The organism is Mesoplasma seiffertii ATCC 49495 (assembly GCF_000518725.1).
GTDB classification, from domain to species: Bacteria; Bacillota_I; Bacilli_A; order Mycoplasmatales; family Mycoplasmataceae; genus Tullyiplasma; species Tullyiplasma seiffertii.
The window spans coordinates 1-47,795 of sequence record NZ_JAED01000009.1 but is presented as its reverse complement, the minus strand read 5'-3'; the positions used below and the strand labels follow the sequence as shown (position 1 = coordinate 47,795).

Annotated in this window: 41 protein-coding genes, 2 tRNA genes and 1 riboswitch; of the genes, 2 read left to right on the top strand and 41 right to left on the bottom strand. The window is 30.8% G+C overall.

Annotation, left to right across the window (positions count from 1 at the left end; translation table 4 throughout):
* The 13 genes from L872_RS05235 to coaD form a co-directional block, all read right to left on the bottom strand.
* Nucleotides 1-86, bottom strand: an 86-nt coding sequence (locus L872_RS05235) for a lipoprotein (protein ID WP_169729886.1), incomplete at its 3' end; no start/stop codon positions are given.
* A gap of 130 nt (nt 87-216) precedes the next feature.
* Entirely contained in the window at nt 217-1,602 is a 1,386-nt protein-coding gene (locus L872_RS0100905; RefSeq protein ID WP_027063021.1) for a phosphatase PAP2 family protein, read from the bottom strand.
* 18 nt (nt 1,603-1,620) lie between these two features.
* On the bottom strand, nt 1,621-2,076 hold the full coding sequence (locus L872_RS0100900; RefSeq protein ID WP_027063020.1) for a Fur family transcriptional regulator: 456 nt from the start codon (nt 2,074-2,076) through the stop codon (nt 1,621-1,623).
* 1 nt (nt 2,077) lies between these two features.
* Nucleotides 2,078-2,302 carry an acyl carrier protein gene (locus L872_RS0100895; RefSeq protein ID WP_027063019.1) on the bottom strand — a complete coding sequence of 75 codons (225 nt, stop codon included), beginning with the start codon at nt 2,300-2,302 and terminating at the stop codon, nt 2,078-2,080.
* Nucleotides 2,303-2,333: 31 nt separating this feature from the next.
* Nucleotides 2,334-2,669 carry a hypothetical protein gene (locus L872_RS0100890; RefSeq protein ID WP_027063018.1) on the bottom strand — a complete coding sequence of 112 codons (336 nt, stop codon included), beginning with the start codon at nt 2,667-2,669 and terminating at the stop codon, nt 2,334-2,336.
* On the bottom strand, nt 2,656-3,765 hold the full coding sequence (locus tag L872_RS0100885) for a hypothetical protein (RefSeq protein WP_027063017.1): 1,110 nt from the start codon (nt 3,763-3,765) through the stop codon (nt 2,656-2,658). Before L872_RS0100885 ends, L872_RS0100890 begins: the two co-directional genes overlap by 14 nt.
* A gap of 73 nt (nt 3,766-3,838) precedes the next feature.
* Nucleotides 3,839-3,914 (bottom strand) — tRNA-His (locus L872_RS0100880).
* Between the two features lie 82 nt (nt 3,915-3,996).
* The gene (locus L872_RS0100875; RefSeq protein WP_027063016.1) at nt 3,997-5,457 is read right to left on the bottom strand and encodes a carbohydrate ABC transporter permease; all 1,461 of its coding nucleotides are present in this window, start codon (nt 5,455-5,457) and stop codon (nt 3,997-3,999) included.
* A gap of 10 nt (nt 5,458-5,467) precedes the next feature.
* Nucleotides 5,468-6,487, bottom strand: a complete 1,020-nt coding sequence (locus L872_RS04455) for a carbohydrate ABC transporter permease (protein ID WP_051418405.1) — start codon at nt 6,485-6,487, stop codon at nt 5,468-5,470.
* Nucleotides 6,487-8,391, bottom strand: coding sequence for an ATP-binding cassette domain-containing protein (locus L872_RS05215; RefSeq protein WP_027063015.1), 1,905 nt, complete (start codon nt 8,389-8,391; stop codon nt 6,487-6,489). Before L872_RS05215 ends, L872_RS04455 begins: the two co-directional genes overlap by 1 nt.
* Complete coding sequence (locus tag L872_RS0100860) at nt 8,391-10,883, bottom strand: hypothetical protein (protein ID WP_027063014.1); 2,493 nt, start codon at nt 10,881-10,883, stop codon at nt 8,391-8,393. Before L872_RS0100860 ends, L872_RS05215 begins: the two co-directional genes overlap by 1 nt.
* Nucleotides 10,884-10,891: 8 nt before the next feature.
* Entirely contained in the window at nt 10,892-11,833 is a 942-nt protein-coding gene (locus L872_RS0100855; protein ID WP_027063013.1) for a DHH family phosphoesterase, read from the bottom strand.
* Between the two features lie 142 nt (nt 11,834-11,975).
* Nucleotides 11,976-12,398, bottom strand: coding sequence for a pantetheine-phosphate adenylyltransferase (gene coaD, locus L872_RS0100850; protein WP_036268799.1), 423 nt, complete (start codon nt 12,396-12,398; stop codon nt 11,976-11,978).
* Between the two features lie 53 nt (nt 12,399-12,451).
* On the opposite strand from coaD, the gene L872_RS0100845 reads away from it, so the two are divergent.
* Nucleotides 12,452-13,120, top strand: coding sequence for a type III pantothenate kinase (locus L872_RS0100845; protein ID WP_027063011.1), 669 nt, complete (start codon nt 12,452-12,454; stop codon nt 13,118-13,120).
* A 53-nt stretch (nt 13,121-13,173) separates the two neighbouring features.
* Here L872_RS0100845 and L872_RS0100840 read toward each other — a convergent pair whose 3' ends face one another.
* The 26 genes from L872_RS0100840 to L872_RS0100720 all read right to left on the bottom strand — a co-directional run bounded on the left by L872_RS0100840 (nt 13,174) and on the right by L872_RS0100720 (nt 45,986).
* Nucleotides 13,174-14,727 carry a hypothetical protein gene (locus L872_RS0100840; RefSeq protein ID WP_027063010.1) on the bottom strand — a complete coding sequence of 518 codons (1,554 nt, stop codon included), beginning with the start codon at nt 14,725-14,727 and terminating at the stop codon, nt 13,174-13,176.
* A 101-nt stretch (nt 14,728-14,828) separates the two neighbouring features.
* The gene (gene leuS / locus L872_RS0100835) at nt 14,829-17,246 is read right to left on the bottom strand and encodes a leucine--tRNA ligase (protein ID WP_027063009.1); all 2,418 of its coding nucleotides are present in this window, start codon (nt 17,244-17,246) and stop codon (nt 14,829-14,831) included.
* An 84-nt stretch (nt 17,247-17,330) separates the two neighbouring features.
* The gene (locus tag L872_RS04450; RefSeq protein WP_051418404.1) at nt 17,331-19,268 is read right to left on the bottom strand and encodes an MATE family efflux transporter; all 1,938 of its coding nucleotides are present in this window, start codon (nt 19,266-19,268) and stop codon (nt 17,331-17,333) included.
* A 91-nt stretch (nt 19,269-19,359) separates the two neighbouring features.
* Nucleotides 19,360-19,436, bottom strand: a tRNA-Ile gene (locus L872_RS0100825).
* 90 nt (nt 19,437-19,526) lie between these two features.
* A complete protein-coding gene (locus L872_RS0100820) occupies nt 19,527-22,313 on the bottom strand; it encodes an MOLPALP family lipoprotein (RefSeq protein WP_027063008.1) in 2,787 nt (928 codons plus the stop codon).
* A gap of 139 nt (nt 22,314-22,452) precedes the next feature.
* Nucleotides 22,453-25,326, bottom strand: coding sequence for an MOLPALP family lipoprotein (locus L872_RS0100815; protein ID WP_027063007.1), 2,874 nt, complete (start codon nt 25,324-25,326; stop codon nt 22,453-22,455).
* Nucleotides 25,327-25,476: 150 nt separating this feature from the next.
* Nucleotides 25,477-25,872, bottom strand: coding sequence for a 30S ribosomal protein S9 (gene rpsI, locus L872_RS0100810; protein ID WP_027063006.1), 396 nt, complete (start codon nt 25,870-25,872; stop codon nt 25,477-25,479).
* Nucleotides 25,872-26,327, bottom strand: coding sequence for a 50S ribosomal protein L13 (gene rplM, locus L872_RS0100805; RefSeq protein WP_027063005.1), 456 nt, complete (start codon nt 26,325-26,327; stop codon nt 25,872-25,874). The genes rpsI and rplM overlap by 1 nt, the downstream gene beginning before the upstream one ends.
* Before the next feature lie 137 nt (nt 26,328-26,464).
* Complete coding sequence (locus L872_RS04445; RefSeq protein ID WP_051418403.1) at nt 26,465-29,062, bottom strand: ABC transporter permease subunit; 2,598 nt, start codon at nt 29,060-29,062, stop codon at nt 26,465-26,467.
* A complete protein-coding gene (gene phnC / locus L872_RS0100795; RefSeq protein WP_027063004.1) occupies nt 29,062-29,829 on the bottom strand; it encodes a phosphonate ABC transporter ATP-binding protein in 768 nt (255 codons plus the stop codon). The genes L872_RS04445 and phnC overlap by 1 nt, the downstream gene beginning before the upstream one ends.
* A gap of 67 nt (nt 29,830-29,896) precedes the next feature.
* Nucleotides 29,897-31,120 carry a PhnD/SsuA/transferrin family substrate-binding protein gene (locus L872_RS0100790; protein ID WP_027063003.1) on the bottom strand — a complete coding sequence of 408 codons (1,224 nt, stop codon included), beginning with the start codon at nt 31,118-31,120 and terminating at the stop codon, nt 29,897-29,899.
* 82 nt (nt 31,121-31,202) lie between these two features.
* Nucleotides 31,203-31,297, bottom strand: a riboswitch (purine riboswitch).
* A 62-nt stretch (nt 31,298-31,359) separates the two neighbouring features.
* A complete protein-coding gene (locus tag L872_RS04440) occupies nt 31,360-32,583 on the bottom strand; it encodes a PhnD/SsuA/transferrin family substrate-binding protein (RefSeq protein ID WP_051418402.1) in 1,224 nt (407 codons plus the stop codon).
* Between the two features lie 262 nt (nt 32,584-32,845).
* Entirely contained in the window at nt 32,846-36,976 is a 4,131-nt protein-coding gene (locus tag L872_RS0100780; RefSeq protein WP_027063002.1) for an ABC transporter permease, read from the bottom strand.
* Between the two features lie 24 nt (nt 36,977-37,000).
* Complete coding sequence (locus tag L872_RS0100775) at nt 37,001-37,720, bottom strand: hypothetical protein (protein ID WP_027063001.1); 720 nt, start codon at nt 37,718-37,720, stop codon at nt 37,001-37,003.
* Between the two features lie 230 nt (nt 37,721-37,950).
* A complete protein-coding gene (truA, locus tag L872_RS0100770; RefSeq protein WP_027063000.1) occupies nt 37,951-38,703 on the bottom strand; it encodes a tRNA pseudouridine(38-40) synthase TruA in 753 nt (250 codons plus the stop codon).
* Nucleotides 38,699-39,682, bottom strand: a complete 984-nt coding sequence (locus L872_RS0100765) for an energy-coupling factor transporter transmembrane component T family protein (protein WP_027062999.1) — start codon at nt 39,680-39,682, stop codon at nt 38,699-38,701. The genes truA and L872_RS0100765 overlap by 5 nt, the downstream gene beginning before the upstream one ends.
* 14 nt (nt 39,683-39,696) lie before the next feature.
* Nucleotides 39,697-40,611 carry an energy-coupling factor transporter ATPase gene (locus L872_RS0100760; protein WP_027062998.1) on the bottom strand — a complete coding sequence of 305 codons (915 nt, stop codon included), beginning with the start codon at nt 40,609-40,611 and terminating at the stop codon, nt 39,697-39,699.
* Nucleotides 40,612-40,643: 32 nt separating this feature from the next.
* The gene (locus L872_RS0100755; RefSeq protein ID WP_423793461.1) at nt 40,644-41,510 is read right to left on the bottom strand and encodes an energy-coupling factor transporter ATPase; all 867 of its coding nucleotides are present in this window, start codon (nt 41,508-41,510) and stop codon (nt 40,644-40,646) included.
* 461 nt (nt 41,511-41,971) lie between these two features.
* Nucleotides 41,972-42,331, bottom strand: a complete 360-nt coding sequence (gene rplQ, locus L872_RS0100750; protein WP_027048437.1) for a 50S ribosomal protein L17 — start codon at nt 42,329-42,331, stop codon at nt 41,972-41,974.
* A gap of 21 nt (nt 42,332-42,352) precedes the next feature.
* Entirely contained in the window at nt 42,353-43,306 is a 954-nt protein-coding gene (locus tag L872_RS0100745) for a DNA-directed RNA polymerase subunit alpha (RefSeq protein ID WP_027062996.1), read from the bottom strand.
* A gap of 1 nt (nt 43,307) precedes the next feature.
* Nucleotides 43,308-43,697, bottom strand: coding sequence for a 30S ribosomal protein S11 (gene rpsK, locus L872_RS0100740; RefSeq protein ID WP_027048435.1), 390 nt, complete (start codon nt 43,695-43,697; stop codon nt 43,308-43,310).
* Nucleotides 43,698-43,715: 18 nt separating this feature from the next.
* Nucleotides 43,716-44,081: a 30S ribosomal protein S13 gene (gene rpsM / locus L872_RS0100735; protein WP_027048434.1), complete on the bottom strand. Its 366-nt coding sequence runs from the start codon at nt 44,079-44,081 to the stop codon at nt 43,716-43,718.
* A 51-nt stretch (nt 44,082-44,132) separates the two neighbouring features.
* On the bottom strand, nt 44,133-44,246 hold the full coding sequence (rpmJ, locus tag L872_RS04980; protein WP_027048433.1) for a 50S ribosomal protein L36: 114 nt from the start codon (nt 44,244-44,246) through the stop codon (nt 44,133-44,135).
* 90 nt (nt 44,247-44,336) lie between these two features.
* A complete protein-coding gene (gene infA, locus L872_RS0100730) occupies nt 44,337-44,576 on the bottom strand; it encodes a translation initiation factor IF-1 (RefSeq protein ID WP_027048432.1) in 240 nt (79 codons plus the stop codon).
* A 10-nt stretch (nt 44,577-44,586) separates the two neighbouring features.
* Nucleotides 44,587-45,342: a type I methionyl aminopeptidase gene (map, locus tag L872_RS0100725; RefSeq protein ID WP_027062995.1), complete on the bottom strand. Its 756-nt coding sequence runs from the start codon at nt 45,340-45,342 to the stop codon at nt 44,587-44,589.
* Nucleotides 45,342-45,986: an adenylate kinase gene (locus L872_RS0100720; RefSeq protein WP_027062994.1), complete on the bottom strand. Its 645-nt coding sequence runs from the start codon at nt 45,984-45,986 to the stop codon at nt 45,342-45,344. The genes map and L872_RS0100720 overlap by 1 nt, the downstream gene beginning before the upstream one ends.
* Before the next feature lie 161 nt (nt 45,987-46,147).
* Between L872_RS0100720 and L872_RS0100715 the strand changes: the two genes are divergently transcribed.
* Nucleotides 46,148-46,687 (top strand): AAA family ATPase, encoded by a 540-nt coding sequence (locus tag L872_RS0100715; protein ID WP_027062993.1) that lies wholly within the window; start codon nt 46,148-46,150, stop codon nt 46,685-46,687.
* Between the two features lie 16 nt (nt 46,688-46,703).
* On the opposite strand, the gene L872_RS0100710 is transcribed toward L872_RS0100715, so the two are convergent.
* On the bottom strand, nt 46,704-47,060 hold the full coding sequence (locus L872_RS0100710) for a lipoprotein (RefSeq protein ID WP_027062992.1): 357 nt from the start codon (nt 47,058-47,060) through the stop codon (nt 46,704-46,706).
* 280 nt (nt 47,061-47,340) lie between these two features.
* Nucleotides 47,341-47,795, bottom strand: a 455-nt coding sequence (locus tag L872_RS05085; RefSeq protein ID WP_036268795.1) for a hypothetical protein, incomplete at its 5' end; no start/stop codon positions are given.

Sequence of the window (47,795 nt, the reverse complement as noted above, 5' to 3'; positions counted from 1 at the left end):
TCTTTACCTGTAGTACAACTGATAGCACTGACACTAGCTGATGCCGTCAATGTCATTGCCCCTAAAATTGCTAATAGTTTCTTCATTTAACTTCCTCCTTCTAAAACATTTTGTTTATGTATTTCTGTGTACAGGTTAAATAATACAAGGCAACAAAAAATTTTTTTTCAAAAAAAAAAAAAAAAAATGGGAACCCAAATTTTGGGTTCCCATTTTCTATTGTTTTATTCGACAGACTTGTCTTTTGACGGCTTCTTTGTTTGTATTTAATAATATATTTAACTCTGGTCTAGAAACCTTAATTTTTTTAATGTGTTTATCAATTTTATGTTCAAAACTATTATTATATCTAAATGTTTTTAAGTTTCATACTGCTCCATATTTTTCAATAGCTAATAATGCTCGACTGCTACTAAAAATTAAATTGGCTTCCACATTATCATTAACATCATTATGTTTTTTTGTATGACGAAAACTCATTTTCAAACAGATCTTTTCTGTTTTTAATGCAATAAAATACATTCCAGGAATCGCAGCCATACAGCTAAAGAATACATCACTTAATCAATGACTTCTAGCGACACATAAGGTGGTCATCATAATTAACAAATTTGGAATTCAAAGATAAGTAACAAATATTGTTTTTTTAGAAACCGTAGGTTTATTTTTTCCTACAAAGTAAAAAATATTTGACAGTAAACAAAACATTGCTAACGTATGTCCTGATGGAAAATCAACATCTCTTCATCCACCGGGAGCTTCAGAAATATCAGCAAGTCCGGGAATTCAAAATCTTAAATTGTAAAATCAATTACCATTAATTTGATATCAAGGTAAATATGATTCTGCATTACCTCATAAATTTTTTGCTTGTGCTTCATAAAATTTAGCAATCGAATCTGGGTCATTTATATTAATAACACCCTCCTTAATTGCTTCTTGTCAGATGGTTGTTTCATAAACTGATTTCAAATTCATATAATATGGTCTTCCAAAGCTATGTTTTATAAAAAGTAACGCTGTATAAGAAATTACAATAAACGCTACGGCCTTAACTCCATCAATTCAATATCCCCGATTATATAAATAATTCGTCTTTGCCAGTCTAAATCTAAAGTAGTATATTACTAGCATATAAAGTGCTGTTTCAGAAATAAATGAAATCATTCTAGAGATAAAACCATAAACTCAAGTAGTTACATAGTCAACGTTAATTCCTATTCCTCATCCTTGATCAATAAATCGTGCTTTACACAATAATTGTATATTAGCAAATACTCAAACAATAAATCACGATCCGTAACCTACTCAAATTGTTTTACTATTAACTTTAAATCATGAATGTTTTTTAGTCTTTTTATAAGAATAAAAAGTTTCCAACCAAATAAATAGACCAATGCATATTGGAACTAATCAAATTGTCATTCCAATGTAACTATAAAAAACTACAATAAATTTAACTGTTTGATACTTCATTCCCTTTCCTAATCATTCAGCAGCTTCCAGGTCGTAGAAAGTTGAAATAACAAACCCAATCGAAGCAAAAACCAGCAATAAAATTGCTGGAACTAAAATTCATTTATAAGTTTTAAGAGTTAACATCCTTTTAAGCTTTCTAATTTATTTAGTTTTTCTACAACTCTGACAAATTCCATGAGCTTCAATTTTGAAATGATCTAATTTGATTCCTTTGCTTTCAGCTAACTGAACGACTTCTTCAAAATCAAATTTATCCGAAGTGATTGGATTAATATGAATTACATCTCCACATTCATCACATTTTAAGTGAATTGATTTTTCTGAAGCAATTTCATATCAAATGCTTTTACCGTTAAATGTGTTTGCAAAAAGAATGTGCTGAGATAGTAATAGATCCAAAGTATTATAAACACTAGTGACATTTACATTAGCAAAATCCAATTCTAAGTTTTTAATAATTTCTTGGGTCGTTAAATGTTCAGCACGAATCAACATTGCAATAATGGCTAAGCGAATGTCTGTCATTCGAATATTTTTATTTTTTAACTTTTCAATGATTTGCTGATACTTTTTTTCTTCTTGTTTAGAAAACTTCATACTATTTTTTTAATTCTTCAACAAGTTTTACTAAATCATTGATAGTTTCAAGACCCATTAATTTATCATCTGGAACTCTAATTTCTAAACGATCTTCTAAAGTAATTATCATATCCATTAAATCTAACGAATCAATTCCAATTGATGATATTTTGACTTCTTTTCCTAACGATCCTTTAGCACCTTTAGCTTTTAATTCTTTAACAATTTCTTCGTAAATATTCATATTTTAATCACCTTACTATATTTTATAATTTTTATAATTTATAGTATCAATTATACTTGTTTTTTTGAAATTTGAAAGAAACTACAATTTGTTTTTTACTAAAATAAATTTCAATTTCATAAATTTTTAAATTTAGTTTCTTCAAAAATCATGTTTTAAACAAGGTCTTATTGAATTCTTGATTTTTATCAAGAACCATTGCTAATTCATTTTTACTGAAATAAGGTTGTTCAAGCTTTTTAGAACTACTAGTTGACTTGGAATTAAAAAGTTCAGCATACTTAATACTAAAAAGTGTTAAAGTAACTGACGATAATCCAATAACACCAACTAGCAACAGTTTCAAAGTTTTTTTAGATAACTTCATATTTTTTAAAAAGTTTTTCCAACTCCATTTCAGTTTTAGTTATTAGGAAAGTTTTTCAAAATTGATCATTAAAATGATACTTAAATTTTGGAAGATTTTTAAAGTTGAACTCTTGATAATCTACAACTTGTTCTTTTTTTGGAAAAATTGTTTGGGAAACGATAACTTCCTGATTATTAATCACTAAAGTTAAAATTAAATATTGAAGACTACCAGTATTTAAAAAAAGCAGCCCTTTAGGTTTTTGATCATCATCAACAAGTTTATGGCCTTGTAATGCAATTCGATTATGGTTTGTTATCAGAAATATGCGCGATTTCTGATAAACTTCAAAAAATCATTTTTTAATCGAACTTTGTAAATCATTAACTCCTACGAGACTAACTTTTTTAATTTGAACTTGCGTTCCGTACAAATCTTTAATAATAATATTGACCAAATTTTGTATCAAAGGATAATTAAACAGTCACAATTTTTGTTCAACCTGATAATGAGTTTTAATAATTCCTATTTCATAATAACGTCGTTCAGGAATAAAATTGAATAATTCAATCTTACTAGTCATTGTTACTAAGTTTGAACAGTAAAAGTATTGTTTTGCTTCTAAACTATATTGTTGATATCTCATCAGTAAAACTTGGTTAACTACTGAGTCACTTGTAATTGGACTAAGCTTTATGTGAATTGCCCCTTGATTTTGATAGTTTTGCAAATTATGTAAGTGACTAAAAGTATAAATGAATTGTTGGTCTGTTAAGTCAAAATCCTTTGGAATTCAATGAAACTCCAATAGCGGTCAAGAAAACGCTGTTTGAAATTCAAAGTTTGTTAATAAAGAATTTTGAAGTTTCAATTCAATTATTTCCGTTCGAGTTTTGGAATATAATTTTAAAACTAAGTTTTTAATTGAATGCTGATGCAGGGCATTTAATATTTGTGGATGTCTGATTGTCGGAGTAATTTGCAAAAAAATTTTAAAATAATTTTGTTTATTTGCTCTGAATAAATAATTACTGAAAATTACATCAACTCCATAAGGAGATTGATTAGAAATTGAATATTCTTCAACTGCTAAATTTTGAAAGTAGCTACTCATTATTACCCCTCCATAAAGGATTAGAAAAAAATAAAAAAAATAGCCCAAAATGGACTATTATTGTTTTTCTTAATGGGGCGCCGAACGGGAATTGAACCCGCGAATGCTAGAGCCACAACCTAGTGTGTTAACCACTTCACCACCGGCGCCATATAAATGTTGAATTAACAACAATGTAATTATCTTAAATAATTACTTTAAAGTCAAGACAACATTATAATGTTTTCGCGATTATTCTTTAGAACCTGAGTTTCTTGTAATTCCTCTAACAAGGTATTTTTTAGTAAACAAGAAAATAATGAACATTGGTAAAATCGCCACTACTGCTCCCGCCATTTTTAAGTTTTGCGGATCTTGTAGTTTTGTTCCATCTGGGAATGTATTTCAAATTCCATTAACATCTCCAGTTGAATTCATTATTTGTCACAATAGCATTGGTAATGTAACTCATTCTGAATTAGATTTTAAAACCATTGTTGGTCATAAAACTGAGTTTCATGAACCAATAAATGACATTAATGTCGCTGTAAAAATTGTTGATCTAACTAGCGGAATCGCTACTTTTCAGAAAAACTTAAAGCGTGATAGACCATCAATTTTGGCAGCTTTTTTAATTGAATCATTTAAAGTATCAAAAGCATTTTTAAATAAGAAAATTGTAAAGGCATTTCCAATGAAAGGAACAAATAGAGCAAAAATCGTATTTTGCATATTAATTTTTGTTGCAAAGATATATTGTCCAATTAATAGGGCTTCTCCTGGCAACATCATTGTTGATAGCATAATGATGATTAGTCATTCTTTACCACGAGTATTATATTGTGATAATCCATATCCTGCAAATAACGAAACAGTAATTTGTGTTACAGTCGAAATTCCAGCAATTAAGAATGAATTTCGAATATATTGTCCAACAGCCACTTTTGAACTAGGGTTATTAAACAAGAAGCTATAGGCTTGAATTGACCATTCTTTTGGTCAAATTGGTAGCATTCCTGTAACTCCCTCTTGAATTTCTGTTGAAGTTCTAAATGAAATTGATAACATTCAGTAAAATGGGAAAATTACAATAATTCCCATAAAGGCTAAAAAGATTCCTCTAACAGTATTGATTCCCAATTTTTGTCATCAGATTTCTCCAGCCATTGATGCTGTAAATACTCGTTTATTATTAACATAACGGTTAAAACCAAAGTTTCTTACAAAATCATTAGTTCGACGAATTTTTGCTAACAAGGCAAATCTAATTCCATAACGCATGTGAATTAATTTGTTATTTGTAACATCACTAATTCCTGCTTGTCATTCATGATCGTTATTGTTTAATGCCAAAAACTTTTCATGGCGGAACAAACGTTTTTCAGCTTTAGTGTTAGCATTATGCATTTTTTCATTTCACAAATTAATAATGTTAGTTTTTAAAAATGAATATTTAGCATGAACTTCGCTTAATGTATATTCATCACTTAGTTCATCATGATTATGAATGCTAAAGTTTTTAGCATTTTTAAAACCAATTGATTTAGTTGTAAAAAATACTACTAATCACACTGCTGCAATAACCATTACGATTAATGCTAACAGTGATCGATTGCTAATATAAGCGGGAATGCTAATAACCAATAAAATAATTGGTACAAAGCCTACTAAAACTCCTAGAAGGACTTTGATAAGTGATTTTTTTGTTTTCATTATTTTCCTCCTATTTGTATCGTTTTGATAAGACTTTAGTTGTCTGACGAGAAACTATTGTAATGACTAAAATAATTCCCATTAAGACAATCGAAGCAGCTCCTGCTTGTTGGTGAGAAACTGTTCCTTGACTAGCTCCAGTTGTTTTTTCATAAATTCATAAAACAACTGTTTGTGCTTTTACAAGTTCAGCTCCTGATTCACTTGAGAACAATCCTAATGGCATTGCTTTAAAGGCCCCAATAATTCCAATTGTTGAAAGATAAATTATTGTGGGCATAATTCCGGGCATGCTAATTCTTCAAAATTGTTTTCATTTTTTCATTCCATCGATTGATGCAGCTGAATAATATTGAGGATTAACTCTCATAAATGCAGCCGTTAGCATAACAATACTAAATGGTAATGAACGTCAGATTCCAAAAATTAGTAACATCCAAATTCCTGCTCGTGGATCTTGAGTTCAGTGAATGGCATTGATTCCAAATGCTGACAACATTCTATTGAATAGTCCATATTCTGAAGGACTGAACATGAATGCAAATGCCATCGCAATTGCCATTGCACTAGTAACATATGGTAAGAAAAATACCCCTTGTAAAAATGAAAAGATACGTTTATTTAAAACTGAAGATAGTGCTTTTGCAACTCCAATTGAAATAATTAATCCAATTGGAACAACCACCACCACATAGACCAATGAGTTTCGCATTGCCACTATGAAAGTTGGATCTTCAAATAAGTCTCTAAAGTTTAAAGTAGAAAAGACTCATTCAATTAAAAATCTTCCTGATCCATTGAATCCATTTTTAAAAACAATGAATGCAGCATAAAATGTAAAAATAATTAGGAAAAAGAATGCTGGAGCAATTCAAATTAGTTGTAAGAAAAAGCTATCATCTTTTTTAACTGTTTTTTTATTTTTGACAGTTTTAACTGTTTTAGTTCGATTATCTCAGTACTTTAATTTAAAGCCGTTTTTTTCAGGTGTCTGAGAACTATTTTGATTTCCTTGTACTGTTGAATTCATTACACAATCCCCAATAATTCTTGTTCGGCTTCATTGTTAAAGATGTAAATTTTTCCTTTAAGAATATTTAATCCTACTGCTTGGCTAGTATTATTGTTATCAACATTTTTTGCATCATAAATAACTCTAACTTCACGGTCTTGAACTAAAACTTTTAAATAATCAGATCTTCCTAGACGTTCTACAACATCAATTTGCGCCATAATTGGTTCTTGATTAGCATACTCAAGTGTTGACTTAGTACCTACTAATTCGATATGTTCAGGACGAACTCCAATTGTTACAGTTTGACCTCTAAATTGATCGGCTTGTCCAATAATCTGACCATTAAAGATAATGTTTCCTTGATTATTAATTTCAACATCTTCAAAAATATTCATTGATGGTGTTCCAATAAAGTTAGCGACAAAACGGTTTGCTGGACGTTCATAAACTTCCATTGGAGCAGCCCCTTGTTGAAGAACTCCTTTATTCATAATAAAGATCTTATCAGAAATACTCATTGCTTCTTCTTGATCGTGGGTAACAAAAATTGTAGTAATTTTAGTATCTTTTTGGAACTTCTTAATTCACTCACGAGTTGAAACTCTCAATTTTGCATCCAAGTTTGATAAAGGTTCATCTAGTAATAAAACTTTCGGTTTTTTAACAATTGCTCGGGCAATTGCCACACGTTGTTGCTGACCTCCTGATAACTCTGAAGGTTTCTTTTTAAGTTGACTAGTAATTTCAACTTTTTCAGCAACTTCGTTAACTGCCATACGAACTTCTCTTCTGAATGATTTAATATTTTTAGTTTGAACAGCAATTAATTGATTGTACTCTTCTTTTGAAATTGCTTCATCACCATGAGAATTAATTGCTCGCTCTAAAATTGCAATTACTTCTTGCTCAAGGTTAGCAATAATTGTCGGCTTTTCATCACCTAGTTTTTCTACTTCTTTTAAAAACTCTGCTTCTCAAAGTTGATTTTGTTGTTCACGTTCATTAATTAATTGTTCACGTTCATCTAGAGAAACGTTTCAAACCATTTGACGACCCTCAAGTTTTGCTAAACGTTCAGAAACTTTAATTTCTTGAACAAAAGTTTTACGGTGAGTTTTGACTGCTTCACTAATTCCTTTGTAACGACGTTCAGCTGAAGTGATGTTTCTAATTTGTAAGACTTCTTTAAATTGCATTACTGTAAACTTAAAGACTTTGGCAATCTTATTTTTAACTGCTTGAACTTCTTCAAAGATGCTTACTGATGTATCTAAAATTCCCGCAATATCATTTAGCATTTGAATTCTAGCTTTTTCAATAAAGGCTCTTGAAGCATCGTATCAACTAATAAAAATACGTGATCGGAATGCATTTAATTCTTTATTTCCATAAATTGCTAAAGCATATTTATCGTTTAAAGCTTTTGACTTTAATAAAAATTCTTCAACAATAGTGTCAAACTTAGCCTCATATGTTTTAACTAACGTCTTTAAAGTTGCTTTAATTTCTTCACTTGCTTGAATTTTTGCAACTGACTTACCATTATTTTTAATGCTTCTAATTTCAATATTTCTTAACGCATTGTTTTTAGCAATTTCTCGTTTAAAGTTTCCATTTTGATATAAAGGGAATGCAATATTTTGAAAAACTGATAAATGCGGATACAGAGCATAGTTTTGGAAAACTAAACCAATGTTTCGTTTTTGAGGAGAACGTTTAGTAACGTCAACTCCATCAAATAAAATTTGTCCTTTACTAATTTGTAAAAGCCCTGCTACTGCATTTAAAGTAGTTGATTTCCCACATCCTGAAGGTCCTAGAAGTGATACTAATTCTCCTTCTTTAACCGACAAACTCAAATCTTCTACAGCGATTGAATTTCCATAATCAATCAATATGTTGCGTAATTTAATACTCATTATTTTTGCACTCCTTTATTTTTTTTGACCTCTGACTCATAAATAATTTTTGTTCTAGGGTTAACAGCACGAGCTGTTGTTTTAAACTTGTTGTATTTTGGTGAAGTTCCTCAAACCATAAATGCATCTCAAGTTAATGAATTAGTTTTTGTTCGTTCTTCTTGTTCAGCAAAAACTTGTGTGTTATATCATGTATTAACAAAATCACGAACGATATTGAATCTAACTCCATTCCCATATGGAGAAGGGTTTTGTGAATATAAGATTCCTTGATCTGCTCGAATTTCTTTTTCAAGTGCTGTCAAGTTTGCTTCAGCTTCCAATGATTCACTTGCTTCTGGTTCTTTGGTTTCAGCTTGAATAATTCGATCGACGATTTGTTTAACATATTTATCAGCACTAATTGGAGTTTTTGCTACATAAGCTCCATTTTTTCCTTGTGATAAAGTTGCTACTTCAAAGTTTTGATAGTACTGTCCATCACTATCTCCTTGAACTTTATCTTTTTCATAACTAATTGTTGCAGTTCCCGGAGTTAATAATTTCGGTTGATCTGTTTCATTAATTGCTTTTTCATAGTATGAATAGTAAGCTGATGAAATATACCCAGCTTTACGGCTAAACTCTGACAAGTTTTGAGAACTAGTAAAGTAGTTTAAAAAGGCAATTGAAATGTCTTGTTTAGTTTCATTAGCTGATTTAAACATTGCTACTCCTGGTCCTTGTTGTAATCCAAACTGACGACGAGTTTGATCTTTAACTTCAGTTCCATCAGCTTCACGATAGAAAGCTGGACTGGCAATTGGCATAACATCATCAGCTACAATTTGATAATTATCAGCTAAGTCCCTAATTTTATATTTGTTTTCACCATTATAATTTTCAATTAAGTCATACTCACGATTCTTAACTGCATACTTAGCTCCAGCACTTGATCCTGAGTATGCTAACATTGTTCCTTTTTGTAAGTAATCTGAACCATAACCTTTATTTTTTAAACCACCATAATGTTCATCTTTACCATTGTATTTAGCAACAGCATTCATATATTCAAAAAACATTAATCCATTTGAAACTGAATCTTTTCCCGTTACGTCATTAATATATAAATCTAATGATTCGTCAGGGTTTTCCGCTGATCATGATGTCAATGTTTTTTTATCATCAGGTTCTTTACTTTGAAGTTCTAAAATACTTCCATTAGCGTTTCGGTCACTACCATAGAAATATCCAGTTGCGTCATCGATTGAGTAACTAAACATTTGCCCATGAGGATTTGCTAATGAGCTATTTGAACCGGGATTCTTTTCATTATTAAAGAAGTTTCATCCTAAATTAGCTCCAAACATTTGATATGCTGTCAAGATTACTAAAGTTTTATCAGCATCAGCCATAATATTTTGAATACTTTGACCACTAGTAATTCCTTGAACTCGTCCATCAGCTGCTTTAGTGCTTGTTGCTGGAGCAAATCATTCCATAAATAAGTCTTTAATTTTTTTCCCACTATAGATATTAATGCTTTGACCTGTTGACTGATCTTTGATATCTGGAACTACTGCATCTTTAAGTGATGTTTCTGCTAAATTTTGTTTAGAGTTATCCCCAAATACTACACCTAGTTTAGGAATTAACGCTTCCCCTGTTACTAAATCGTTAGTAACTCATAATCCATCAGGACTTTCAGTGTTATTTAATGATTCATATTGTTGAGGATCTGTTAAATTAAGTTCTCCATCAGTTGCTTTATAAACAATTTCAGCAATTAATCGTTTATTAGCCATTCCATAGTTCAATGATTTCCCTGTTGGAGCAACATACATTTTTCCATCACGACCCATTCCTTCAGAAATGAATGAATAAGTTAATGGGCGATATTGTTCACTAAACAAAGTTTGTGCCCCCTGAGTTTCAGCAGTAATTCCTAAGTTGGCATAAACCTCATTAATTCCTTTACCATAAGTTGCTGAATTTCCTTGAGTTGCATTATCACGATAGTCTTTTAATTGTTCATATTGTTTAATCGCTAACGATGAACTATCGTTAACTGCTTCTTTATTATTAGGTGTATTTGAATTTAACCCTGCTTTTTGTTGCAGTTCATCAATTCACTTGCTATCTCAATTAAGAATTTTACGCATATCAACTACACGTTCGCTTCCTAATTGTGTTTCATAGAAAGTTACATCATCGGCATAAGATACAAAGATATTTGGTAATGCTTCATTTGAATACATTTTTTTCTTAATATCTCCTTGAGGTGCTTCCACAACTTCCACTTTAACATTAGTTTTTCCACCAAGTGCTAAAATTTCATTGAAAGATGCTGCTGCGGCTACTCAAGCTTTAAAAATGTCTGATGTTGGTTTGGCAACGTTATTTTCAATTTCAACAATAACGTTTTTTGGCTCAATTGGTGCACAAGCAACAACGCTAATTGTCGCAGTTGCTCCAATTGATAAAGTTCCTAATACAGCTAATAATTTTTTCATATAACCCCTTAATTTCCTTTAATTAATTCATTGGCATCCGCAACGATTTCCATTGCTTGCTCTAAATTGTCAATGATAGCACCTGCGGCTAAGCGATGACCACCGCCACCTCATTTTGCTGCTATACCATTAATTTGTAAGTCTTTACTTCGGAATTCAACCCGATACTTGCCATCTTCACGAATTGAAAAAACAATTCAGATGTCAATTCCCGCAACTCCTTTTAATAGGTTTGAAAACTTTCCACTATCTTCATACTTAAAATTATGTTTTTTAATAAATTCATCTTTAATGATAATATATCCAACCCCATACTCCGTAACAACTGCTTGGTTAATCAATTCTGATTTTGCTGCTAAGTCTTCAAATGTTTGTAAGTACATGGTGTTATATAGTTCTTTGAAATCAAATTTTGTTTCGAATAATTTGGCAGCTACTTCAAAAGTTCTTGAACTTGTTCCTTCAAAATAAAAGCGTCCTGAATCAGTACAAATTCCATGATAAATTGTTCGTGCTGCTTGCTGAGTAATTTCTCAGTTAGCTTGAATTGCTAAATATCCAACCATTTCACTAGCACTAGTAAAACTAGTATCAACTCATGATAAATCTCCATAAGGAGTAGCATCTGGGTGATGGTCAATTTTAATTAAATATTTTCCTTGGCTAAAACGTTGATCGTCAATTCTTTCGACGTTCGCACAATCAGTTACGATAACTAATGCTTCATTATATAAATTGTCAGCTATTGGTTCATCCATTTTACCAATAAAATCTAGATACCCAATATTATTTCCTTGAGCATAAACTTTCTTATTGGGATAATTTTTTTCAATTAAGTATTTTAATCCTAACTGTGATCCGTATGCATCACCATCAGGCAAAACATGTCTATGAATTATAATAGTGTCAAACTCTTTAATCTTTTCTTCAATTAGAGTTGGTAAATTCATATAACCTCCGACTTTCTTAAAATAAATTATATATACATTATTTTAAAAAAATATAAAAATGAACCTAAAATTTATATTTTTTTCAACCAATGTGGAAAAGTGGAAAAATATAGATTTTAGGTTTAAAATGGCGGAAAAAACTCTATTTCTGATAAGATTTAATTTCTTTTAGCAATGTTGAAGAGATTTCTTTATCATTTTCTTCAGCAAAAAAGTAAATTGTTTGTAGTTCGGGATTTAAAATTTGGTTAGCATTTGCTAATTCATACTCATAATTTAAGTCAGTTGTGTTACGAATTCCTCTTAGTAAAAAAGTGATATTCAAATCTTCAGCTAATTTAGCAGTTAACTGGTCAACATTTGTTATTACCTTAACATTATCAAAGTTAGCTAATTGATTACAAACTTCTTGATAACGTTGTTCAATTGGTTGATCATGTTGTTTATTATAATTATTAGTAACCACAACTATGACTTCATCAAATACTTTTAGTGCTCGAGAAATTAATTTAATATGTCCTTGGTGAATTGGGTCAAAACTGGCAGGAAACATAATTTTTTTCATAATAGATAGTCCTCTTCTGGCATTTATATATAATATATTATAAAGAGGTTCCTATGAAAATAATGCAACAAAATTATATATTAATTGATATTGGTAATACTTATACTAAAGTTTACAATAAGGACACTGACTTAGTATTTAGAGAACCTACCCAAAATATTGCGATGATCGCTACTAAGCTAGCGGCTTTAGATTTTGATGTAGTGGTTTATTCGAAAGTATTGAATCCTGCTTGTGCAAAAATAATTAGCAACTTTACGACACCAAGCTATGATATTCGCGAAATTATTTTGACTCAAAAAAATAAACTTCCTGTCTTTGCTAATATTGATCTTAATGAATTAGGAACTGATATTGCTTTAGGAATTGTTGGGGCCATTAGTAAAGGCTACGAAGATTTTATTATTGTTGATAACGGGACTGCTTGTACTTTGAGTGTTGTAAAAAATTTAACTTTTATTGGAGTTAATATTTATCCTGGTTGAGATAATTTGAGAAATCACTTACAGCAAGATACCCAAATATCGACTGCTGAAATTACTCCTACTACTGAAGATATTGGAATTGACACTAATTCTGCTTTATACAATGGGGTATATAAAATGTATTGGAATAGTCTAAACAATGACATTAAAACTTATCAACAAAAATATCAAATCAAAACTTGTTTAAATATTAGTGACGAAATTGTTTTAGGATTTAAGTACTTATTATCTCTATAAAAAACAAAAAACCGCAACTGCGGTTTTTTTAAACAATAATAATACTTTATAAATTATTTTGCTTGCGCATCTTTTTTAGCTTTTGCTTCTTGACCTTGTTCGGCAAGTTCAGCTTGTAAAGCTAATTTTTTGCGTGCTGATGGTAAAACAATGTTGTTTAATAACACGTTTGAGAATGATAAGTAAATTCAGAATCCAACTAAAGTAATTGAGTTAACTGAAGCTAAAATTGCTTGAATATTAGCTGCAGAATTTCCTTGTCAGAATAATCCAGTAAAGTTTGAACCAGTTGCAATTACTCATGCGATTGCTGGTAAAACAATTCCGTCTACTAATAATTTTTTTGTCATTCCTTCTGGAGAACGATGTGCATCCATAAGTGTTGATAAAATATACATTGCTAAACATGAAGATAAAATGAAGTATCCTAATGCTGAGAAGAATGGTCACATTAAAGTTCCAGTTGTTCCTGGATCTCAAATTTCTCCGTGTCCCATTTGCCCAACTTGTCTTAGTCCTACCATTCCAGCTGCTAATGAAATCGCAATTAAAATAATTAAGAAGTAATATGTAATTGCGGGAATCATAATTTCTTTTTTAAGATTTTTATATGCTGATTTAGTTAATGTAAATGAAGCATGTAAAATAATTGCAACTCCAAAGAATGTCAAGAAGATAACTAATGGTGAAGCAATTTCTGCTGCAGCTCCAGTTCCTAATCCTGCTACTAAAGGTAAAATTATTCCTGAAATAATAATTGTCGGAATAATTGCTGCTAACATAAATACATAAAATCTAAACATTTCTAAACTGAATAGTTTTCAAGCCAATTTAGATTGAGTTGAAGTATCTGTTGGTAATGCTTTGTAGTAAGCAATACTGTATTTTGATCCAACTGATGTAAATTCATATCCACGTTTAAAGTCAAAGAACATTTCGTCAGCTCTTCCAACGATTGCTAATGCACGTTCTTTTTCATACATTTCTTTCAATGAATTAATTACTACTTCACTTGGTTTAACATAAATTGATAAGTCCATTTCTTTAATTAATGAATCTCCAATTTCGTCAACCATGTTTGTCATAAATTGAGGTTTAAATTTTAATCCTGCATATGATGCATAGTGAGCTTTAATTTGTTCATAATCTCCTAATGCTAATTTAGAATTTAAATCTGTTGCTCAAGTAATTGCTGACTGGTAGTTGAATAAAACGTTTGAACGTCTTGCTTTCATGTACTGTTTTAAACCAGTAATTTGTCCGAAGAAGATTTGTTTTGTTAATGGAATTAACATTGCAAAAACCCCCCCTACTAATACTAATTTAAATGGGTCTAATAATGATTTCATTAAAGAATTTGGTGCCATGAATCCAGCTAATGAATACCCAGTTCCAACTAGTTTTTCACGTAATTCAGCCACTGTTATTTCAGTTCACTTACCTCAGTTATCGCCTAAAATTACATTTAATTTATCAGCTCAACCTGCTCCCCCTCATTGAACACCTTCGATATTGTAAAGGGCTGCGCCATCAATTCATCCTGCGTAACCGAAGTAAATTACAATAACAACGAATAATAAAACCATATTTCTGGTTGTTTTTCTCATAATATTTCCAATATCCTTTCTAACTAAATAATTATAGCAAAACCAAATAAAAAAAATCTTATAAAACCGTAGTTTATAAGATTTTTTTAAATATCAATGACTTATTTAACAACAATGTTAACAATTCGATCAGGAATAACAACTTCTTTAACAATAGTTAATCCTTCAATAAATTTTGCTACATTGGCATCCGCTTTTGCCAATGTTAATAATGCTTCTTTTGAAAGTCCTTTAGCAACTTCAATTGAACCACGCAATTTACCATTAACTTGGAAAGCAACTGTTGTTGTATTTAAAACAAGTTTAGATGAATCATAAGTTGGTCATTCTGCTAAAGTTACAGTTGAAGTATTTTCTAAGATACTTCATAATTCTTCGGCTAAGTGTGGTGCAAATAATCCTAACATTTTTACAAGTCCCTCAACATATGGTTTATAAACTGTTCCTGGTTCTTCTTTATAAATTGCATTTACTAAAACCATTAATTGGGAAATTGCTGTATTGAATTTTAAATCTCCAAGCATTTCTGTAACTTTTTTAACAACGTCATTATAAACAAAATCTAAGTTACCATTATTAGTAGATGAAAATTCAACTTTATTAATCATGCGGTATACGCGATTTAATCATTTAAGCGCCGCATCTAAACCATCAAAGCTTCATGGCAATGATGCATCAAGTGGTCCCATAAACATTTCATATAGTCGTAAAGTATCAGCTCCATGCGAACTAATCACATCATCAGGATTAATAACATTTCCTTTTGATTTTGACATCTTACGACCATCAGGTCCTAAAATCATTCCTTGATTGAATAAGTTTTTAAATGGTTCTGGAGTTGACAAAATTCCTAGATCATATAAAACATGATTTCAAAAACGAGCATATAATAAATGACCAACCGCATGTTCTTGACCACCGATATATAAATCAACTGGCATTCATTTAGCAAAGCGTGCTTTGGCTTCTTCACTTTCAATGTCAATTAATTGCCCTGGTTTATCAGTTAAAATATATGCTAAGTAATATCAACTTGGTCCAGCAGAGTTCGGCATTGTATTTGATTCACGAATTGCAGGTAGTCCATTATAAGAAGTATTAATTCATTCACTAACATTTGCCAATGGTGATTCACCTGTTTTTGTTGGTTTAATATATTCTGTTTTCGGTAAAGTTACTGGTAATTGTGACTTGTCAATTAACCCAACTTGACCATCTTTTGTATAAACAATTGGGAATGGTTCTCCATAAAAGCGTTGACGAGAAAATAATCAATCTCGTAATTTATAGTTAACCTTTTTAACTCCCAAGTTTTTTGACTCTAATAATTGAGTAATTTTAGCAATTGCTTCTTGACGATTCAAACCATCTAAAATTCCAGAATTAATATGAATTCCTTCACCAACAAAAGCTTTTGTTGTATCTTTTGGTTCAATAACAAATTTAATTGGTAAATTAAATTTAGTTGCAAACTCTCAATCACGAGTATCATGCGCTGGAACTGCCATTACTGCTCCATTACCATAATCTTTTAAAACATAATCAGCAATTCAAATTTGAACTTCTTCTCCAGTTATTGGATTAATTGCCATTGCTCCAGTAAACACTCCAGTTTTTGGTTTTGTTTCATCTTTGCGATCAATTTCAGATTTAGAAATTGTTTGTTGAATATATGCTTCAACTAAAGACTTTTGCGGTGATGTTGTTATTTGACTAACAAGTTCATGTTCAGGAGATAATACTATATAGCTAACTCCATAGATTGTGTCTGCTCTAGTTGTGAATACTGGAATTGTTAAACCCGTTGTTGTCGTAAATTTAATTTCTACTCCTTCAGATTTTCCAATTCAGTTTTTCTGTAAATCTTTAACTGATTGTGGTCAATCCAAATTTTCTAAACCAGCCAATAACTTTTCAGCATATTCGGTAATTTTTAAAACTCATTGACGCATAGTCTTTTTAACAACTGGATACTCTCCACGTTCAGAAACCATAACTCCATTTAGTTCAATAATTTCATCATTAGCTAATACTGTTCCCAATTCTTCACATCAGTTAACTTCAACATCACGCAATTCTGCCAAACCTTTTTTATACATTTGCTGAAAAATTCATTGTGTTATTTTATAGTAGTTTGGATCAGCGGTATTAACTTCTTTATCATAATCATAAGAAAAACCTAATGCTTGTAATTGGGTTCTAAATGTATCAATATTTTTTAATGTAAACTCACGTGGATCATTTCCCGTTTTTAAAGCGTACTGTTCAGCTGGTAATCCAAAAGCATCTCATCCAATTGGATGTAAGACGTCACACCCTTGCATTCTACGAAAGCGTGCTAAGACATCTGTTGCTGTATATCCTTTAACATGACCAACATGTAGTCCCGCTCCTGATGGATATGGGAACATATCTAAAATATAAGCTTTTTTGTCATTAACATTAGTTGTTTTATAAACTTCATGCTCTTTTCAATACTTTTGTCATTTTTTTTCTATCGCTCTATGTGAAAAGTCCATTTTATTTCCCCTTTAAAAATTCATAATAATATTTTACTATTTTTAGACCTGAATACAAATAAAAGCAGCCAAAGTCTGCTTTTATTAAACATCTTTACGAATTCGGCCAATTTTATGAGATCTAAACCCTTCACTAGCCAATACTCGTTTATCTTCCAAGTCTTTAATTGCTTGTTGCAAATGCAAGATTTGTTCTTCACGGTTTTCAAGTAACTCTTGTGAATCTAAGACTTCTTGAAGATTTGCTTTCGTATGAGCAATTAGTTCTTCAATACGTTCGACAGTGTGTTCTTCACGATAAGACATGTTAGGATTTAATTTTTTTCGACCACGAATTTTGGTAATCAATTTTAATAATAACGAATTATCTTTTTCGTCAGTTTCAGCTGTCAAATTAACTAATCATTTCTTACGGCGATATAATAAATACCCAAAAGCTCCTTGCAAGAAAATTCATGATTGGGCAATTAAAAAGACTCAAGTAATATCTAGACTAATAAATCCTGATTGTGAGTTAACATGAGTATTTAATAAAATTAAGATCGCATACGTTGGAACTTGAAAAATTCAGTTGAAAACAGAATCTGTCAAGGTTGCTTCTCAAACTCTTCCCCCTGCTCTTTGAATTGAATAAGCTGAGTTCGCAATCATTACTCCAAAGTAGAGTAATCCATAAAATAACAGCATCTGTGAAGCAATTCTTTTAGCCTCGGAGTTTATTTCTCAAATGTTTGGAATTATCCCTGATAACCCCGCTAAAATTGCTCCAGCCACAATTCCAGTAAGTACTGCAATTATATATAAGTGTTTTGCATTATATTCAGCAGCTTTTAAATTATTTGCTCCTAACTCATTTCCGACAAACACGGTAATTCCAGCATTCATTCCATGGTACAGTGGTGAAAAGACTCCCATTGTAATTGTGGCATAAATTGCATTAGCTGTTAAAGCTTCAACTGAGTATTTACCTCGTAATTTAACCATCACGACAGTTCCAAAGGCAAAGAGTAGTTCATTAAATAAAATTGGCATTGCTTTTGCTGTTGTGTTCATTACAATACGTTTTTGAATAATAAACGATCTTCAAATAGGAATGAACTCGAACTTTTTAATAGTTAATAAGGTAACAATAAATACTGTCTGCAAGGCACGAGCAATTGCAGTTGCAACAGCTGATCCTCTAACACCTAATGCATTGTCTCCTAAAACAGTTTGATCTGTTAAAATAACATTTCCCAAACAGTTAAACCCTAAAGCAATAAGCGCCATTCAAAATGAATATAATGGACGACGAGTTTCACGAAGTGTCGTAATTGCTACCTGGTTAATTGTTAATAAAAGATAAGTTGGTGCAACAATTTGATAATAATGAACTCCTTCTTGAGTTGATAGTTTTGCAGCTTCATTTTGAATATATCCAAATCATGCTTTGATGCTATCAGCATTCTGAGGATCTAATGATTGCAGTGGCTCTTTTAATCGATAATTAGGACCAGTTGTGAACCCCACAATTTGTTCTGTTGCTCCAGGAATTGCCAGTAATGCAAAAATTGTTGTAATTGAAAAAACAACAATCATTTTCATTGCAGTTACCTGACGAAGTTTTTCGTAGTTTCCTGATCCATAATATTGTGAAGAATAAACACCACACCCATAACAAAACCCTGAAACCATACAAAACATGATTACATACATTTGATTTGAAGCTGAAATACCATTAACAGCAATTTGACCTGCAGTATAACTCATTCCACTTCCATAATAACTTCCAAGTCCCAAACTTTCTAAAATGTCCAAGTCAATTTTGTCTCATCCACTATTAGCAATCATTTCTTTAAAAGCGGAAAATCCTACAACTTGGCTATCCGCTAAATTACTTACGAAGAGACTATCAACAATATCTGTTGAAGCCATGATAATTTCTTGAAAAACAGATCAAACAATCACGGTTAAAGCGGCAGCATATCATGCCCGACTAGCAAATCATTTGTTCTTTTTATCTGCTAATAATTCCTTAGTCATATTTGATCTCCTTTCCAAATCTTAAGATATTATATTACTTTTTAAAAATAAAAAAAGTACTAATTTAATAGTACTTTTCTAGATATTCAAATGGTCGGAATAATTGGACTTGAACCAACGACCTCTCCGTTATCAGCGGAGTGCTCTAACCAGCTGAGCTATATTCCGAAAACAAAATAATTTTAGTATTTTTTGCACCATAATGCAAGTATAAAAAATAACTTTTTAAAAAAAGTCAAAAAAAATGACCGAAGTCATTTATTGTTTTTGCATATACTCGATGTTAAAGACTTTGTTGATACTTTCACGAGAGTATTTAAAGTTATAACGAACTTGTTCATTTGTTTTTGGGTTCTTATAAAGAACGCTCATTTTTTGTGATTTTATTGACACTTTGTCACTCATTAACTCTGGATCTTCAAATGTTCATGAATATAACTCTTGATTTGTGAAACGCTCATTCATTTCTAGCGACAAATCAGTTGATACATTTAATTTGTTATAAATTTTAACAATTCCCCCAGTTAATTCAGGTAAATGATCTTTTCCTAGTTCTTGATCGTCACCAATATTATTAATCTCAACATTTGCTAACGATAATACATTGTTTTCGGCAACAACTTTAGATGATTCATTATAAACAACTGCAATAACACTTGATTCTTTAGATTCCATGATGTCTTCTAATGATAGATTGGCTTTAGTGATTAAATCATCTGTCAATATTTTACCAAGAGCATAATCATCGGGAACAGTTGCTCCATTTAAATAAAGCATTTTATATTTTGGACCTGCTTGGAAAAAGTTATTAAGAATTGTTTCTAACTCTTCAGCAGTTTTAGCAAATTTAGTTGGTCCATTTGTAAATGTAATATTTTTTCCTTTTTTAATTTCGTGATTCAAGTGGTCTACGTCTGGAGCTAAGAAATGTTTGATTACAAACTCTCATAAAGAACCTTTAATAACGCCATTTTTACTAAATCCTAAAATATTGAATAAGTCTGGCAAGTTTTCAACAATTTGAGAAACTAAATTTCCAGTATGTTCTTTGCCTTGTGAATCAACATATTTGTTGTTTAAAATAAATTGATTGAACAATGTTTTAAAATCATCAAAATAAATTCCATATGTTTGAAGATTTTTTAGTGTTTTAGTTTCATCAATTCCAAAATCATTGGTGATGTCATTAATCAATTCCGGAATTGTTAATTTTAAATAATAATCTCCCAAAGTCGCTTGAGTGTCTGTTTTACCTATAAGTGATTTCAAACTTTTACTTAATACAGACTGCAAGTTCATAGGAACTTCTGCTCCACCTAAAAAACCATCTACGCTATTTTTAATATTTTCTGGTAGCTTGTCTCATACATTAATCCTTGCAACAGTTATAATCGCTTTTAGTTCAATGATAAATTCAGTTTTGAAATTCCCTTTATACAAAGAAGAAAATAAATTTCCAGTTAGGTACTTTGGAAAGTAAACTGCAGTTGCCGCTAAAACGTTTAATTTACTTAAAATTTGATTTAAAGGTGAACCGTTTGCATCAAATACTCCCAAGTCATTTGTTAAAGCATAAAAAATATTTCCAATTAAAAAGTAAAATTGCTCATCTCTAAACAATTGGATAAATTCTTCTTTTTTCAAAGATGTTATTGATCCAATAACAGGAACATTGATGTCTTTAATAGTTTGGTAAAGGTTTCCCAATATTTCATCAGTTAGTAATTCCTGAACTACATAGTAAACAAAATTTGTAGCTGCCGAAGCATTTTTTTCTTTAAAGTTTAATGTATGAGTGACTTTTGGGCGAAGGCCACCTTTACGTGTAAAAGTATTACCATCCCCAAAAAGAATAAAAATTAGTTTTTGTAGCTTACGTCCATCTGGGTCATTTTCAGAGTTAATACTTCCCAAATGATATTTTAAAGAAGTTAATAAATACTTTAAATTAATGCTACTTGATACAAATTTTTCTGAAACTTTTTTACCTTTTATATTTTCATCATAATATTGAGCATTTGTTTTTGCAGTGCTAAATAAATGATTTCCATCAGTTACCAAACTACTTTTAGTAGAATCATACAATGATAATGACATTTGTAAAAATTGCGCCATTTTAATAAACTGCTGAATAACTTTAAGGTATTGAGGAATACTGTCAATGATTGAATCAGTCTGAGAAACTTCAAATTCTGTTTTAGAAGAAAGTAATCCAATAATTGTTTTTGCAGATTTAGACATACCGGCTTTAATTTCTGCATCACTTGATACTTTTAATAATTCATAATTTGGATCTTTTAAAAGTGCAATTCCATTTGATAAAGAAATTAACATCGCTCCAGTTAAGTTTTCTACAGAAACACTTTGTGTTTCTTGTACAACATCAATACTATCAATTGCCTTATTAATTGTCTCTTTTGAAGCGGTTAAAGTTAGTTTGGCCACTGATGAAATAACCGACACTAATTGGCTTCCTAATGTTTGATTTAAATCCGGTAGTTTAACAATGGGTCCTAGACTTCCTACTAGGTTTGTTAAAACTTCTGTAGTTAAACTTGGTAAAATAGACATTGCTAATTCTAAAATTCCGGCAATGTTTTCAGGAACAGCTTGAGCAACTGCTCCCTTACCATTTCCTAACTTCCCTTTTAAATTAATATTTTCTGTTAGTTCTGTTTTTGACAGTGAATTATTATTACCAAAATAACGTGATTCCAATTCATTTACAGTCGAGAATTCATCTAAACCACGATCTTTACTATCGAACTGTTTACCATCCATATTTAAAGAATTAACTTGTTTTTCTGCAAGTTTAATTCCCATTTTATTTTGTAGTGTTTGAAAACTATAACCATGTTGATCAGCTAAAATTGCCTTTTTGGCAACTAACGCTGCTGAACCTTGCAAATTAGCAAGTGAGTTATTGTAAGTACTTGGGTCTGGAGCTTTGTCTTGGTCTTTAACTTTAGGTGTACAAGCTACAACCGCCACACTTGATGAAGCAGTTAAAGAAACTGCTCCCAGTACCGCCAACATTTTTTTCATAACTATCTCCTTTTAACTTTAATAAAAAATTCAATAAATTTATTATACTAAAAAATAATTTAAATAGTCATTTTGCACACTATATGTTGTAATTTTTATAAAAAAGGGAGTAGTTATAATTTTATTTTTTGGCTAACTTTTAAGCAATTTTAGCAATGCTATCAAACTTAAACGGCATGGTTCCTTGACTACGAGAATATTTAAACTCGTAGGTAACATGCGATTGTGTTTCTAAATTAGTGTAAACAACTTTTAGAGTTTGTCCAATAATAATTTCATTATCTAAAAGTTGTGGTTCTGAAAAAGTTCATTGGTATTGATTTTCGGCATTAAAACGTTGCATAATTTCTTGTTTATAATCTTTCACTACATTAATATGGCTATAAATGCGATTTAGAACTTGAAAAATTTCTTGCAGGTGATCAGTTACTTCAGACTGCTTAGAATTATCCATCTTAACTCGTTCAAGCGCAATTTTCTCAACTTCAGTAATAACATATTTATTATCTTGATCTTGACTAGGATTTTGACGGTATTGGTTGACCACTCAAAATTCTTTATTGCTTGTGTTTAACAATGTACTTCAATCTTCAATCACATTCCCAGCTTGATTAATTTGTGCTTGAGTTAAAATATTTCCATTCGCTATTTTTGGTTTATTACTGAATAAAGTTATTTTATTTTTTGCCGAACTTATATAGATATCAGATAGAGTTTTAGTAAGTTCTTGCTTATTATCAACATAAACACGTTTACCATTTAAAGTTAAATTAATTCCATTTCGAACTTCATGTTCTTGATGATCAGGGACAAAAAAATGTTTGCATAAGAAATCTCATAAAGAATTATCACGAACACCAAATGATGTAATTCCGATAATTCTTAAAGTGTCTTTTAAGTTATCTAAAAGTTGCGAAATAATGTTTCCACGATGGCTATTTCCATATTCATCAACTCACTCATTATTAATTAAATAATCGTTTATCAATTTTGAAACATCATCAATATAAATTCCATAAGACTGTAACGATTCTAAATCTTGCTTATCATCGATTTCAAAGTCATTTGCTAGACTGTCAATTATTTCAGGAATAGTTTTTTTAGTGTAAAACTTTAGTAATTCATCAGGTAATTCATCAGGTGTTTTATTTAATAATGAACTTAATGGTTTTTTTAAAACTGATTGAAGATTCATCGGAACATCTGCTCCTCCTAAAAAGTCATTAACTGCTTTTTTAGTTGCATCATCAAGTTTATCTCAAATGTTGATTGTTACGATACTTCCAATATTAATTGAAAATTCAGATCTGAAGTCTTTGGCATATAACGAAGAAAATAAATTTTTAGTTAAATATTTAGGAAAATTAGTAATTCCTACAACTGTTTTATTAAATAATTTTTTAAGAGTTTGATTTAACGGACCTTTAAAACCATCAGAAACTCCTTCATCATTTGAAAAAGCATAAAAGAAGTTACAAATTAAATAATAAAATTGATCACTTTTAATTAAACCTTTAAAATCTTGAAGACTAATTTTTGATAGAGCTCCAATTACTGGAGTTTTAATTGAAGTCAAACCTTTTCAAATTGATTCCGCTGTTGTCGCCCCTTTTCCAATTAAAAAATTTTGCAGTAAATAGTAACCAAAATTCGCTCCATTAGAACCATTTTTTGAAGAAAAGTTTCATTGATGTCTCACGGTGTTCCCAGTTTCGCTTCAGTCGAACTCGAACTTCTCAGTAACTTGACTAGCATCTCCAAATAAAATAAATAAAAACTTCTGCAAACGTCTACCTTCAGGATCATTTTGATTTCCAATTGCCCCTAAATAATATTTAAATGTTGTTAATAAATATTTAAAGTTAAAATTTGCCGCGGCAAACTTATCTCCAACTTTGCCTTTAAAGAGATTTTTATAAAATGTTTTATTATTTAATTTATCATCAAACAAATTTTGCCCATTTTTAGGATTCACAGATTTTGTTTTATCAAACAGTGAAAATTGCATTTGAAAAAATTGTAAACCTTTAACAAATTCTTGGCCGGCTTTAATATAATTCAAAGTGTTATCTAATGTTAACTTTGGTTTTGAAGATATTAATTTTGAGTCACTATCCAATGGTTGTATTCCTAAATACAAACTTTCTGCTGCTTTAGAAAGATTAGTCTTAACATCAGCATCAGTATTTGTTGCTAAGGGTACAAATTGAGGATTTTTAATTAAAGAAACCCCATTTGCAATTGATATAAACATTGCTCCTGTCATATTTGCTAATGAAAGATCATAACTTTCACGAATAACATCCATTTTTGTAATTCCTTGATTGATACTTTTAACAATATTTTGGTTAGTAAAAATTAATTTAACCGCTTGAGAAATATATTTAAGATTTTGTTTACCAACTTTATTTTCCAAAATTGAAAAATCAATTCCTGCTCCAAAACCTTTTAAAATATTAGTGATCATATTAGTAGAAATTGAAGGAATCAATTTAATTATCATATCAATTGCTTCTGCAATAGTTTCTCCATCAATTCCTAAAAAACCTTGCTCAGGAATAAATTTGGTTAGTAATTCATTTGAAGTCCCTTTTCTACCGTTTAACTTAATATTAGAACTAAGCTCAGTCTTTTTAAAGCTCATGTCATTGCCAAAATAGCGAAAACTTAGATCACCAAATGTCGCTTGCTCATCAAGGGCAAAATCATTTTCGTTATAAGGTTTATCATTTTCATTTAGTTGATTAATACTGTCTTTTGCCTTCAAATGATTAAACATTGAATTTAATACTTTTGAGCTATATTGGTATTGATCTCCTAAAATAACTTTTTTAGCCATTAAAGCCGCTGTTCCTTGTAAATTATTTAGAGAATTATTAAAAACTTTCTCCTTAGGCTTTCGAACGTTATTTTTATCATCTTGTTGAGACTTTTTTGGAAGACAAGCAGCTACTGTTGTTGATGCTGAAACTCCGATTGTCAATGCTCCAAGAACGCTTAAAAATTTTTTCATAAACTTCTCCTTATTACCGAAATAGTCACAAACTAACACTTTTAAGTTTATATAATTTTACTATCAAAATGAGAATTTTTTTACTGTCGGTTTTAAACCCAGTTTTTGAATAACTAAACAAATAAAAAAACAGCCAAAGCTGTTTTCAAATTAACGTTTTGAGAATTGAGGTGCTCTACGTGCTCCACGTAATCCGTATTTTTTACGTTCTTTAATACGTGCATCACGAGTTAATAACCCAGCTGCTCTTAAAGATTTTCTGTAGTCTTCACTTGCTTCTAATAAAGCTCTAGCAATTCCTAAACGAGTTGCTCCTGCTTGACCAGTGAATCCTCCACCTTTAACAGTAACTGTGATATCAAAATCAGTTGATGTTCCTGTAGCGACTAATGGTTGTTCTAAATCTTGAACAAGTGTTGCGTATGGGAAAAACTCTAATGCAGCTTCTCCATTAACAACGATGTTTCCCTTACCTGGAGTAAGAATAACTTGAGCAACAGAAGTTTTTCTTCTTCCTGTTCCTCTATAAATAACTTTATCTGCCATTACTTATTGTCTCCTTTTTTAGTATTAACTTCTAATACCACTGGTTTTTGAGCTGCGTATGGGTGGTTTTCTCCAACAAATACGTGTAATGCTCTAAATTGGTTTCCACCTTGTACATTTTTAGGTAACATTAGTTTAATCGCACGTTCTAAGATTTTTCTTGCATCTAAATCTCTTTGAACCGCTACAGTTCTTCTTCTTAATCCACCTGGATGCATTGAGTGGTGGTAGTAAGTTTTATCTGATTCTTTTTTACCTGTAAATTTTGCTTTCTCAGCGTTAATAATAATAACGTGATCTCCGTTATTAATGTGAGGTGTAAAGTTAGGTTTATTTTTCCCTCTCAATACCATAGCAACTTGAGTTGCTAATCTCCCCACTGTTTGATCTGCAGCGTCAACGATATATCATTTTTTATCGATGTCTTTTGCAGAAATAAGTGTTGTTTGATTCATGTGCTTTTTTCTCCTTATGACCTGTCCGGGGTAAAAGTGTAGTAAGCGATATAATTATAAGTAATTTTTTAATATATATCAAGATATCTTAAAAAAGATAACAAGTTTTTTTATTTAAACAACTTCAGCATGTTTTGTTAAAGTTCTAACTTTGAAAGTTGAATTTGCGTTGAAGTTTTAGTATATCAAATCGCTTTTTTAAGCTCGCGAATTGCTGATTTAGTTTTGGCTTGTTTTAGTTGTTCCTTAAAGTCATGAATTTTAGTTTGCATGTCTTGTTTAAGTTGCTTGCGTTTTTCAGTTCACAATAAATGTTCTTCTGTCTTTAGCTGCTCAAATTCATTAGTATTTGGTACAGAAACTCCTAATTCTTGACAAACTTCCAGTTTGGTTTTATTTCATGCTTGAGCCGTTAAATCTTTTTGACTTAATTTCAAAGCAGATTTTAAAGTTTGATAGTTTCTAAAGTAAACTTGACTTGAATAAGCATAGAACGCCTTTGATTCAGCGAATGTCATTGCTGTAGTAACCCCAAAATATTTTTCGTTTGCTCGATAAGTAATTGCTCAATGCTGATCAATTCAGTTTTTCAATTTATCATAAACCTTAAGATTGGTATTATTGTTAACTTTGCGTCGCATTGCGACTGAAATATTTTCAATTAATAAAGTAAATAGAATAATTCCAAACAGTAATGCTCCAAATTCATGAAAGTATTGATCACGGAAATAAGCGTTTAATAGGTATCCCATATTTCCCGCTCCAACAGCTCCTAACATTACAACCTCTTTAAAGTTAATTTCAAAACGGTAAATAATATTCGAAATAACAATTGATGAAGTTTGAGAAACAATTCCGTATCGTCATTTACCTAACCAATTAACTCCTGTCGCTTCAAGTTGAGCAATAATCTTGACATTAATATCATCAAATTGCTCACGATTATACTTTGTTAACATTCCAATAGTACCCATAATCAATGCCAAAATTCCTGTGAATGGTCCTATTCCTACTAATACAATAAATAGAATGGCATAAATATATGTTGGAACGGCACGAAGAATTGATGTCAAAGCTATAAAAATTCTAGCAACATATTTATTCACAATTTTTTCAGATGATAACATTCCTAGACAATAAGCAAACACTGCTCCAATAAAAGTTCCTACAACTGCTATTGATAAAGTTTCAAATAACAAATAAGCAACACTCATTGGAGCATTAGTATTGGCTCCACTTGCAGTTGACCCAAAAAATGATGCTCAACTGATTTGAAACATTTTCAGAATACTTTTATTAGTCATAATGATAGTTTCTTTATTCGCTAATTCTACTTGAATTTGTGAAAGTGAATAAGCAAATAAGATGAATATAATTGCATATAAAATAAAACGCTTAATGTAGTTCTTTGGTTGAGCTCTCAAAACCATTTCAGGAGTTAACGATTCTAAAAATTCTTGATGTTCTTGAGATGCTAAAGTTTTTAACTCGCTAACTTGTTGAGCTTTTAAAACTTCAACTTTAGCATTAAATTCGCTTAAATATACTTTGTCTAAACGCACCTCATATCCTAACTCTTTTGATTTAACAAAACAACTAATTTGACTATGAGTACTTTGTAGTTTTTGGCGATAAGCTTTTTTATCACTCTCAATAGATTGTTGGTGTTGTTTTTTAAAATCTTTAATTAAAGTTTTCTTAGTTTTTTTCAAAGATTGCAAAAGCTTTGAATCTTGGCACTCTTTAATTTCAAAGTTAATTTTTTTAGCAACAATATGTTCCAAGTAATAATCTAGATTTTTTGATTGCTTAATTTTTGATATTTGTTTTTGATATTTTCCTTGCACTTTTTGATCTAGTAAAGAATCTTTGTCTTCAATAATATAATTTCGGATAATTCAGATTAATATTTCCAAAGTCAAAACTACTAAAACTAATAACGTAATTAAAAACCCTACACGATCTCAAGAATTTAAGTCAACTTGGTCATTAATCATTTGACCAATACCAAGTTTTGTTACTCCAGCAATAATTGAAATATAACGGATATTAGTTTCAAGACTATAAAAAGTAATGGCCAAAACATGATGAGATATTTGGGGTCAAACAGCAACTCTAAACGAACGATTTTTAGAAGCTCCTGTTGCTCTAGCAGTAGTATAAATTTGTGTATTGACTTGTTCAATTCTTTCATACAAAGTTTTTCCAGAAATTGAAAAAGTAAAAATGATTAACGCCAATGTGACAGTAAACGTAGTTTGACCAAAATAGTTTACTAATAGCAAGGCATAAACAAACGCCGGAATTGTTCTAAAAATTGCTAATATAATTCTGGCACCGTTGTTAACAACTTTATTTTTTACAATATTGGTTGACGCCATAATTGCAATTGGAACTGCAATAAAAGTTCCAATTAATGTTCCTGCAAATGCCATTATTATGGTCACTCAAATTGATGCTAATGAGCGTCCTAAAAAAGATGTTCCAACAATATTTTTTTCAGTAAATTCATCTCAGTTTCATTTAAACATTTCTTTGAAGCGACTAAATAGCGCCGGCAAATCACGAAATGTTTCTAACCATTTTGATTCAGTTGAGAGGAATGAAAAAATAATTAAAGCAATAACAAATAAAGTGACTGTTCAAAAGAACAAGCGTCTGGGAGGTTTAGAATATTTAGTATTAACTTTAAAAACATTACGGTTAAAAAAACTATTTAGTTGCCTCTTTACCATTAATAATTACCCCCATAAATTTCTTTAAGTTTGGCTTCGGTTAATTGTTGTGGGGTTCCATCAAAAACAACTTTTCCGTCATTTAACCCAATAATTCGACGACAATATTTAACCGCAAGATCAACATGATGAATATTAATGATTACAGTCATATTTAATTCTTGATTGATTTTTTGAAAATCCAGCATAACCTGGTTTGCTAAAATTGGATCTAACGCCGACACTGGTTCATCAGCAATTATAATACTTGGATTTTGATTGATTGTTCTTGCCAAAGCAACTCTTTGTTGTTGACCACCTGATAAATTGCCTGCTCGTGTATAGGCATAATCCAAAAGGCTCAACTTATCTAAAGCTTTTAATGCTTCAACTTTTTCTTTTTTTGTAAAAAATCCTAAAAATACTCGATATCATGGTAACTTAGCAACTCTAGAATTTAACACATTTTGTAAAACCGTTTGTTTTTCTAAATTGTTATATTCTTGTGACATTAAACCAATTTTAGTTCTTAATGCTCGTAGCTCTTTGCCATTGATGCTACTTAGATCATATTCTTTATGTGTACCATCATTTTCTTTAATCTTAACTAGAATATTTCCTGAAGATATAATATTTATTTGATTAATAGTTTTCAAAAGCGTTGTTTTTCCTGCTCCCGAAGGACCAATCACGGCAACAAATTCCCCTTCTTCAATTGTTAAGTTAATATTTTTTAAGACATGTTTACCATTAGGTCAAACTTTATCAACATTTGTAAATTTAATCATTTTGTTTTATACATGCACAAAATGCATTTTCATGCATTTTGTCCTTTCTTTAATTTATTTGCACATTTTATAATCCTTTAATAAGATTCATAATTTCTTGTGCTTTAACTGAGTTTAAATCAATATTTTGATCCAAACTTGCTTCTCATTTCGAAGCATCTTCTTCACCAGGACCATTATATCCTGAGTGTTTGTAAACATCAAAGATTTCCTTGTTTTCTGGTTTGCTAACTAAATCTTGAAAAGCAGTTCGTAAATCAGTAATTAATGCTGTTTGATTTTTTAAAGCTTTTCGAGAATAAGCAATTCCATCATTTAAAATCCCTTCAGAAACTCCAACTACTTGTGAATTGTTAAAAGCTTTAGTTAACTCTTGGTTATCTTTAATTTCGATACGAATATCTGAGTATCCAACCGCCATTTTAGTTTGTCCTGTTCCTAGTTTTGAAGCAACATCTGGATATGAAGATTGTGTTTGAGCATTGTGATAGACTTTAACAATTTCTTCATTATTTAGTCCAATTGTATTTTTCAATCACATTAATGGATAAATCATTCCAGCACTAGAAGTTTTACTTGCTGACAATGAAAAGTTTTTCCCTTCATCACTAAGTACTAATTTTTTAATACTTTCTTTGTATGCTTCATCAGAATTTCAATCAATTGGATTGGCTTCTAAATATTTGTTATTCGCATAAATGTATGAACGATAATAAGTTGCGTGTGCTTCTGACGTTGTTAATTTTTCTTGAATAGTTTCCTTATTATCTTGTTCATTAATACTTAAATGGTCATTATAATTTTTGGCAAGTGCTAAAGAATCTTTTGCTTCTAACTCACGCAAGGCCTTATTATTTCAATCACCTTGGTCATCTTTAAAATAGTCATGTTCAATAATAGTGGCATCTCTTGTAGAATTTAGTAAAAATCCTAAATCACTATAACGGTTATCCGCTTGCTTTGTTCCTTTATATTGGTTATATGTTCCAATTGGCAAAAATGCCAAAGCAGCTTTACCAGCTTGCAATGATTGACCAGCTGCTTCATAATTTGTTGAAGTTGAAATAACAACTTTCTTTTTAAAAGTTTCACCTCTTGATTCTGCAAGAGTTTTCAACTCATTTGTAAGTTTTTGTTCCAATGGCTTAACCGTGTTAATAACACTAGTAGCCTCATTAGAAGGAATAAATACAATACGAAGTTCCTCATCTTTGTTTCCACAAGCAACAACTGTTGAAGTTGTCGCTGATAAAATCCCCAAACCACTGATAATTGTTAATAGCTTTTTCATTTCATCTCTCCTTAAGCAACAATTATGTATAAATCTAAATAGAAAAAAGACACAATACACCTGTTCAAAACATGCATTGCGCCTCTTATTTTTAATAGCATATAGTGGTACATCGGTGTACCGTAGAGACATTCAACCATTATTTGAACATATATAGGCTTATAAATATTTAGTTTTATATCGTTATGATAATATGAGTTGCTTCGCTTTGCAAGGATTTTAGAAATTATTTTAAAGTTTTATATTCATGACTTGATCAAATCAGCCATGTCTTCAGCTTGTTTTTGTGTTTCAGTAATATTTTTATCCAAAGTGTTTTCTCACTCTTTTGAAGCTTCTTGACTTTGAGGACCAACATATCCTGTATGATTGTAAACATCAAAAATTTTGCTATTTTCAGATTTAGAAATTAACGTTTTAAAACTTTCACGCAAGTTGTAAATTAATTCTTGATCATTTAACGCTTTCTTAGAATACATAATCCCATCATTAATAATGGCATTAGAAATTCCAATTACTTGAGTTTTACTGAATGCTTGTTCAGACTGTTCTTCTGTTAAATTATCATATCTGATGTCGGCAAATCCAGTTCCAAATTGTAAGGCATTAGTTGATGTTTTTAATGCTGCATCCAAATAATCGTTCTGAGTTTTAGAATTTTTAAAAACTTTTTGAATTTCATCATTTGACATTCCTAAAGTTGACTTCATTCAGATTAATGGATATAAACTTCCCGCACTTGATGTTCGACTTTTTGCTAAAGTAAAATCATTATTTAATAATAACTCTTTAGTTGCTTCAACATATTCGGTTTCATTTTTAAAATTATTTAAATCATATTCTTTACTTTTCAAAAACTCGTTATTGGCAAAAATATAGCTTCGGTAGTAAGAAGCATCTTGAGTTTTATCTTCTGATTGATATTTTTTTCTTCATTTTTCTCGAGAAAATGTATCTCCCGATTTTACTGCCATATCTTGATTATATTGTTTGGCTACTTCTCATGAATCTTTACTATTGATTTCGGCTTTTTGATTATGGTTATTTTCGAAGTACTTAATTTCAGTATTAACTCCAGCACGAGATGATTGTAGTAAGACTCCAACTTTATCAAAAGAATTTGAACCGTCAATTGGTTTTCCTTTATATGTGTTGTAAGTTCCCACTGGCAAAAAGGCAATATGAGCTTTTCCAGCTTCTAATGCTTGACCAGCGGCTTCTGGTGAAGTTGACACCGAAACTTTTACTTTCTTTTTAAACTGCTGCTGATTTTTTTGATATCTTTGTTCAAGTTCAGCTTGTAACTTGTTTTCGATTGGTCTGACAGTTTCTAACAATCCCACAGAATTTTTTGAAGGAATAAAAACAATCTTTAATTCATCTGGTCCTTTACAAGAAACAATTGTGGCACTCATTGTTGCAGTCAGTGATGCAGTTCCGATAATAGCTAGCAATTTTTTCATTTTTCTCTCCTTTTTTTGACATGGCAAATCTAAAAAAAAAAAAAAAACTGGACACTAAAACGCTTGATACGCTTAAGTGTCCACATTTTCAGCCTATTACAATGATATTCTTCTGATCCATAATGGACCTGTAGGCGTTTGGTTATTAAATTTGCTATTATTAAGATACTAAAATAGTTTATATTTGTCAATTAAATTTATCTTTTTTATTCAATTAAAGTTTTCTGCCTTCTTATTGGTCCCAAAATCAAACATTTTTACATTATATGTCAGTATTTTGCAACATTTTTGTGGCATTAACTTTCGTAATTGCTCTAAATCCGTAAGCAATTGTTACTAAATAAATTCCTAACACAGAAACTGCTACACCAATAACTAACCAGAATGGGAATACCATTGGCAGAACCATGCTTGATTTGGCAGCTACAAGTGTTAACGCTGAAATGTAGGCGTATCACCCAACTGCGGTTCCAATTGCAAAAGTAGCTCCAATAACAATGAAATACATTCCTAAAATTGTTTTGGCGATGTAGTTATTGCGATATCCCAGAACTTTCATCGTTGCAATAAATCGGGCATTATCAGTAATAATCAAGTTTGTTGTCAACAGAATGATTACAAACGTAATAATTAAGACCAAGACAATTGCAAAAATCATTACAATCATTACTAAGTCTGACATTTGGTTTAAAATATCTTTACTAATTTGGGTTGGCACAATGGCTTTGATTGAACCTTCAGCTGCTCCATCGGCTAGAACCCCATTTTTGTAACCACCATTCATTCCAAATGGTGAGTAGTCTCCATATTTTTGGAAAGTTGAAATTGTACTTTTCAAATCTCCAATATCTTCACTTAAAGAATATTTATAATTGAACACTGGATTAGAACTTTTGAACATTTGATAAATCTTTTGTGATTTTGTAGCTACATCTGCATCACGTGAATTTAAAAAGTCCTTTTTAAATTCCTCAAGAGTCATTCCCAATTTTCAATTTTTTAAATAAATTTCTTCATTTATAGGATTTTTAAATTCATTTCCTCACTGACGAGAAAATTGATTAATTCAGAAATATTCTTCAACAAGATCATAACCTAAAACCTTGTTAGCATTTTGATTACTAATTCACGCAGCAGCTGTTCCATAACCATCATGAATTCCGGCAACTTTGAAAGTAACCGAAGTTTTTTGATCAATAATATCGTTTTCACCTTTAAGTATTGATTGGTAAACTTCTCCAATATCTGTCAATCCTCCAGCCAAAGTTTTTCCCGCTAACTTAATTGGTTTTGAATTAGAAGTTGTATCAGAGTACTGTCTAAATGGATGATCATAAGATGAAGATCCATATTCATTTCCCCCAGTATATTGATCAAGGGTATACGGTTGATTATTTTCATCAGTTAATAACTTTTTAATTACATTTAAATCAACATTATCACCTTTTTTTAGCTTCAACTTTTGGGCAACAGTTTGATTAATAACAATTTCATTATCGTTAGAATTTTTGAATAGTTCTTGATTTAACGAATTGCCTTTTTCATCTTCTAATTGCATAAACGGATTGTTTAAATTATCTAGTCCATAAATTTTGAAGTTGACATCGTCTTTACTTTGAACATTCATATATGTTCCAATTTGATCAAGTTCATCTAATGGCACTAATGAAAAGGCGGTATTGAACTCTTGGTCATTTTTAACTGCTTCTTTAATATTTTGTTGAACAAAATATGGTGAACGCGAATAAGCTGCTTGAATGATAACATGATCAATTCTTCCAAAGAAGTACATTGAAAATCACTTCATATATTTGTAAGTATACGCATCTAAAGTTTCCTGATCTTTAATTGAATCTAAATCAATAGTTTCATATTTATCATCTTTATAATTTAACTCTTCATCATTATCATAGATACGGTTTTCACCTAATAAATTAGTACCATCCGAAATTTTAAATATAGGAGGTGTCGGAGTTTTAGCATTAATTGCATGATTTAATTGATTAAAATCTTTAATCGCTGGATTCAGTTCCATTGCAATTTCATAACTATCTACTAATTCATCAGTTGCTTTAAGATATCGTTGTGCTCCCTCAGCTTGATTAAACTCAGCAATTTTTTCAGAGTTTGATTTTGCTGTCGAATCAATTTGTGGTAATGATAAGAAAACTGAGTTAATATACTTTTTATAAAAGGCTTGAAATACCTTAGTTACCCGTAATTGGTCGTCTTTATTGTATTTAACATTGTCAAAAAACTTAACTAAATCAGGTCATTGATTTAAAGCAAAAATATACATAATTTCTGAACCATCTCCAGGAATTGGAGTAGTTGCTTTTTGGGCCATCAATTTTTGTAAATTAATTCCAACGTTTAATCCATAAGAGTTAGTTAGCTTCATATTAGCAGCTAAAACTCCTGAAGTGAAAATTTCATCATCTTGAACTATTAATGAGAAATAATCACTAGCAACTTGTCGGTTAATGTAAGCCTTAATAATTTTATCCATATCATAAACATAAGTTTGACCATTATCAAGAGTTTTTAGCGGAACGTTTGTTCAGTATTCTCCTGGTTGATTAATAAGCTTAGCTTTACGATATTCAGGATTAGCAATTGTTTTATTGTAAGCTTTTAAGAATGTATATGGATTATTTACAACTGGTTCATTAAATTCAACCAATTGATTATAATTAATTCCGTTATATGCGGCTTCACGGTTAACGTTTAAAGCATTTGGTGCTGCATAGGCAACTGTCATTACTCCTGAAGCAATTAAAACAACTGCTCCTACACATGATAGTTTTCCAAATGAATTAATTAATAAAGCTGTACGAATTTTTGATCCAAAGCTATTACGCATATTTAAACGTTTGATAGCCATTCCAAATCTAGTTACTTTTGTAGACTTATTAGCGCTCATTAAATTTAATGCTGATGATTTAAAAATCAACAGCGCCATTAAGAAGGCAATAAAGGTTAGGAAAATTCATAAAATAAATACAACATTGAAAAATCCTACATAATCAAATTTTCATGTTGAAAAGTCTAATGAAAAGTAATTTGAAACTTGGTCAATTAAAATAATTTGTACTGGCTGAGCAAGAATGAATCCAATAAATGAACCCATAACCGCAGTAATAAACGGAGTCGTTACATAGTTAAAAATAATTTGTCGTCGACGATATCCTAATGCTTTCATTGTTCCAATTTGTGATTTTGATTTATCAATTTGTTTTTTAGTAATTAATCCAATTGTATATAGACAAACAATAAATAATAAGATCAAAGTAATTGAAGTAATTCCATGATAGATTTTTAATGTTGATTCAATTGCTTGCGTACGGTTATTGTAACGATAAGCATCATCACCAATCGCATACACATAGCGTTTTTGCTCATTGCGAATATTTATTAGTTGTTTTCAGCTAGCATTGATTCTTTCAATTTGATTGCTAGTTGGAGTTATTCCTGATTTTGTTTTTAAATTGAAAAAACTTTCTCATTCATTATTTGAAGTAATTGTTAATTTACCATAAGTTTGGTCATATAGGTAAAATCCATTTTCTTGTTTAATTAGACCAAAATTACTTGGATGTAAATAAATAAGTCCTTCACGTTGTTTATTTGGTATTGGAGTATTAGCGTCCAAAATTGGCATGACAAAGTCTGCTGAATTTCCTAATCCAGAAACTTGATATCAATCATAGTTACTAAACTCTCCTTCATTAAAGGATTCATCAATTCCTTTTTTTTGCAACTCTTCAATTGCCTGAAATTGTTTGTCAGTAGTTCCCTTATTGTTACGAGAAGCTACTAGCATTTGGTCCCCCAAAGAATCTTTTTGTAAACGAATAAGATCCCCGATAGCCAATTTATTTTCGGCAGCAAAAGTTGTGTCTAAAACAACATTTCTTGTATGTTGATCATCATAACCTGTTCCTTGATAAATAACTAATTTATCAACTGCATTAGTGTCATCATAATTTGTTTTAACAATTGCCTTTAAATCCATAATATGACCATTGTTATAAACTTGTGAAAACTTACGAGCTTCAGTTCGGCTTCAGTTAAATGCAATATCTTCTCGGCTGTATTCTTTTTGTAGCTTAGCCATTCAATATTGTTGCGCTTCAACTAAATTTTTTGGTGCTCCCTGGCTGACTTCTTGAGTCGGAACATTTTCAAATGGGTCAATTTGTAAAATAATATTATGTTGGTTTGAGTCTTCTCTTAGAGCATTATAGTTATCCAATACCCTAATTGAAATTGAACTCATAAGCGAGATTACTAAAGCCAGCATCGCAACTAGCATTGTCAAACCAAAAATTTGCGATAAGTTTTTAAAAGAATTTCGTAATGAATTCTTTAAAATAAGTCTCATGCCTTTCATATGTATCCTTTCATTTTATTAGTTTTAAAACAAAAGACTTGGTGGAGTTGTCCCCTTTTTAGCTTCTTTCAAAGCAAATGCTTGTTGAGCATTAACTTTTAATTCAACATTTAAATTAAACATTTTTTTAAAGTCATCTTTGCCTTTTACTTCAATAATTTTTCGAGTCATTTTTTGATTACGTTTTTCACGAACTCTTACAGCTACTTTGGTTACAAAGTACACAATAAAATTAGAGATATCAAATAATGGTGTGTTACTTTCAGTCAACATAAAATCATAAGTCTTAGTAAGTACATATGTCACAATACTAATGATAATAAAAGTTATAATTGTCACCGCTGTGAAAACTGCTTGGGCAATAAACATATTTGCTAAATCACTATTTCCAAATTTAAAAAGTTCACTACTATTTGCCGAAGTTGTTGCTACTCCAATTAAAATTGCAAACTGAAAAAAAGTAGTTCCAATTCATAATGACAAAGCAACTAAAGTAGATGAAGCCAATTCAAAATTAGTTCTTAATAATTTAGTTTGGCGATACTTCAGTAAAAGTTTACACAATCCCAATAAAATTACACTTGAATAAACAAATGAAACAGCAATGAATCCTAAATTAACTGCTAAAAGAATTGTTGGAGTTGAAATGGCAAATTTACCAATTGAAGTCAAAGAACCAATGTACAGAAAAAAAGTTATCAGAAAAATTTTTGATCAAAAACTTACTAAGTTACGCTTTTTCATATTACCCTCCATATTTAATATATTTTATCAAAAATAAATCAATAAAAAAAGAAACACTCCATTTATAAGTGTTTCTTTGAGAGATATTGGAATAATTAAATTTTCATATAACTTACGCTTTCCTTCTCATCTTTCGAATCATCCAGAAACTCATAACCTATATCAACAGGTAATTATTTTTAGCGACATTGTTTTGAACCAATATCTCTTAATAAAATAATACACCTTTTTTAAGAATATTTAATTTTTTGTAAACATAATCCACAAGCAGGGGCCACAATTGGTGATTTTTCGCCAATTCCCTGAAGTTTTTCGCGTAAATCTACTTTTGAAAAATGCTTATTTTGATAAACCGCCAATGCAGCTCCCACAATCATTCGTATTTGATAGCGAATAAATCCTTTAGCCTGAAACTCAATCACAACTCGATTATTGCTATTACGAAAAACTGTTATTTCATCAATTTGACGAACAGTTTTGATTATCTGTGCTTCTTGACTAGTCAACCCTGAAAATAATTTAAAATCATGGGTTCCTACAAAAAGATTCATAATCTCTTGCAACGCCTTAATATCAATAAGTCCTTTTGATCAACGAAGTTCGAATCTTTGAGAAAAAATATCATCGTCTTGATCATTAATTATATAATGATAAGTTTTTTGAATAGGATAGCGAATATCAAATTCCGCTTCTGGTTTCGTGATATTAGTAATTCTTATTGCTTTTGGTAATGCTTTATTAAGGGCACCTTTGAATTGATCTAAATTAGGGGCAAACTCCAAGGTTACTAAAACTTTTTGGTCTAACGCATGAACTCCAGCATCAGTTTTCGAAGCTCCTAAAACTTTAAAATTAGTAGTCTTGGTAATTGCTTTTAACGCTTTTTCCAATTCACCTTGAATAGTTCGCTGATTTGGTTGAATAATTCATCCACTATAATCAGTTCCATCATAACTAAGTGATAGTAAACACTTCATTTTAATACAATGTTAAAGCATCTAATTGTGGCATATGCAAGAAACTAAAAGTTACTGGCATTGAAGCATAAACAATTGCAAAGATAGCAATTGCTAATCCTAAACTGAATAACACAAAGTCAACTAGTTTAAATTCAAATTGCACATAACGTGTTCGTTTCGCATGTGGCTCATATCCACGAGCATCCATTGCATATGCTAAATCCTCGGCTTTTTGGAAGGCTGAAACTAATAGCGGAATAATCAATGAAGTTAGTCCTTTAAGTTTGTCCTTTTTCTTTCCGTTTTTAATATCAATTCCACGAGATGATTGTGCTTTCATAATTCTTCCGGCTTCATCAATTAAAGTCGGAATCATACGTAAAGCAATTGATATAATCATTGACAAAATATATACTGGAATTCCAATTAATCTTAATGGTAACAATAAATCTTCGATTGCTAAAGTTAACTGTAATGGTTGAGTTGTTCCTGTCAAAATACAAGTTAAAGTAATCATTAAGTAAATTCTTCATCCCATTAATAATGCGCTATAGACGGCTTTTTCACTAAATCATAAAACTTTTCAATTATAGAAATGTCCAATTGCCATAAAATTCTTAAGTTGATTTTCATCTAAATGATTTTTAATCTCTGGTGATAGATTTCCAACTCATCCTGTGCTAGTTTGAGTTACTCATCCTTCAAATGCTGCAGAATTATCACTAAACAGTGATGAATTCGGATGCATTAAGAAAAAGTTCAAAAATAAAATAACTGTAAAAATAAAACAAACTGGGAATAGCAATGTTAACAACATTCTAAAACTTAATTTTGATAACACAAACAATCCCATGATTACGGCACTCATAAAAATGTATCCTGTATAACCAATTGGGAAAAAGATTGCCACAATTAATAAAATAATCATTACCAACTTTAATCTTGGATCCATACGATGGATAATTGAATTTTTAGGAATATATCGCCCAAATGTAATTCTCATATTAATGCCTCCTCCTATTCGTTTGTAGTAGCTAAACGATACTCACGAGCAAAGTCTTCTACTGTTCTTACTTGTTTATTTAAAATATCAATCCCTGCTGCTTTTAATTTATACATTAAGCGATAAAGTTTTGGTGGTTCAATTTCAATTTTTTCCAACATTGTTTGATTAGAAAAAATTTCAAATGGTGTTCCTTTAGCAATTAGTTTACCTTCATGTAAAACTACAACTTGATCGGCAATTTTTAAAACTTGATCCATGTTATGAGTTACCATGATAATACGTTTTTTTTGCTCGGTATTTAAACGTTTAAATAACTTCATAAAGTCATCTTCACCTTGAGGATCTAATCCTCCAGTTGGTTCATCTAAAACTAAAGTATTTCCATCCATTGCAATAATTCCGGCAATCGCTACTCGACGTTTTTGCCCTCCACTTAGTTCAAATGGAGAACGAGTTAAGTAATCTGCTGGTAGTTGTACTAATTCTAATAATTTTGGCACTGCTGCTAAAGCTTCCTGTTTATTTCCACCCATATTAATTGGTCCAAATGAAATGTCTTTTTCCACAGTATCTTTAAACAATTGGTATTCGGGAAATTGGAATACCAATCCAATTTCTTTACGCAATTCTTTAACTTCTTTAATTTTTTTCATCGCTGCGGGAATTTGGTAATCTCCAATTACTGTGCGACCAGTTTCAGTTGTTAACAACCCATTAGTTAACTGAATCATTGTTGATTTCCCTGATCCAGTTGTCCCGATTACACAAGTAATAATCCCGGCTGATAAAGTTAAATCTGCATTATCCAAAGCACGGAACTCAAACGGTGAATTTTTAGAATATGTATAAGAAACATTTTCCAAAATAATATCTCCAGAAAAATCATATTTTTTCTTTGCTTTACGTTCTGCTTTAATTTGATCCATATACTCTTTTTGTAGAGCTTTATCTGATTTTGTTATTTTTTGCATATTTGTTTCACCAACTCATCCATATTTTTTGAATGTTGAACTTTAACTCCAACATTTTCCAAAGCCTCTTCAACTGTGGCTAAGAACGGAATATCCAAATGACGTGCTCGTAGATATTCTTTATCTTTAAGAATTTCTTCAGGAGTTCCCATTTTTTCTAAGCGACCACCATTCATTACAATTACTTTATCAGCATTTAAAATTTCATCCATATCATGAGTAATTGAAATAATTGTTTTTTCACGAGTATTACGTAATTCCACCATAATTTCTTTAATCTCACGATTACCTTTAGGATCTAACATACTTGTTGCTTCATCAAAAATAATAATATCTGGGTTCAATGCTAACGTCGAAGCAATTGCTACACGTTGCTTTTGTCCCCCACTTAAATTTAGAGGCTCTTTATCTAAAAAGTTTTCCATGCGAACTTTAGTTGCTGCTTCAACAATAATGTCACGCATAGCTTCAGGATTAACACGTTTATTTTCTAATCCAAAGGCAATGTCAGCTTCAACTGTTGACCCAATAAATTGGTTATCAGGGTTTTGAAAAACAATTCCTAAAAAACGACGAATTTGATCTAGATTATTTTTAGTCATTAAATTCCCGAAAACTTTGATGTCTCCTTGTTCAGCTGAAAGAACTCCAATCAATAGTTTTGATAAAGTAGATTTCCCTGATCCGTTATGTCCAATGATTGTGACATACTCTCCGTGCTTAATATCAAAATTAACATCTTTTAAAGCATAAGGAAAATCTGGAGAATACTTAAATGATAAATTACGAACTTCTAAGGCATTTTCAGAAATTTTCGGTAATGATGCTCCACGACCTTTTTCCTTAATAACCAACTTAGCTTCATCATATAAATGTTTTGCAATCGCAAATTCAGCATGAGCTTTTTCAATATCACTTGCAACCTTTGACTTTTTAGCAGCTTTTAATAAGTTTTGAGCATTCTTGAAATTAATTTTAAACGCATTGTTTTGAGTTACCTTTGCAAATTCATTTTTAACTGCACGAAACTCTAAGCGAATCTTTTGTAACTCTTCTTTGGTAATTTGCTTATTAGCATACTTATCTTTTGCAGCATAATAAGCACTACTTTTTTCAGTTGTTTCAATATAAAATTTATTTAAAATTATTTTGAATTCATTTAAGTCATTTTCATTTAAATTAGTTTTATAAAACTCTGTAAATAATTCTTTCATTTTTTCCCCCAATATTTTTATTTGTATTTTATAAATATTATAAACTACAAATGCATTGAAACAAAAAAAATAAGACCGGTTTTGGTCCTATTTTTTTGAGACTATACTAATTCGATAATTACGATTGGTGCATTATCACCTTTACGGTTATCTAATTTAAGAATTCTTGTGTATCCACCGTTTCTTGTTTTGTATTTTTTAGCTATATCTGTAAATAATTTTTGTAATGCTGTTTCTTTATCTGAAACTTCTACATCTCTTAATCAAGCTGCTGCTTGACGACGTGCATGTAAATCACCACGTTTTGCTAAAGTCACCATGTGATCAAAATGTTTTCTTAATTCTTTAGCTCTTGTTTCTGTGATTTCTAAACGTTCAGAGACAATAAGTTCAGTAGTTAAGTTACGCATTAATGCAATTCTTCAAGCTGTATTTTGACCTCTTTTTTGAATATATGACATTGTTCGTACCTCCTTTTTCTATTAAACTTGTTTGAAAGTTAACCCTAGTTGAGCAACTTTATCTTTAATTTCTTTTAATGATTTACGTCCAAGATTTCTGATTTCTTGAATTTCATCTTCTGATTTTGAAACTAACTCTCTTAATGTGTCAATTCCAGCGCGTTTTAAACAATTTAAACTTCTTTGAGTGAAATCTAATTCTTCAACAGTTTTGTCAAGTTCTTTTTCGTCTTCATCAGTTACTCCAATAACTTCTAAACCATTAATTTCTTGGTTTAAGTTAATGAAGAATTCTAAATGAGCAACTAAAACTTTTGCTGCTATTGAAATTGCTTCGACAGCTGAAATTGAACCATCAGTTGTTACTTCAATTTCTAATTTTTCTAAATCGATTGAACGACCGATTTTTGTTGAATCTACACTATAAGCTACTTTCAAGATTGGTGAGTAGTTTGAGTCAATTGTAATTGCTCCAACTTCTAAGTTTTTTTCTTTAGTATTATCTTTAAATGATTTATACCCACGTGAGTTTTTAGCAAATAATACTAAATCTAAAACTCCTCCATCAGCTACAGTTGCAATGTGTAAATCTTTGTTTAGCACTTCAACTCCAGTTGGAAGTTCTAAGTCTCCCGCTGTAACTGCTCCAGTTGCTGTTGTTACAATTTTTAACTCCGCAACTTCTTCGTCAGTGTAGATATTAGCATCAATTTTTAATACTAATTGCTTGATATTTAAAATGATACGTGAAACGTTTTCTACAATCCCAGGGATTGAAGTAAATTCGTGTGATGCTCCAGCAATTTTAATTGCATACACACTTGCTCCTGGAGTAGCTGCTAAAAGTGTTCTTCTAACTGCATTTCCTAAAGTGGTTCCAAAACCTCTTTCTAGAGGTTCAACCATAAATTTCCCGTATGATTTATCTTGCTCTTCTTTTAAAAGAGTGAATTCTGGTCTCATAAATTGTTTCATATTAACCTCTTGGGCGTTTTCTTGGACGCACTCCGTTGTGTGGAATTGGTGTAGTATCTTTAATTGAAGTAATTTCTAACCCAGCAATTTGAAGTGCTCTAACAGCAGCATCTCTTCCTGGTCCTGGACCTTTAACTTCAACAGATACAGTTTTAACCCCATTATCCATTGCACCTTTTGATGCTGCTTCTGAAATCATTTGAGCAGCATACGGTGTAGATTTTTTAGAACCTTTGAATCCTAATGCACCAGCACTTGATCATGAAAGTACATTTCCTTTTTCATCACTAATAGTAACAATTGTGTTGTTAAAAGTAGAGTGAATGTGAGCGATACCTTTAGGAATATTTTTTTTGATTCTTTTTTTACCTTGTGATTTTTGGTTTGCCATAATCTATTCTCCTTCTACCTATTTTTTCTTATTAGCTACAGTTTTTCTTGGTCCTTTAGCAGTTCTAGCATTAGTTTTACTTGATTGCCCTCTTACTGGAAGACCTTTACGGTGTCTTAACCCTCTGTAACTTCCGATTTCCATTAAACGTTTAATGTTTAATGATACTTCTCTACGTAATTCACCTTCAGTTTTTACTGAAGCTAATTCTGTAGAAATAGCTTTGATTTGTTCTTCTGTTAAATCTTTAACACGTACATCTTCGCTAATGTTTAATTTAGCTAAAATGTTTTGAGATGTTGATAATCCAACTCCATAAATGTAAGTTAGTGAAATCACAACTCTTTTATCATTTGGTATTTCTACCCCACTAATACGAGCCATATTACGTATTCCTTTCTTAACTATTGTTAATTTAATTTTTAATTAAACGAATTAACCTTGTCTTTGTTTGTGTTTTGGTTGAGCACAAATAATCATTACGCGGCCTTTACGTCTAATAACACGACAGCTGTCGCACATTGTTTTGACTGATGATCTAACTTTCATCGTTTGAACCTCCGTATTCGTTTTGCTTTTTAAAAAGCAATAATTAACCGGAAACCCGATTAATTAAATTTATTCTTAATATTTTTTTAATTACGAATTAGTATTTCGCTTAGCGATTGTTCTAAAAGTAATTCTTCCACGTGTCATGTCGTATGGTGATATCACGACTGTTACCTTATCTCCAGGTAAGATGCGAATGTAATGCATTCGGATTTTACCTGACACGTGTGCATCGATAACTATGCCGTTTTCCAGTTGTACTTTGAATTGTGCACTTGGCAACACTTCAACAACCGTACCTTCAAATTCCATTTCTGCTTCTTTTGCCATATAATTTCTCCTAATCTTTATAACGAGTTAAAACTTCGCTACCACTATCAGTTACTAAAATAGTATGTTCAAAGTGTGCAGCCATACTGTGGTCTGCTGAATACACTGTTCACTTATCAGATGCAACCTTAGTTTTGAATGTTCCCATTTGAACCATTGGTTCAATAGCAATGACCATTCCTGATTGTAATCTCATACCAGTGTCTGGAGTACCATAATTTGGTACGTATGGTTCTTCGTGCATTTCTGTACCAATTCCATGTCCAGTATAATCTCGGGGAACACCAAAACCAAATGATTCAACGTACTTTTGGATCGTTGCTCCAATTGTCCCTATTCTTGTTCCAGGTTTAACTTGCTCAATTGCAAGTTCCAAAGATTTTTCAGTCACCTCTATAAGTATAGCATGTTTTTCGTCTTTTGGGGTACCAACTATTTTAGTAAATGCAGAATCTGCATGATATCCTTGATATACACATCCAGTATCAATACTTACAATATCACCATCTGCTAAAATTCGGTCTTGCGGAATTCCGTGAACTAACTGATCATTGATCGAAACACAAATTGTTTTTGGAAATCCCCCGTAACCTTTAAAGTTTGATGTACATCCATTAGCAAGAATAAATTCTTCAAATGCTCGATCTAAATCTAAGCAATTAACCCCAACTTGACACATATCTTTTAGCATCTTGACAGCTCTTGATAAAACTTTTCCTGCCACTCGCATTTTATTGATTTCTTCTAATGATTTAATAGTTACCATTATTTAACTAATTCTTTCTCAATCATTTGATAAACAGTTTCCCCATCCAATTCTGAGGCTTCTTCAATATGAATAAATCCTGGTTTGTTACTATAGAAATCAATCAATGGTTTAGTGTCAGCTTCATAAGCTGCTAAACGAACCGCAACTTTTTCAGGAGCATCATCAGGACGACGAATTAAAGTTGCTCCATCATTGTCACAAATTCCTTCAACAAGTGGTTTACGAGTTTCAACATGATAACTAACTTTACATACTGGACAAATAATTCTTCCTGAGATTCGTTTCAAAATTACATCTTGAGCAACATCAATATAAATTACTTTATCCATTTTTGAGTTAACTTCAGCTAACATTTTTTCTAATTCTAAAGCTTGTTCTAGAGTTCTGGGAAATCCATCAAAAATTAACTTTTCATGGTTAGTTTCTAAATAATCCTTAACAATTGCGTTAACAATTTGATCAGGAACTAATTTTCCTTCGTTCATATATTTCCCACATTCTGCCCCTAATGCAGTTTGATCAGCAATTTGCTTACGCATTAAATCTCCAGTCGACACTTGAGTATAACCCAAACGCCCTACTAATTTTTCTGCTTGAGTTCCTTTTCCTGAACCCGGTGCTCCTAATAGCATTATATTCATCTTAAAGTCCTTCTTCTATTCTATGATTCTCTCTCTTGAATCTATATAGTTATTTTATCTTGTATCTTTTTTAAAAAAAGACCTATTCAAAAAATAATCAATAAATATCGAGTTATTACTTATTTAGTAAATATAATATAATTATAAATAACGGGGGTCATATGAAAATTCAAATTATTGGTGCTAGTGCTACTGGAAAAACAACATTAGCAGAATATATTGCTAACAAACATAATATTAAATGAATTGACACTGATTCCTATTACTGAAAAGCAGGAACTAATCAAACAATCAGAAATACCGTTGCTGAAAAAATTGCCTTATATCATCAAGATATCGATAACCTTGAAGATTATGTTGTTGCTGGTTCAACTTATAGTTGATATAAAGAAGGCTTTGCTGATGTAGATTTGTTAGTCTTTTTATACTTAGACGAAAATACCCGTATGCAACGTTTAATTGAACGGGAATTGGCGCGTCATGGTAAAGCAGGGTTGGCTTGTGATGAAAATGGTAACTGCACTAATGACTTTATTGAATGATGTCGGAAATACTATACTAATTTAGATCCTAATGAGGGTGGCACTTATTTGGCTCATACTAATGAAATTAATAGCAAACAAGTCCCGGTTTTAAAATTAGATGCTTCATTAAGCACAGAAGAAAAATACAACGAAATAATGAAAATCCTGAAACGTTAATGTTTCAGGATTTATTTTAAATTAAAATATCATTCTCTTGTGGTGAATTATTAAATTCCTCAATTGCCGTTTTTAAAATAGCTTTCATTTCAGCTATTTCATCCTTACTTTCTTCACCCCCACGAGTTATAATTGCAGTTTGAACAGCTACAAAAAAATCAGCAATTATAATTGTCTGTTGTAATTTACTAAAAGCAGTAAAAGTTTTTAATCCTTGTTGATTTTTTTTAGCTTTAGCAATTTCTGCTTTTAAGGAATCTAAATTTGGAGTCTTTATTATCTTGGGTGTTTTAGGCGGTACACAAGCAATAGCCGTGGTACTCGTAGTTGCTATTAGTCCAACAGTTCCTAACAGTGCTAATATTTTTTTCATTTAGTTCTCCTTTTACATTAGTTATCTAGATAATATTATTTATATTCCATAAAAAGAAACAAATTATAAAAAAAGTTCTTAAACCATTTTTAAGGTTAAGAACTTTTAAAGAAATTTTTAATTTTAAGCCATTATTAGCAAAATAAATTAATGCCTGATGACTTAATGCATTTTTTGTAATAGTCAAAACAAGAAAAAAATAAATCAAAAGACAAGTTTCTGAAAATTTAAAATGTTTTAACGATTATATATTTTTAAGCAATGACTAAAGCAATTTTAACTAAAAACTTTGTTTTATTTCAAAATCAATAAAAAATTCTTTAACTTCATTGTATTCAGATTCATTAACTACAGTTATTTGAATTTTTGAACCTTCAGGTTCATCGCCTTTTGCCATAATAACTTCTACACCCTCAACTATAAGATCTCCAGCTGTAGCTGCTGCATTTATGGCTTTAGTAGCTTCATCAATTGAAGCAAACTTACCTTCACCTAAAAAATCTTCTATATTTTTTATCAAGGCTTCTTTATCAATATCTTTCTTCCCTTGAACTCATGTTGCAGTAAATGTTGTTTCTTGTCCATCAGCAATCTTATATCCATTTTCTGCTTTAACTTTAATAGTGATTGTATGATCACTATTTGTTGGCTCACCATCTAATTCAACACCATCAGCTAATTGAGTCTTTTTAGCTGCCGTAATTGCTGCAGTTTCATCAGCAAACTCTTTACCAT